Source organism: Paenibacillus sp. J22FR83 (genome assembly GCF_059691955.1).
Genome location: NZ_JCAUAM010000003.1, coordinates 230,686 through 288,356, shown reverse-complemented (window position 1 = coordinate 288,356; position 57,671 = coordinate 230,686). Strand labels below are relative to the sequence as shown.

Annotated in this window: 37 protein-coding genes (2 of these 37 only partly in view); 2 read left to right on the top strand and 35 right to left on the bottom strand. The window is 44.8% G+C overall.

Annotation, left to right across the window (positions count from 1 at the left end; all coding sequences use genetic code 11):
* The 27 genes from AC58PV_RS07090 to AC58PV_RS06960 all read right to left on the bottom strand — a co-directional run.
* Positions 1 to 3,129, bottom strand: partial view of a 3-keto-alpha-glucoside-1,2-lyase-like domain-containing protein gene (locus tag AC58PV_RS07090; RefSeq protein ID WP_497431568.1) — the 5' portion only. Its footprint begins 1,029 nt before the window's first position; only the first 3,129 of its 4,158 coding nucleotides appear in the window; the start codon lies at positions 3,127 to 3,129; its stop codon lies off the left edge, out of view.
* 124 nt (positions 3,130 to 3,253) lie between these two features.
* On the bottom strand, positions 3,254 to 3,850 hold the full coding sequence (locus tag AC58PV_RS07085) for a TlpA family protein disulfide reductase (protein ID WP_497431567.1): 597 nt from the start codon (positions 3,848 to 3,850) through the stop codon (positions 3,254 to 3,256).
* A 191-nt stretch (positions 3,851 to 4,041) separates the two neighbouring features.
* A complete protein-coding gene (locus AC58PV_RS07080; protein ID WP_497431566.1) occupies positions 4,042 to 5,940 on the bottom strand; it encodes a substrate-binding domain-containing protein in 1,899 nt (632 codons plus the stop codon).
* A 4-nt stretch (positions 5,941 to 5,944) separates the two neighbouring features.
* Entirely contained in the window at positions 5,945 to 7,147 is a 1,203-nt protein-coding gene (locus AC58PV_RS07075) for a response regulator transcription factor (RefSeq protein WP_497431565.1), read from the bottom strand.
* A gap of 10 nt (positions 7,148 to 7,157) precedes the next feature.
* Positions 7,158 to 8,945, bottom strand: coding sequence for a cache domain-containing sensor histidine kinase (locus tag AC58PV_RS07070; RefSeq protein ID WP_497431564.1), 1,788 nt, complete (start codon positions 8,943 to 8,945; stop codon positions 7,158 to 7,160).
* 51 nt (positions 8,946 to 8,996) lie between these two features.
* A complete protein-coding gene (gene yjfF / locus AC58PV_RS07065; protein WP_497431563.1) occupies positions 8,997 to 10,025 on the bottom strand; it encodes a galactofuranose ABC transporter, permease protein YjfF in 1,029 nt (342 codons plus the stop codon).
* On the bottom strand, positions 10,009 to 11,049 hold the full coding sequence (locus AC58PV_RS07060; RefSeq protein ID WP_497431562.1) for an ABC transporter permease: 1,041 nt from the start codon (positions 11,047 to 11,049) through the stop codon (positions 10,009 to 10,011). The genes yjfF and AC58PV_RS07060 overlap by 17 nt, the downstream gene beginning before the upstream one ends.
* Entirely contained in the window at positions 11,036 to 12,556 is a 1,521-nt protein-coding gene (locus AC58PV_RS07055; protein WP_497431561.1) for a sugar ABC transporter ATP-binding protein, read from the bottom strand. Before AC58PV_RS07055 ends, AC58PV_RS07060 begins: the two co-directional genes overlap by 14 nt.
* Before the next feature lie 105 nt (positions 12,557 to 12,661).
* Positions 12,662 to 13,693: an ABC transporter substrate-binding protein gene (locus AC58PV_RS07050; protein ID WP_497431560.1), complete on the bottom strand. Its 1,032-nt coding sequence runs from the start codon at positions 13,691 to 13,693 to the stop codon at positions 12,662 to 12,664.
* Between the two features lie 197 nt (positions 13,694 to 13,890).
* Positions 13,891 to 16,197, bottom strand: coding sequence for a family 43 glycosylhydrolase (locus AC58PV_RS07045; protein WP_497431559.1), 2,307 nt, complete (start codon positions 16,195 to 16,197; stop codon positions 13,891 to 13,893).
* Positions 16,098 to 16,679 carry a PA14 domain-containing protein gene (locus AC58PV_RS07040; RefSeq protein WP_497431558.1) on the bottom strand — a complete coding sequence of 194 codons (582 nt, stop codon included), beginning with the start codon at positions 16,677 to 16,679 and terminating at the stop codon, positions 16,098 to 16,100. Before AC58PV_RS07040 ends, AC58PV_RS07045 begins: the two co-directional genes overlap by 100 nt.
* 1,026 nt (positions 16,680 to 17,705) lie before the next feature.
* Entirely contained in the window at positions 17,706 to 18,761 is a 1,056-nt protein-coding gene (locus AC58PV_RS07035) for an S-layer homology domain-containing protein (RefSeq protein WP_497431557.1), read from the bottom strand.
* Positions 18,762 to 18,791: 30 nt separating this feature from the next.
* Positions 18,792 to 24,233, bottom strand: a complete 5,442-nt coding sequence (locus tag AC58PV_RS07030; protein ID WP_497431556.1) for a family 43 glycosylhydrolase — start codon at positions 24,231 to 24,233, stop codon at positions 18,792 to 18,794.
* A gap of 163 nt (positions 24,234 to 24,396) precedes the next feature.
* The gene (locus AC58PV_RS07025; RefSeq protein WP_497431555.1) at positions 24,397 to 25,248 is read right to left on the bottom strand and encodes a helix-turn-helix domain-containing protein; all 852 of its coding nucleotides are present in this window, start codon (positions 25,246 to 25,248) and stop codon (positions 24,397 to 24,399) included.
* Positions 25,249 to 25,284: 36 nt separating this feature from the next.
* On the bottom strand, positions 25,285 to 25,506 hold the full coding sequence (locus tag AC58PV_RS07020) for a hypothetical protein (RefSeq protein ID WP_497431554.1): 222 nt from the start codon (positions 25,504 to 25,506) through the stop codon (positions 25,285 to 25,287).
* A 22-nt stretch (positions 25,507 to 25,528) separates the two neighbouring features.
* Positions 25,529 to 26,275: a phytanoyl-CoA dioxygenase family protein gene (locus tag AC58PV_RS07015; protein ID WP_497431553.1), complete on the bottom strand. Its 747-nt coding sequence runs from the start codon at positions 26,273 to 26,275 to the stop codon at positions 25,529 to 25,531.
* Positions 26,276 to 26,719: 444 nt separating this feature from the next.
* A complete protein-coding gene (locus tag AC58PV_RS07010) occupies positions 26,720 to 27,922 on the bottom strand; it encodes a multidrug effflux MFS transporter (RefSeq protein ID WP_497431552.1) in 1,203 nt (400 codons plus the stop codon).
* A gap of 248 nt (positions 27,923 to 28,170) precedes the next feature.
* Positions 28,171 to 28,383 (bottom strand): alpha/beta-type small acid-soluble spore protein, encoded by a 213-nt coding sequence (locus tag AC58PV_RS07005; protein ID WP_173112927.1) that lies wholly within the window; start codon positions 28,381 to 28,383, stop codon positions 28,171 to 28,173.
* Between the two features lie 104 nt (positions 28,384 to 28,487).
* Positions 28,488 to 29,591 (bottom strand): glycoside hydrolase family 88 protein, encoded by a 1,104-nt coding sequence (locus tag AC58PV_RS07000; RefSeq protein WP_497431551.1) that lies wholly within the window; start codon positions 29,589 to 29,591, stop codon positions 28,488 to 28,490.
* Between the two features lie 24 nt (positions 29,592 to 29,615).
* On the bottom strand, positions 29,616 to 31,223 hold the full coding sequence (locus AC58PV_RS06995) for a response regulator (protein WP_497431550.1): 1,608 nt from the start codon (positions 31,221 to 31,223) through the stop codon (positions 29,616 to 29,618).
* 8 nt (positions 31,224 to 31,231) lie between these two features.
* The gene (locus AC58PV_RS06990) at positions 31,232 to 32,959 is read right to left on the bottom strand and encodes a sensor histidine kinase (RefSeq protein ID WP_497431549.1); all 1,728 of its coding nucleotides are present in this window, start codon (positions 32,957 to 32,959) and stop codon (positions 31,232 to 31,234) included.
* Positions 32,960 to 33,075: 116 nt separating this feature from the next.
* Entirely contained in the window at positions 33,076 to 33,954 is an 879-nt protein-coding gene (locus tag AC58PV_RS06985; RefSeq protein ID WP_497431548.1) for a carbohydrate ABC transporter permease, read from the bottom strand.
* A gap of 13 nt (positions 33,955 to 33,967) precedes the next feature.
* Entirely contained in the window at positions 33,968 to 34,924 is a 957-nt protein-coding gene (locus AC58PV_RS06980) for an ABC transporter permease (RefSeq protein ID WP_497431547.1), read from the bottom strand.
* Between the two features lie 111 nt (positions 34,925 to 35,035).
* A complete protein-coding gene (locus AC58PV_RS06975) occupies positions 35,036 to 36,745 on the bottom strand; it encodes an extracellular solute-binding protein (protein ID WP_497431546.1) in 1,710 nt (569 codons plus the stop codon).
* Between the two features lie 102 nt (positions 36,746 to 36,847).
* The gene (locus AC58PV_RS06970; protein ID WP_497431545.1) at positions 36,848 to 41,488 is read right to left on the bottom strand and encodes a polysaccharide lyase family 8 super-sandwich domain-containing protein; all 4,641 of its coding nucleotides are present in this window, start codon (positions 41,486 to 41,488) and stop codon (positions 36,848 to 36,850) included.
* 438 nt (positions 41,489 to 41,926) lie between these two features.
* A complete protein-coding gene (locus AC58PV_RS06965) occupies positions 41,927 to 42,631 on the bottom strand; it encodes a GDSL-type esterase/lipase family protein (RefSeq protein ID WP_497431544.1) in 705 nt (234 codons plus the stop codon).
* A gap of 3 nt (positions 42,632 to 42,634) precedes the next feature.
* Positions 42,635 to 45,010 carry a GH92 family glycosyl hydrolase gene (locus AC58PV_RS06960; RefSeq protein ID WP_497431543.1) on the bottom strand — a complete coding sequence of 792 codons (2,376 nt, stop codon included), beginning with the start codon at positions 45,008 to 45,010 and terminating at the stop codon, positions 42,635 to 42,637.
* Here AC58PV_RS06960 and AC58PV_RS06955 point away from each other — a divergent pair.
* Positions 45,009 to 45,878, top strand: a complete 870-nt coding sequence (locus AC58PV_RS06955) for an AraC family transcriptional regulator (protein WP_497431542.1) — start codon at positions 45,009 to 45,011, stop codon at positions 45,876 to 45,878. The two genes, AC58PV_RS06960 and AC58PV_RS06955, sit on opposite strands and share 2 nt — an antisense overlap.
* Positions 45,879 to 45,957: 79 nt before the next feature.
* On the opposite strand, the gene AC58PV_RS06950 is transcribed toward AC58PV_RS06955, so the two are convergent.
* The 3 genes from AC58PV_RS06950 to AC58PV_RS06940 form a co-directional block, all read right to left on the bottom strand.
* Positions 45,958 to 46,746, bottom strand: a complete 789-nt coding sequence (locus AC58PV_RS06950; RefSeq protein WP_497431811.1) for an SDR family oxidoreductase — start codon at positions 46,744 to 46,746, stop codon at positions 45,958 to 45,960.
* Between the two features lie 237 nt (positions 46,747 to 46,983).
* The gene (locus tag AC58PV_RS06945; RefSeq protein WP_497431541.1) at positions 46,984 to 47,733 is read right to left on the bottom strand and encodes a LamG domain-containing protein; all 750 of its coding nucleotides are present in this window, start codon (positions 47,731 to 47,733) and stop codon (positions 46,984 to 46,986) included.
* Positions 47,734 to 47,929: 196 nt separating this feature from the next.
* Complete coding sequence (locus tag AC58PV_RS06940) at positions 47,930 to 48,703, bottom strand: phytanoyl-CoA dioxygenase family protein (protein WP_497431540.1); 774 nt, start codon at positions 48,701 to 48,703, stop codon at positions 47,930 to 47,932.
* Positions 48,704 to 48,853: 150 nt separating this feature from the next.
* Here AC58PV_RS06940 and AC58PV_RS06935 point away from each other — a divergent pair, with 150 nt between their 5' ends.
* Entirely contained in the window at positions 48,854 to 49,636 is a 783-nt protein-coding gene (locus AC58PV_RS06935) for a helix-turn-helix domain-containing protein (RefSeq protein WP_497431539.1), read from the top strand.
* A gap of 334 nt (positions 49,637 to 49,970) precedes the next feature.
* Here AC58PV_RS06935 and AC58PV_RS06930 read toward each other — a convergent pair whose 3' ends face one another.
* From AC58PV_RS06930 to AC58PV_RS06910, 5 genes are all read right to left on the bottom strand, one after another.
* Positions 49,971 to 50,843, bottom strand: a complete 873-nt coding sequence (locus tag AC58PV_RS06930) for a carbohydrate ABC transporter permease (RefSeq protein ID WP_497431538.1) — start codon at positions 50,841 to 50,843, stop codon at positions 49,971 to 49,973.
* A gap of 8 nt (positions 50,844 to 50,851) precedes the next feature.
* Complete coding sequence (locus tag AC58PV_RS06925; RefSeq protein WP_497431537.1) at positions 50,852 to 51,760, bottom strand: ABC transporter permease; 909 nt, start codon at positions 51,758 to 51,760, stop codon at positions 50,852 to 50,854.
* A 72-nt stretch (positions 51,761 to 51,832) separates the two neighbouring features.
* On the bottom strand, positions 51,833 to 53,362 hold the full coding sequence (locus AC58PV_RS06920) for an extracellular solute-binding protein (RefSeq protein ID WP_497431536.1): 1,530 nt from the start codon (positions 53,360 to 53,362) through the stop codon (positions 51,833 to 51,835).
* A gap of 196 nt (positions 53,363 to 53,558) precedes the next feature.
* Positions 53,559 to 56,693 carry a glycosyl hydrolase gene (locus AC58PV_RS06915; protein WP_497431535.1) on the bottom strand — a complete coding sequence of 1,045 codons (3,135 nt, stop codon included), beginning with the start codon at positions 56,691 to 56,693 and terminating at the stop codon, positions 53,559 to 53,561.
* Between the two features lie 673 nt (positions 56,694 to 57,366).
* Positions 57,367 to 57,671 carry the 3' portion of a helix-turn-helix domain-containing protein gene (locus tag AC58PV_RS06910; RefSeq protein ID WP_497431534.1) on the bottom strand. It continues 1,903 nt past the right edge of the window, so 305 of the gene's 2,208 nt are visible here — the last part of the coding sequence; its start codon lies off the right edge, out of view — the gene reads right to left on this strand; it ends in the stop codon at positions 57,367 to 57,369.

The window sequence follows — 57,671 nt, the reverse complement described above, 5'->3', positions numbered from 1 at the left end:
CATCGTCACGGCAGCTTCTGCTTGTTCCGTCACTTCCGGGAAATACGTAACCCTCAAATTCTCTGCGCCATAAGGAACTAATGTGATGTCCTCAGTTGGCTCTGTTGAAAGCAACGGCCCTACAGGAGGTTCTGTCGCCTCAACGTTATTAGCTGATTTCCCCCATGTTGGGATTTTCTTCGCCTTCGCGATCAATTTAATTGGACTTGTTGCTTGGATAAACGGATTCTCAGGCATAACCCCTTTCACGACTTCGATAGAATCCTCTGGATGTGCACGATCAATTACTAATCCATAGTTCCACGGACTGCTCGAAGATACACGATATTGGTTGTAACCAAGTGCTCCTGCATCAAAACCTGGAATGGCTCCGATCGGATTCGATTGTACTTGCCAATTTTCTTGAATTTGCAGGGAGAACACCAGCGGTCCGCGTTCAATGCCAACCGAATTGTTCACCCAAGTTGATGTTTTCAATTTCATTGGCACCGTCAACACAACACGATCACCTGTCGACCAAGTTCTGTCGATCGTCATATATTCACCAGCAAGAACGCCTTGCTGCGCTTGACCATTCACTGTGACAGTCGGTTGATCCGCCCATGCTGGAATCCTTAATTTGAGTGGAAAGCTTACCGCTTCCGACGTTGTCACATCGAAGCCGATTTGCTCCTCGAATGGATAATTCGTCGTTTCATCAATCGTGACGTTTGCATTTTTGATTTTCGTCGAAACTCGGCTTGGCCCATATGCGATAATACCAAGACCACCATCCGGTGTGGCGCCCCACATATTTTTCACAAAATACGGCCATCCCATATGCATATTAAACCGGCAACAAGGAAAACCCGATGTTGGAGAAGGCATTGTCCCGTTCTCGTAATTCTGTTTATAGCCATGATCGGCGATATTGCTCTCCACCTGATTCGGTAAGGAATAGTACTGATGATTCTTCAGCTCTTTATCCATCGAACCAGGCAGGGAATTGAAGGCAATTTTCTCAAGCGCATCGCCAATATGCGGATCCCCCAGAATCATGGCTGCTTCTTCGTTACTTTGCATCCGCTCCGTAATGGCGCATAGTTCCACACCCTGCGTGGCGCCAATACCCGCCAACATTTCGGTGCCGGATTGCATCCCCGTAATCTGTTCATGCTTTGCCAAATTGCTTACGCCTTGTTGGAAAGCAGCACGATCTTGTTCATCATGCGATCTCTGATAGTAGATGGTTGGCATCTTAATCGCTTCATTCACATTGACAGCATGCGTAGGTTGGAAATCATTGCCGAAATTTTGGAATTCATCTTTGGCATAAATATCGGAAATCGGATAACCTTGATTCGCTAATGTATCTGCAAGTTGGAGCAGAAAGGCATCTTCCGTCCGGTTATACAACCACAGCACCGTGTCAATATTATCGCCTACGCGTATTTTGCCCCAATCTCTTAGGGGGCGATCCGGCAATTGAGCCACTTGATAATGAAAGTATTTCGTCATGAACGGGAGTACACGCGCATCATCGGTCGCTTCATAATAGTCTTTCATGACATATAGCGCGACCATGCGAGGCCACCAATCATCACTGCTCGCTGGCCCGAAGGAGCCATCCGCATGTTGACTCGCAAGAATTGCTTCAATCCATTTCTGTGATTTCGCAATGAGATCCTTGTCTTTTAACGTATAAGCCAAGGGAACAAGCCCTTTCAAGTAATAGACTGGACGCTCCCAATCGGAATCAGGCGCTGTACCGCCAAGCCAAGCCGCATTAGTGCCAAGCTCTCCATACAAATCCTCTGAATAACCCGTAGCATTGTCACGCTGCAACTCAAGTTGCTTGAGCAGCCAGCCTTTCGCTTCAATTGAGCCTAGTGGAAGCGGAGTGAATGGGGTTTGGACAAGCGGACTTTTATTCGTTACTGGCGCCACAAACGACTTGTCAGGTATCACATATTCACTCGCGATGTAGTTATCGAACTGTGGTACAGAGCGATAACTTCGCAAACCAACGCCACCCTTCGCGTACTTATCCGCGCTGTCATCGGTATAGTCGATAATCGGTTTCACCGTATCGTTGACATACACTTTGATTCGATTCTGATACGTCACGACTTTCAAATGGTAAGAACGGTTCGCATCCATGTTCGGCAGCGCTTTCACCGTCTTGAGTGCAGTCCAGTTGTTGTTCATTCTGCCAAGAATAACGGTACCATTATTGCTTAAACCCGCATAATAGCCACGAACGTTATCCGCGCCTGGTGCGGCGCTTTGCGTTTTGAACAGCACACCTGCATCGCCATTTCCTGATCCGCTAGGTTGTTTAATATCGGTTTCGAGGGTCATATCCTCGAATTCTGTATCCTTGACCAGCGCTTTATAGCCATCGCCGCTATTCACTGTAATCGTTCCAGCTTGCAGCTGCCAATTGCCATCAATTTGATTCCACTGACCAAGACTTTGTTCTGCCTGCGTTTCGAAGGTATCTTCGAATAACGTGGTTCCCTGTGTAGATTTAACTACGAGATTATCATAAGTCGGCAGTGAATTGTACATTCTTACACCGATGTTACCCGATGTGTACGTACTGTCGGACTGCGTTAACACGAGTACATCGTTCACATATACGTTGATTAGATCGCCTACAGCAGATACTTTCAGATGGTAACTCGTATTCGGATTAATTGTAACCGAAGCCCGTTTGAGCTCCGTCCAGCTATTACTCATCCGTCCGAGCGTCACGACACCTGTCCCACTTGCGCTTATTCCTGCATAGTAGCCCTTAACATTATCGGCACCTGGCGTCGCACTGATGGTTCGGAACAACACGCCTGCATCACCGGATCTGTCTCCCAAGCTGATATCGCTTTCGACGGTCACATCACCAAATGACTGTTCTTCACTTGTTATCGCCTTGAAACCTTGCCCTTTCGCAACTGTCAATTTCCCTGCGTCAATAGCCCAAGGTCCCTCTATGACATTCCATTTGCCATCAATCGTCACTTTATCGAAATGATCAGCGAAGTAGCTTGGCAGTGGTTCTGCCTCTGCCGCTTTGGCAGGTGGGTATGGTGATATTACGGTCAAATACAAGGCAACAACTAATAATTGCACGATAAACGTCTTTATTTTCATCTCCGTGACACCTCTTTTCCTTTATAAAATGGTTAAAAAATTTTCGCTATTCCTGATGCTTGCTAGGCTTATTTATGCATATCACTCCTCCTGCACGGGGTATCAGGTTCACCATATTTGTTTTTTAACGCTGGGCTAAACGTCCTACCTTCTCTTCTAGCTCAAGCGGGTCAACCATATGAAAGGTATCCACAATGTATCCATTCGTATCTATTAGGAATACAGTCGGCAGCGCATGTAGTTCATAGAGATCAGCAGCATGCTTATGCTCATCCAGGAGTATCGGATAGGAAATACGATTCGTCAGCACAAATTTTTGAATATTTTCTAATTTCTCTTCTGTTGCCACATTAACCCCTACAACATCAACTTGACTCTTATATTGCTCATAAAGCTTTCTTAACGTTGGCACTTCAACGGAACATGCTTCGCACCAGCTCGCCCAGAAGTGAACAAGGAGTGGTTTATCCCGCTTGCCGCCAATCGTCGCATAGGAGCCGTCTAACGTTTTCAGTGTAAAAGATGGTGCCTTCACCGCATCCGGTCCCGCTTTGCCGCGTGAACTCGCTAAATTCACAATGTTCTCCAGTTTATGGACGTCCAGCCTTTCTCCCGCACTCACTATGGGATCTGTGTTCTTATGTGATAACAGTAAATATAAGGGCAGACAACTTAGTAGCATAATGCCGCAGAGCAGAATCAAATTTTTCCTCAAATTCATGTACAGCTCCCCTTCCGTTACTAACATTATAGTAATCTCGAAAATACTCGTCTTTACACAATACAGAGATAATGTACGCGATTCTGATAAATGTTTGGGTAACCCGAGATCCCTAACTGGCATACAAAAAAACAAGTCTAGTAATAGGGCTCAATCGTGCGCCCTTTACTAGACTTGCCATCCTGATCCCCTTAATATTTCCGCGTCGTCACATCTCGTTTGGCTGTGTCTTGCGCGAAGATCCCTTCAGCTGTAATAATATTGACTGGGATTTCTTTCCCTGCTGCAAGCTCCTTCGCAGCTTTAATGATTTGCGGTCCCAAGAGTGGGTTGCATTCCACAGACATGTTCAGCTTGCCGGCGATCATGGCTTGAAATGCAGGCTTCGTGGCATCCACAGAAATGACGCCAATCTCTTTGCCAGGCTTCATCCCCGCCTGTTCAATTGCCTTGATTGCTCCAAGTGCCATATCATCATTATGAGCAAATACATACTGAGGCACTTGACCGTCAGCAATGATCTTCGCCATTAATCGTTGGCCGCTTGCATACGTAAAATCGCCTTTTTCTGAAGCGATAATACGGAAGTCGGCTTGTTGAGAAAGTACTTCCTCAAAGCCTTGTCTGCGTTCAATCGCTGGGGCCGATCCCGACGTTCCTTGCAACTCAGCAATTGTTGTGATCCCACTCCCATTCTTGTTCTCGACAAGCCAACGCGCAGCGCGGCGACCTTCTTCAACAAAGTCAGATCCTATGAACGTCGTCCATAAAGAGTCATCCTCGACTCTCACCTTGCGATCCGTCAATATGATCGGAATACCCGCAGCTTTGGCCTCGGCCAATACGTTATCCCAGCCTGACTCCACGAACGGCGTAAATGCAATCACATCCACCTTAGACTTGATAAAGTTGCGAATGATGGCTATTTGTCTTTCTTGATTTCCTTCTGCATTCTGGATGAGCAGATCAATGGCTGGATCTTTCCCCGCAGTGGTCATAATCGATTCTGTATTGGCGGCACGCCAACTACTTTCGGAACCAACGACGGCGACGCCAAGTTTAATCTTCTTTACAATTCCGCTACCCGTAAGCACTTTGGGCAAAGTCTCCGACGAAGCCCTTTCACCCATCGATGGGTAAGCGTTATCATTCGTAATCACATGACTGCGTAGAATAATTTTCTTCGGAATGACCTTCTCTTGATTCAGAATATCGAGGGCATACTGAATCGATTCTTTCCCACCAGTCGGACTTGTCACCGTACCGCTAAGGGTGCCTTGCTTAACCAGATCGTATCCACCATTCATCGTCTCGAGTCCATCAATCCCGATGATTTTCACATCATGCAATCCTAACGATTCTACCGCACGATACGCCCCAAGCGCCATGGCATCACTATGAGCAAAGACCAGCTTGATATCCGGCTCCGCCGTTAATGTTCGTTTCAATTCATCTTCAGCCTGATCGCGCCGCCAATTTCCATTAATAACTTTGGCAATATGCAGCGACGGTGTCCGATCTAGAAAGGCGCGAAATCCGAGACTTGTCTCTTCCACGGAAGAGGACCCTATCGTTCCCTTGATCTCTACAATCTTCGCATACTTGCTTCCTAATAAATCAGCAGCCAGTTTACCTGATTTCTTGCCTATGGCTAAATTATCCGAGCCAATGAACATCGAGTAATCATACCCTGTGACGCCTCGGCCAAGTACGATAACCGGCATATCCTTATAGGCTTCTTTGACGATTGGGGTTAGCTTCTCTGAATCATTTAACGAAATAATGAGAAGATCAATCCCATAATGGAGGAGTTTTTGCACATCATTAATTTGTTTCTCACTATTTTCAGCTGCATCTGTAAAAATAAGTCGGACATTCTTATGCTTCTCAGCCTCGATGCGAATTTCATTATACATGGCAATTTGCCTGGATTCGTTCAAGTTAGGCTGGCTAATCCCGATCAGGAAATCCTTGTCGGCCTTATCCGACTTTAAACTAACAACGCCAAAAATGGCTAGAATGATGGCCGTAAGCACCATCACCCCAAGTAATCCATATCCAAATAAACGCTTCCGTGCGTTCATACTCATATGTCTATTCCCCACGTCTTCTATATTCCAATGGCGATACACCCATCACTTTTTTAAACGTATGACTGAAATAATGCTGTGATTGATAACCCACTCGCCTTGAAATCTCATACATCTTTGATGTGGGGTCATTCAGATATTGAATGGCTTTCTTGATTCGGATGTCCGTGAGACAGTCAATAAATGACTTGCCAAGATCCCTTTTTAACAATTTGCTCAAATAGGTCGCGTTTACATTCATCTGCTCGGCAACCTCAGACAGGGAAAGATCTTCTCTGTAGTAGTAGGTCTCCAAATACTTCTTAGTCATCATTACAATCGGTGTCAAGGTATTTTCTTGGCTGAGACTATTCTTCAACTCATGATAGAGAGAAGGAATTTCCTCCAGCTGTTCCGAGACCACATGTGTAAGAAGCAGGCTGACACCCAAATATTGCTGCACCGAATGTTCAAACTCTTCATATTTCCCATGCAGCACCGTAAGATCACTTACTTGCGAGATCGCAGCAATAAAGCCATTCTCGACGCTAAGAACAGCAGAAATCGGAACATGTGGCAGCATTTCGGTTAGTATATTTTTGATTGCAAACTCCAGTAATTGCGGATCCCACGTCTTTGCTGGCGCATTGAGCGTCATTTTGCCCAGAGATTTCACAAGAAGTAGAGAGAGTGGGCCCTGAAAATTCAGCTGATAGAATGCATGATCCTCATCAAATTGATCTTGGGTAAGTCTTTCCGTCATCCAACTGCGCAAGAAATCTTCCCGCATCGTCACGGCTTTGTCTTCAAATTTATGATTCATCCACTGTGTGTAACGCTGTTGAATCCGATCCTTGTTTAATACTTCCGCAGCTTTGCTCACAACTGCTTGAAGTTCCGATTTCTGAACGGGTTTCAGCAAATAATCGAATACATTTAATCGAACCGCTTGCTGTGCATATGTAAATTCATCATGCCCCGATATGACAATGACTAAGCATCCGGGAACCTCATGTTGCAGGTGTTCAATAAGCTCCAGTCCATTAAGAATGGGCATATTAATATCGACAAACATTAAATCAGGGCGTACGGTAGCAGCGACTTCAAGTGCTTGCCTGCCATTCTCAGCCTCAGCCACAACCTGTATGCCCATATCTCCCCATGGCAGCGCTTTACATAGACCATTGCGAATGCGAGGCTCATCATCTGCAATCATCAGTTTCAACATCCGTGTCACCTCATCCTGTTTTTTTAACAACTTGTACCAAAGGGTGCCTCACTTCAATGGTTGTCCCTTTGCCAAGTTCACTAAAAATTTGAAGGCCATAGGCCATCCCGTAGGTGAGCTGTATCCGCTCATTCACGTTGAACAAACCGATGCCATACTGATCTGAACGCTGTTTCTCACCGCTTAAAATCTGATTGAGCTCTTCCAATTTCTCCGGCGGAATACCTGCTCCATCATCATGGATACGGAAATAAATCATATCCATATGCCTCTGCGCACTTATGGTGATCGTACCTTTTCCCGTCCGCGCTTTGATTCCGTGATAGATTGCATTCTCAATCAACGGCTGCAATATGAGCTTAAGCACAAAGTATCGGTACAGCTCTTCCGAGATGTCGAATTGAATATCCAGCTTATCCATATAACGCGACATCTGAATAATCATATAACTTTCCGCGTGCTTTACTTCATCTCGAATCGGAATCCATTCATACCCTTTATTCAAGCCGATCCGGAATAAATTCGTTAGCGCCCCAATAATTTCAATAATATCGTCAGCTTCGTATTCCTGCGCCATCCATTGAATCGTATCCAGCGTATTGTAGAGGAAATGCGGTTTGATTTGCGCTTGCAGCACTTGCAGTTCGGCTTCCCGCTTCTTCTTCTGTTCCACATAGACAAGATTGATTAAATTGTTTATTTCTTCCAACATGTGATTGAAGCTATTGCCTAATTGGCCAATCTCGTCTTTACTTTTTGGAACGAAACGCTGATTTAATTCCCCGTTCTTCACATTGGTCATCAAACTCATTAATTTCCGTATAGGACGAATCAATGTCCCCGTGAAATACGTTGACAAGAAGACAGCCAGCGCCAAGGTAATAATCGTGACAATCAATGTATACAGTTGAATATCCTTGATAACCTTCTCATAATCATCATTGGGAATGACACCGATAAACTTCCAATTATTCGTATTGGAGTCATTATACAGGATGCGATATCGCTGATCTTTAATTGTCTGAGTAAAGCTTCCTTGTTGACCATTATGCAGCATATCACTTTGAATTCGATACACGATATTGTTCGTTGGGGCATACAGAATTTGGTCCTTGTAATCGAGTATGTACATAAAACCAGACTTGCCTAACTTCAGATTTTCGAATATCGACTTCAACATATCCATACGCAAATCCATCACAACAACACCTAGAATTTCACGACTCTGCGGGTCCTGCACGGCGTGGACTAAGGATAATACATCGTAGGAACTGTAGTTCTGTGAAGTGGCGACATTACGTCCAATGGGGTTACTAATGATTAGCGTCTCACCTGGTGCTTTCACTGCGTCCTGATACCAATCTTCTTCCGTTAGCGAATCACGTGTAATCCGATCCATTTCATAGGAAACATAGGACCCCTTCTGATTGACGAGCATAATGCCGGTTACTTCCTTGTTTCTCATCGCATACATCGTCATCATTTTGGTAATCTGTGTATGGTCCCCCGTTGACGGTCCTGGAACCGTAGCCATTCTCATAAACTGAGCGGAAGATGCATCCTCACTAATATAAGAGAGCACATCTTCTAGGTGACGAATATAGAGATCGACATTACTTTCAACCTGATGAATCATTTGCAGCGTATTCGCATCTGCCTGATTTTCAGAGAAAGTGCTGTAGGCCCTGCTCCCCCATAAACTTAACGCAAGAATGGAAATAAGAATAATAAGTAGAAAGATACTATTCAGCTTAAATCGGATGCTGCGATCCTGCCAGTAACGAATGAGTACACTCACCCCGATCCTCCTCTGTCGTATCTTCCTCTCTTTCTAGTTCATCTTATACTATCATATCTCAACGGCATTTTGGATTCGCTTTTTCAACTTTTTGCTCGTGGCTGGATTGCGATTTCTTTCCCTTCTTGCAACAATGGCACGCTGTAACGCAATGAAGGCAAACAGTAGGAATCCGATCACGATTTTCGTCCACCACGAACTAAGAGATCCTTGAAACATAATAATGGTTTGGATAACGCCAGCACTCAAAACCCCCAGCATAGGGCCCACTAAATAACCGAATCCACCTGTTAGCAAAATACCGCCAATCACGCAAGCCGCAATCGCATCCATCTCTCCGCCCATCAAATGCAAGCCATAGCCAGATAGCATATAAAAAGTAAATACGATGCCACTGATTGCGGAGCAGAAACCACTAATCGTGTATACCGCCATTTTCGTTGCATACACGGGCAGTCCCATTAATTCTGCGGACCGTTCATTCCCGCCAATTGCATATACATTGCGGCCAAACGCTGTGAATTTGGACACGTAGATCGCTGCTGCTACCGTTACTATAGCAATAACAACACCAACCGAGATCGAACCGCTGCCTGGCATTGGAATTCGGTAGTTCGAGATTGCGCTGTAGATCGGATTATCGATCACAATACTTTCAGGACTAATTAAGAAGCACGTGCCTCTTGCCAAAAACATACCGCCGAGCGTAACGATCCATGGATGAATGTTAAATCGGCAGATCAGATACCCTTGTACATAGCCAAATCCTGTTCCAAGCACAAGCACGGATGGCATGACGACAAACGGATGAATACCTGCTCGCAACATCACGGCAGAGATAACACTGATTAAGGCAATTAAGGAAGCGACTGATAAATCAATTCCGCCTGTAATAATAACGAATGCCATACCTGTTGCTACAATAATAAGGAAGGCATTATCTACAAATAAATTCAGAAATACTTGCATGGAGAAAAAGCTATCAAACATCGCTGAACCACCAACGTACAGCGAGAGGAATAAAACAATCGTCGCTAGAATGGTGATGTTAGCCGATGTAATTCTAAATCGTAGTTTCATTAACAAGCACCTTCTTTTCACTTTTTCTATGGAATAGATTGTTCAATTTCAACGTTAACACTTCAGATTGAACCAAGCTTACAAGAATAATCACAACAGCCTTGACGACCATTACGGATTCGGAGGGAATGCCTAGTGTATAAATGGTGGTCGTCATCGTTTGGATGAAGAGCGCTCCTAAGACAGTACCACCTAAGTAAAACCGACCTCCTCGCATCGAGGTGCCCCCAATGACGACAGCTAGAATGGCATCTAGTTCAAACCATAGCCCCGCATTGTTGGAGTCCGCTCCCGTAATATTGGAGGAAACGATAATACCAGCAAGCCCGGCGCAAAATCCACAGATCATATACACCGTCAACATAATGCGGCTTGCGTGAATACCTGTAAACTCACTCGATACGCGATTGGAACCAACCGATTCCACAAACAAACCAAATGCCGTCTTTCGTGTGATGAAATAGAGCGCTAGAAAAACAAAAGCTGCAATAACAACAGAGAAAGGGATGCCTAGCAAATAGCCACCACCTACAAACCGGTAGGCTTTATTGGAAATCGTAATGATTTGCCCTCCCGAGATGAGCTGCGCGATGCCACGTCCAACCGTCAACAGAATCAGAGTTGCGATCATCGGTTGTATCTTCAGCTTAGCGACCAGTATGCCGTTCCAGAATCCGCAAAGCGCACCAATCGCTAAACCTGCGCTTAACGCGAAAACAAATGGAACGTGCTTTTGCATGAGAAAAGCAGCTAGGGAAGCTGAAATGGCTAAGACAGACCCTACGGAAATATCAATGCCCTCCATCGCAATGACTAGCGTCATTCCCAGTGCAATAATTAATATCGGTGTTCCACGATTTAGAATATCAATGAGACTCCCGAATAAGTGACCATCTTGCATCCGAATATTGAAAAACCCCGGTGTAAAAAAAGCATTAAAAATCAAGATGATGATAATGCCGACAGAGGGCCATAATAACTTCTTTTGTGCCAAAATCTCGTATAGGGTGTTAAATGGCTTCATCTCTGCTCCCTCCTTCTGCGATCATATGCATAATCCGTTGCTCCGTAATCTCTTCGCCCGTCAACTCGCCAATAATGTCGCGATCTCGCAGTACCATGACCCGGTCACAACACCCAATAATCTCTTCCCATTCCGATGTAATCATCAGGATTGTCATGCCTTCCGCAGCAAGCGACAATATTAATTTGCGTATTTCCGCTTTGGAGCCAATATCAATGCCCCGTGTCGGTTCATCTAGGATAAGCAACTTCGGATTCGTAGCTAACCAACGGGCTAAAATGGCTTTCTGTTGATTCCCTCCACTGAGTTGATCAATACGTTGTTCCATACTGGACGCTTTAATGTGCAGCAGTTTCGTATAATGGTTAGCAATTTCCTGCTGCTTCCGCAGGGATAACGGCCTGAACAATCCACGTTTGGCTTGCAACGCAAGTACGATATTTTCCCGGACCGTCAACTCGCCGACAATGCCTTCCACCTTACGTTCCTCTGGGCAAAAGGCAAATCCATGTTCAATCGCTTTCATGGGAAACATCGCTCTCATCTCTTCACTGCCGATGGATATAGCTCCTTCATCTGCTTTATCAATACCAAAAATCAGCTTCGCCATTTCAGTCCGCCCTGATCCAAGCAGCCCAGCAAGTCCGAGAATTTCACCTTTATGCAACGTTAAATTGAAAGGGTTAATTGAACCTTTGCGTCCCAGTTGCTTTGCGGATACCCATACTTCATTTTTCTTCATGCCGACGACTTTGTTCTTGCTCTCTTCTTCTTGCCACTCACGGCCAATCATCTTGGAAATTAACTGCATACGCGGAAGTTCTTCCGTCGGATACTCTCCTACCAGTTCACCATTTCGGAGGACGGTAATGCGATCAGACACCTCATACACTTGATCCATGAAGTGAGTAACGAAGACAATCGCCATGCCTTCATCTTTCAATTTGCGCATAATTCGGAATAGCTCTTTTACTTCTTGTTGATCAAGACTTGAAGTTGGCTCATCTAGAATCAAGAGACCAGATGAAATATCGACCGCACGCGCAATCGCAATCATCTGTTGAAGGGCGATGGAGAATTCGGCCAACGGCTTCGTGACATCAAGACGGATACTCAGTCGCTCGAGCAGTTCCTCCGATTGGCGATTCATCGCAGTCCAGTCGATAGCACCGCCCTTTTTGCGTGGCTGCCGACCGATAAATAAATTTTCCGCGACAGAAATATTGGGGCAGAGATTAACTTCTTGATACACCGTGCTAATCCCCAGCGCTTGCGCATCCTTCGGCGATTTAATGCGTACGTTCTGTCCGTTAAGGAAAACTGTGCCTTTATCCATCTCATAGACACCTGTCAAAACTTTAATCAAGGTGGATTTCCCTGCGCCATTTTGTCCCATTAATGCATGAATTTCTCCTCTACGAAGCTGAAAATCCACATTCGTTAAAGCTTTGACACCAGGAAAAAATTTACTGACTCCGCTCATCACTAACAAGGGATGTTCTTGCATACGGCACTCGCTCCTCTATCGATTTATGAAACGAAATCAAGAGCATCGAATTCGCTCTTGATTTCGTTTTCTCTCTATAACTCCTCTATCTGCTTGAGCAACTAATTAGTACTTACGGTTTGGAAGCGCATCGATTGCTTTTTGACCAGAGAACACGTCTTCATTGGATTTAATCCATTTCGGTACGGTTTTGCCTGCTTTCAAATCTTTCGCAGCTTGATACAGTTGTGGTCCTAGCAATGGGTTACATTCTACAACTGTATTTAATTTGCCAGCTTTAATCGCTTCGAATGCTTCTTTAATGCCGTCGATGGATACGATTTTCACATCAGTTCCTGGCTTTTTACCTGCTTCTTCAATCGCTTGAATTGCGCCTAATGCCATGTCATCATTGTGAGCGTACACGCCTTGAATATCTTTACCTTCTGGCGATTTCAGAATCGCTTCCATCACTTGTTTACCTGTTGCACGGTTGAAATCACCGCTTTGGGATTTGACGATTTTAATGTTTGGATGCTTCTTCATTTCATCATCAAAGCCTTTTTTGCGATCGTTCGCTGCGCTCGCGCCAACTGTTCCTTCAAGCTCGACGACATTTCCTTTATCACCCATATGCTCAGCCAATGCTTTCGCCGCATTCTGACCTTCTGTAATGAAGTCAGAACCAATGAAGCTTGTGTACAAATCTTCGTTTTTCTTATCGATGCCACGGTCAACTAGAATAACTGGAATTTTCGCGTCTTTCGCTTCTTTCAACACAGCTTCCCAACCCGTTTCAACAACAGGGGCCATGGCGATGACATCCACCTTTTGCGCGATAAATGAACGAATTGCTTTGATTTGGTTCTCTTGCTTCTGTTGCGCATCGGAGAACTTCAGTTCAATCGTCGGATCCGCTTTAGCTGTATCTTGGATGGACTGTGTTTCCGCACCGCGCCAGCCGCTTTCCGCACCAATTTGTGAGAACCCGACGACTAGCTTGCTATCGCCTGCTTTGGCTGGCGCTTCCGATGTCTTTGCCGTTTCAGGCGCTTTCGTCGCCGAAGTTGTTTCTGTTTTGGTCCCGCATCCGGATACCAATGTCGCTAAAACCGTTGCTGCCACTAGGGCCCCCATGAATCTCTTTTTTTGCACCATTTGTGTTTCCTCCTCTAATTAAATGCTTACAATGTCATTGTAGCTTTCTGCGGTGTAAGCGTCTTTACACGCAGGAGTGATTTTTTGCACTATTCCGTCATACCCACTGAAAAGCGGGGCAATGATGCAAAAAGAGGGAAAAAGAGGCAGATCCTATGGATCCGCCTCTCCCTGTAACGCGCTAATTCTATTTCATACTATTGAATAATAGCTCTTGCTAATGCCGCCAGATCGACAATATCAATGACACCATCATGGTTCAAATCTAACTTCTGTATCTCAGACCAATTCGGGCTGGAAGAAGTGAGGCCATAGCTAAAGGCAAGAATACCGAGATCTCCGATACTCACTTTGCCATCTCCGTTAACATCCGGCGAGCTTGGCGTTCCGCCACCTGTCACTTGCAGGTTAAAAGCGATAGGTGCTAGTAACGTCTCCACACCTTTCCCGTTGCCAATTCGTGCTGGCGACATGGCAATGCTCGTACTGACTGTCGTTTGAAGGGCTTTCCACTTCAGCGTAAGCAAATCTCCGTCTGTGGTTACTGCATTCGCTGCGCCAAGGCTAGCAAGGAGGATATGCGCTTGTCCTGGGGCAACCTTTTTAAATCCAAGAACAGTGAGGCCTTCCCTCTTCGAAACGGCATCGAGCAGATCGACCTTATCCGCATCATAGGTAAGGAGCAAATCTTGCGCGTATACCGCATCTTCCGCTCTACTTGACACATGCGTCAAGCCATATGTCGTCTCAAATTGTTGGCCAGCTTGAACAGCTGTCACACCCGACAATGTCCCTGTAATTTGATGCGTATCTATAACATTCGGTACATCTGCCTTGTACATCGTTAAATAGTCCAAATTCACATTACCGATTGAACTATTATCAATCCGGTAACTGATCACATTTTTACCTGCTTGCAGATGCAAACGCTGTGAATCGGTAAACCATTCATCCCAGCTTATTGCTGTTTTATCTGGTGCAATTGATTTTGTAAAGGTGCCATTGACATAGATATTGATCTTCGCTCTTCCAGGTAATTGCGTTGTGGGGTTATTCGTCGATTCCCCGTTTACTTGAACCCCATAGGCATAACGTGTACCGACGATATAATCGCCAGTTTCTTGTGCCTGCACGACGAAGCTAGCTTCAGCTCCAGAACTTGTTGGTAAATGGATATAACCTGTGCCTTGATAGTTGGCATGCGTATTTTCCGAAGTAATATCACCGTGAACAACTGCATTTTCAGCTTGATACATGTCTCCTTGACCAGGGTCGCCAGAAGGCAGGTTTTGCCATTCATTCGGTGCAATCGGCTGTCCAAAGTTAGGTGTTCCATCTGGATTCCAATCGAATTTCTTGATATTCACTTCACGCCACCAATTGCGTCCTGTATCTTTGTACACACGCGAATGATAGATCATCCAATCTTCCGTACCGTCAGCAGACTTCACAAATCCTGCTCTGGCAGGGCCAGATACTTCACTCGTTGCTACGAAAACATCATTCGTGCGCGACCACGAACTCGGATTCAATATATTTCCATCCGTATTCATAAAATAGGACAATCGATAGCCATTGGACGCATAGTCACCTTCTGACATGGTGATAAATATTTTGCCGTCCTTTTGTAACACACGAGGACCCTCACCGCCACCACCAGGTAAGAACGAGCGATCTACGGATATCGTATACGGATTATCCATCGGAGCGATGGCGGGACCAATCGGTTCACCAGCGCCTAACGTTCCCCACACAGCATACAATTGGCCTTGATGCTCAAAGACTGTGAAGTCATTCGCTTGCTTACTAACGCCGTTCTCACCGGCATATATAGCCCCTTTATCTATGAATGGGCCTTGCGGATCCGAAGTAGTCGATTCCAATACCGTTGCCATATGTTGGTATCCGGAATCCTGCCGATCTGCACAATAGTAGATGTACCATTTGCCATTAAAGAAGAAGATTTCTGGTGCGAAAATACGTGTTTGCGTTCCCAACGAATCAAAGACAAGCACCTTTTCACCTTGATCGGTCAGTGTGCGTGACTTGGATACATACACTTTATTATTGGAATCCAAATTGCTGGAGGATACGAAGTAATAATAACCGTCATGATACGTTACGAAAGGGTCCTGCCCTTGATACAGCGGGTTGTTAAACTTGCTAAATACCGATTTGCTTGTGACACCCATTTCTTTCATAAAAAGAGATCTATCCACCGATACGTTTTGAATCGTTTGCGAGAGCAGCGTCACCTTCTCATCGTCCGTCAGCGTTTGGGCATCGATGGTGTTCAGCGTTGTCTCAGCAGTAACTTTCGTTGCTTGAAGGTCGTTTAAAGCACCTGGAGTTACTTCACCTGCAAAGTTGCCTGTTAAATAATCAATCTTTTGAATTTCTGCCGTTAAATCTGCTTTCTTAGAGGGAAGGATATGATCTGAGGGCAGATACAGGGCTGATTCGGGCACGACTTCTCGTTGTTGGCTCGCACTTTCCCATTCCATACGCAGCCAGGAACCACCCCAACCTTGATATCGTAATGCTTGCCTGCTTCTAACGAAATAGCCACACTATCTTGCGGTTTATCCCACGTTTGTTGCCAGAAGTCAATAATCTTCTCGCCGTTAATCCATAATCGAAAACCATCATCACCAACCATATGGAACGTGTAGTCCTCAGTATAGGTAGGAACAATCGTGCCGGTAAACCGCGCCGTATTGTAATCGGGAGTCCCCGACAATTGATTGAAAATACTTGTAAACGAATCCCCATTCAGATTCGCTATCGCTCTTTCTCCCCGAAAGTTATCAAAGTTAAACACCGTAATATCTTGACGATCGTCCGGATTTTTTTCGCATTTAAAGAAATCTCCCATTAAACCATGACCATCCGAAGTTGGATCTGCTGCTCGAACGTTCGACGGTACGTTTACCGTGCCTGTAACAAGAATGCAGGCCATAAGTATGCCGATGACTGCTTTTTTCATGTGTTGCTCCTCCTACGTTCTCGAATTCATTTCTATCGCTGCATGCCAGTAACACAACCGATTGGATTCCTACGTTTCCCTCCCCAGTGCCTCCTTTCGTCAAACGTAACGCTTGCCTTAAACTTAGCATATTTATCCAAATTTAGATTTGTAATATCCCGTGCTTTTGTTCAAATTTCTTCCTTTTGCTTATTGAGCGTAGGGCTGGAGCTGGGGCTGGGGCTGGGGCTGGGGCTGGGGCTGGGGCTGGGGCTCCCATTTATTTGAAACCCAGCTACTTAACTGACCACCCTATTTCTATTTCTATTTCTATTTCTATTTCTATTTCTATTTCTATTTCTACTTCTACTTCCACCTCTACTTCCAACACTACCTCCTACTTCTACCCACAAACCTCTCACCACCCGCCACGAACAAATTAGATGGATTTTATGTTGTTATTTCTGCTGATTTTCGCTCTTTTGGAGCAATAGATGGATTTTCTACAGCTAATTCCCTCCTCAATCCACTAATCCGCCAATTCCTATCAAATTAGCTATAGTTTTTCCATCTATTCACTAAATCTCACGGAAATCAGCAAAATTAACTGTACTTTTTACATGTATTTGAAACCCAGCTACTTAACTGACTACCCTACTTCTACCTCTACTTCTACCTCTACTTCCACCTCTACTTCCAACACTACCTCCTACTTCTCCGCACAAACCTCTCACCACCCGCCACAAACAAATTAGATGGATTTTATGTTGTTATTTCTGCTGATTTTCGCCCTTTTGAAGCATTAGATGGATTTTCTACAGCTATTTTTCACCTCAATCCACCAATCCGCTAATTCCTATCAAATTAGATGTACTTTTTCCATCTATTCACTAAATCTCACGCAAATCAGCCCAATTAACTGTACTTTATACATTTATTTGAAAGTCGCTCAGAATTCCGCGCCTAGCGGACTCCCTCGCTGCCCGAATCCCCGCCCCCCGCGAAAAAAAGGCCTCCAGGTTGCATTCCCTGAAAGCCTTTTTCGCATTATTTACTCGCCGACAAGTCTGGCGACTTCATTATGTTATACATCAGCATCGCTGCCTGCGCACGATTTGTTGACTCTTTCGGGTGAATGCCATCCCCGTAGCCGTGGACGAGCCCCATTTTGACCAAGGTGGCTACACTGTTTAACGCATAGTCGGAGATATCTGAAACATCGTTGAACGGTTGCAGGATGGTTGCAGCATCTTGTTGACTCGCAAGTTTTGTCACTTGTGACAATGCCCGCTCCGTAAGCACCATCATATCTTCCCGTGTAACAGAAGCTTGTGGATGGAATTGATTGCTCTCATCTCCCTGGACGATGCCTAGTTCTCTAGCCGTATGGATGGCTTCCTCATAGTATTTCCCCTGTTCGACATCCGCAAAGTGCGCTCCCGCTCCACCTTTTAGATTGAGTGCTCTCATTAATAGCACAACATAATCCGCACGTGAAACAGGAAGTGCTGGGCTGAAGACACGATCGCTAGTACCGTTCACAACACCTTTGTCTGCTAAGAAGGTAATCGCTTTTTCCGCCCAACTGAAGTCATCTAAATCATCAAACGGCAGTGAGCCGTCGATTCGGAATTCAGTTTTGACCTCTGTCTGTTGATTGGTACTAGCCAAGTGGGAATCAACCGATTTCACTTTACTTAGGGACAGGTCAGCTTTCCCTTGGCCGATGGCCTCGAACACTAATGTGTACAACGTTTGATCGCCGCTGTCTCCATCTACCTTCCCAACCCGCGTGTGTGCCAGCTGTATGTGATTATCTTTCACCACAGAGGGTACAGAGAAACCAGGTATTTGCGTTGTTGCAGACTTCAAAGTAAGTCGTGATGGGTCAAAGTCCACATTCAACTCATACGCATAAAGATCTTTCAATTCATGACCCTTAATGACCACTTCGACCTTATCTCCTTTGGAAGGGGTTGGGTTTGAAACTGTCAGAGTATATGATGGCGTTGCCGTTTCGTTTGCCGCAAATGCACTAGGTAATACAGCACTTGTGGTGGTAATTAACATTAGACAACCTACAAACCATTTATGAAATGTCATGTCGATATGTTTCCTCCCTTACCTATCTCCTTATTGCATAATTTCACTAGCAACAATGGAAAGATCTTCGATATCTACTTGATTATCTTGATTAATATCCGCCTTCACGGCATCCGCATCCCAATCGGCATCGCCTAGCTTTTTGCCATAAGAAGCCGCTACCATAGCCAAATCACCAATGGTAACACCCGCACTTCCGTTGATGTCCGTGTGATAAACAGGTGGACCCTCAGGTTGTACATGCTTAAGAATGAGTCTGTCGATCTCGGCAAAATTCGTCTTCTTCGTTAATTTAATCGTATTCAAACCTTGATTCAAAATTATCGTGATAGCAGATGGGTTATAACGTCCCCAACCATATTGCTTGTAATCAATAACTTGATTGGCGCCATCATTAACGGAAACATCCTGCTGCGCAACAACTGTGCCTCCAGTTCCGTTGGCAGCCATGACTGTCATTTGGTAAGTACCTGATTTCTCCACGTTTACTTGAAATAAGATATAGTCGCTCCCAGCGGTGTCCACATGACCAGCTACTTTGCCACCCGAAGCTTCGTCGGAATTGTTAATTCTCACCGTACCGCCAAGAGTCGCATCTTCCGCTTCATAGCTGTACATGGAGATCGACGGTGTACCTGATGGCTCCTGAAGCAATGCCCCATAAGCTGCTGGCGTGCCAAAGTTTGGCGTGCCATCTGGATTCCAAGTGAACTTCTGAGCTCGAACAGATCGATTGCCCCAGCTTCCGCCCGATTTCAGATCGGCATGATACACGATCCAATCTTCCAAACCATCCGGCGACTTCGTAAAAGAGTTATGTCCTGGACCGAATGCGCCAGCGGATTTGCTGAATACTGAACCTGACTTCGTCCATGAAGCAGGATTCAGAACATCCCCATCGGTATTCGTCAACATTCCTAAATTGTAGTTATCCGTCCAACTACCGCTTGCTGAGTATACGATAAAGATCTTACCGTCTTTGATCAGAACTTCCGGAGCTTCATTAATCGTCGGCGTGCCATCAAGCTCCCAAGCTTGATCAGGTGATGATAACAACACGCGTGGACCACTAATCGTCCATGGATTGCTCATCGGCGCGATGTAAATCTTTTGACTCACATTCGTATCGCCTTCCCAACCCGACCATACGAAGTACATGGAATTATCGCTCTTTACAAAAACAGTGCCATCAATCGCCCATTTGTCTGTGGCATCGGCGATTTTACCTTTTAACGTATAGCTGCCTTGCGCGTCCAACGTATCGCTTTCTAACACATACATGCGGTGATTGATGTTATTGCCGTCATCCGCTGCGAAATAAATGTACCATTTGCCATTGATGTTCTGAATCTCAGGTGCCCACAAACCTTTGGAATAATTTTGTCCACTAGGCGGGGTATAGACCGTAACACGTGGCTCGATGCCGATATCCTGAAGGCGCTTCGCTTTCACGACTTGAATCGCAGCATCATTATCCGATTTGACATAATAATAGTAGCCATCCTTGAACACTACACTCGGATCCGCCGAACCAGCTCCGCTAGATACCGGAACGATCGGATTCTTGAAGGTGCCGCTATCTGTCACTGTGATAAGGGCCGAAGCTGTTTTCCCACCCGCCGCTGTGACTGTAACCGTCGCGGTTCCTTTATTAATTCCTTTCACATTACCACTCGTATCCACTTGCACAGTGCCCGTGTGGCTAGAACTCCAAGTAAGCAATTGATTGGAAGCATCAACAGGTGAAATGGTTGCTGTCAGTTTTTTGGTTTCATCTACTTTCACAGTCAATGTTGATGCATCTAATGAAACTGTATCTACACTTTTCCCCGCATAAATAGGGGTTATAGCTTGTTTGGTTAGCTGGGCATGTGACCATTTCACATGTAAACTCGCATCGCCGCTTGCGTGAACATATTCAACTTTCACCGGGTATTTTTCACCAGCTGTTAGCGTAATCGTACCGCTTTTCTCTTCTTTCGTGCCGCTTGTTTTCTCAACAACCAACGTGTCACCGATCCACACTCTTGCAACATTATCGCTATCCACGTAAATCGTGTGCGACCCTGAATTCGTCGGCTGCACCGTTCCCATCCAACGTGTCGAGAAATGATCCTCACCGATACCGACGGTTGGGTCTGGGGAACCTGTTCCCTTCTCATTGCCAAGATCCCAATCAATCTTCGGTGTGAACGATGTTTTAGCTAGCGTTGTGAAATTCTCGTCCTTGAAATAGCTTACATTAAACACTGGCAACGTATTGAAAGCTGCTCCCGTTAACGCTTTAATGTCGTTTACATCCCATGGGTGTCCATCTGGATAAGTGATCCCATGGAAAGGCATTGTCGGCTCTGAAGTTAACGGATTCGTATCCGATCCCCAAGGGAACCGTGTGTTATCTCGACCGATACCGAATTCCCACATAACGAAGCCAATATCTTTTTGTCCATAATGTTCCACAATGCCTGTCACCGTTTGCGTCGATCTGTTCATCGCTTCATCCGCAAGGATTCCCTTGCTGACACCATAAGGTGTTGGGTAATCGGACTCATACGGATGCCAAGTAATGAAATCTGATGTAGGATCACCGCTAAATTGGCCACCAGTTGAGGATACCGGGTGATTCGTATCGATCTCTTTGATCCAAATGCGTGCATCGTTCATAATTTGCTTCGTGATTTGATCCATCAGTCCGCTTTCACCATTGCTCGGCTCATTGTAGATGTTCCAGAAAGCAATACGCGCATCATCCTTATGCGCACCGACAATGCCTTGTACATAGGATTTTAATGCTGCTTTATTCGCTGCATAATTAGATTTAACTGCATCGCCTGGACCTTCTACCCAACGGCTGTTATGCGCACCATATAGTGGAGCTAACTGAGGCCCCATAACCGGATTGTCATTCCAGCAATCATCGAAAAAGGCAAGTTCCACTTTGATACCGTGCTTATCGGCAAGTTGCAAGAAATCTTCCAAATTCGCTAACAACTTCGCGCTATTGTCTTCCCACAACAAGTTATGCACGAATACACGTACAAAATTGATCCCATACAATGCCGCATAGCCTAATTCTCTATCGTTGATATCATGATCGTATTCATTCCACTGCTGAATCTGATTCACAACATTCGTCGGCACGAAAACTGCACCTTGCACCCACGACCAGTCGTATGTTGGCATCTGAACGTCGCCTAAGTCTGTCACATGAATATTGTCATAACTTGTAGCAACATAATGCGCTCTGACACCAATGGCTCCAGTTGTATAGGTCGTATCTACAGCACTTACGATAAGCTCGTTATTGATATAAATATCGATATGACTGCCTACTGCCTTCACTTTCATCCGATAGACTGTATTCTGCGTGACGGGGTAAATGATGGAAGCAAGTTCTTTCCAGTTGTTATTCAGTCTTCCCAATTGCACGCGTCCATTAGAGGTAAGACCTGCATAATACCCTTTGAGATTATCTCCGCCATTACTTGGATCCGTAACTCGGAAAATTAAGCCTGCATTATCGTTATTCACACCATTTTTCAACGTAATATCAGCTTCGTATTCAAAGTTATCGAAAAAAGTGCCACTTGCAACGGACTTAAAGCCAGGACCTTTATCCGTTATTTGATAAGCCTTACCTGTTACATTCCATGTTCCTTGATATGTCGTCCAGCCGTTCGCATTGTCATCGTTAAAATCATCCAAAAATGTATGGCTGACTAACGTGAACGTTGCACTCTGAACCGTGGAATTCAACATGCCATTTCTCGTTGCAATAGCTTTCACCGTCGTAGTTGCACTCAAAGTAATTGGACCATTATAACTAGGTGACGCCGCAGACGGTTCACTGCCATCCGTCGTGTAGTGAATGTCCGCACCGACTGTCGGGCTCGTTATCGTAACAATTTGCGAACTAGGGAAAGTCCCCGAATTCGGACTAATCACCGGCGCTGCCACGGGTAGAACAACAGGCGTTAACTGCTTCAAGGCAACATTATCATAAGAAACTTGTTGATTCTCATTCCATGCTCGCAGTCCAACTGAACCCGTAGCGTACGTAGCATCTGTAAAATCATAAACAAGCATTTCATTGACATAGATGTAAAAATGCGTGCCAATGGCAATCACTTTCAGATGTTTGTAGTCATTCGGCTTGACGCCGCTTACAACGACAGAGGCAAGTTCTGACCATGCACCTGTTGCTCCCGCAGCGCTCATCTTGCCGATTTGAAGCTTCCCGGCAGCATTCATTCCGGCGTAATAAGCATTTATTTTATCCACACCATCACCTGGCGCTGATGCCCGGAAAACCACACCGCTATTAGAAATTACTGCATCCTGTGGGTTCATATCGACTTCAAAAACAAAATCTTGATACACCCCGTCCACAACGGATTTGGCCCCTCTTGGATTAACAGCCACATAGTTATACACACTTTGCGTTACAGACCATGACGTTGCAACAGGTTGGCCCAAATAGTTCGTCCAGCCTTGCGCATCGCCATCATTAAAGTCATCGGTAAACGCTGGGGTACTATCCGCAATGATATATGAGGACGTCACTACGTTCGAGACCATTTCGCCTGCTTTCTCTGCATAAGCTTTCATAATGACATCGGATGTCACTGCGATAGGTGACGTATAAATAGGTGAATTTGCATTCGGCAGAGAGCCGTCAAGCGTATATCGAATCGTTGCTCCTGCGGTTGGCGTTGTGAGTGCAACGTGCTGCTCGCTATTGTAAACACCAGCAGGACTATCGAACACGGGAGCAGCCGTCTCTGTTGCCGCATACTCTTTGACCTCGAGATTATCAAAGCTCGTTGTCCCCCACCATGTTCGAAGACCGATAGAACCAGCGGAAGTAATTTGTTTGCCGTCATTATCAATCAAGTCAATCTTCGGCGTTAACATATCATCGACAAACACTTGAATGTGATTGCCTACCGCGACTACTTTCATATGACCACTTGAGTAAGGATAAGAGACAAGTTTCAGTTCCTTATATGTGTTGCCATCCACTACTCTAGAAAGCATAAGGGTTTTGTCTACACGCAGGGCAGCAAAGTAACCACTGTAACCATCTGCTACATCACCAGTAGCTCCAGTAACTCGGAATAACAACCCCGATTGATCTGAATTAATTCCCGATACCTGAAGATTTGCTTCATACACGAGATCTTTAAAATTGGTGTTCTGGAACACCGTCTTCGAGCCTGGAGAGCCAGTCGTTCTATACTGTTTGGCTGCGTTGACTGTCCAAGACCCCCTGTTCCCTGCATCGTTAGACCCATAAGTTGTCCAACCATCTGCAAGCCCGTCATTGAAATCCTCCCTAAACACAGGCAAGGGATCGCCCGCTGCTGCTGACACGGACGCTGTTGGCAATAACGAAATTGTCATGCACACTAACAGCATATACGCCCATGCTTGTCGAATCTTTTTGCGATGAAAAGCCACTACACGTTTCAACCGATTTCCTCCCTCTACAATCAACAATGTCATTGATGCTTATCTTTATTTTGACTGATGAACACTTTGATGTATTTAGATTATTTGGCATTCCTTTATACTTTTCCGACAATTCGCATGAAAAAGCCCAACCATAGTAAGCATGGTTGGGCTCTTTCTCTTCTTATTGTGTTTGATAATACGACTGTCTCGTTAGACGCACCTGTTCTCTATACTTGCCAGGATTGATCCCATACCTTTTTACGAATTGGTGACTCAGGTAGGAGGCATCCCCCAATCCACTTGCAGAAGCGATATCCGTTAGACTATCGTTGCTATTCTCAAGCATTCCCTTGGCTTTCTTTAAACGAAGCTCACGGATCATCTGCATCGGGTTCATCTGATATTCTTCTATGAAAATTTTATCCAAATAGTTCGTATTTAAATGCAAAAGATTCGCTAAAGTCTTCCTCGTGACTTTCTCATGAAAAGATGTATGAATATAAGAGATAACCTTCTCTAAACGTTCAACATTTTTGCCTGCCTGGAAACTGCGACGAACACGACCATTCTGGTCCCAGCTCTCCAACAAGGAATGAATTAATTGCATAGCAATACCTGATATTTCTAATTCGCGGAATGCCGAATCTTTTTTCTCCCACGCTGCCAAAAGCTTGTAAAAAATGGCGGAGTACGCCGCTGGATCCCTCAGGGTCATCACTTCAGTTATCGGATATTGACGGAACAAATCCACCTGATAACTGTTTCTCACATCGATTAACATCCAAAGGTGAAGACCTGGCGTCGCTGCTTTCTCAGCGAAAGGCACTCCCGGCGCGTGCAGCATCACTTGTCCGGACATCGCCGTCTGCGCCTTGCTGCCATCTTCCACCTCCACCTGGCCATCCATGATAAAACTGACAACCCAATATGGATATATCAGGTTTTGAATATCGATGTCCTTATAGAAGGCTTCCTCCACTTGAAATAAGCGAATATGCCAGTATTCGTCCATCAATCCCTTGGGATCCTTCACCCCGCTCACTCCTAACCATCACGTTCAAGCTCCTCTTTATGAAAGCTTCTCACTTACATATTGCCGTATTTGTTCGGAATTATCAAACCCCACCCACTTCCCATCGATGATGGCTGCAGGCTGCTGTCTACATCCGATGCACTGGCTCTGACACCGCTCCAATCGAACCTCATGGGCATCTTCCACCAATTCTCGCAAGACATGGCCGTATTCAAAGAGCTGAAAATTCCTCATACAACATAGTACCTGCTTTCCCATGATTATCCCCCTTCTATCCGAACTATACTTCCTCTCTGGACTGGAAGCGATCATACACGGATTTCCCACCTTGCGAGATCATTGGTCCATTCTTATACTCCGCGCCGGTTTTGGGATCTGTTGATCCTTCAACGGAATATTGAATGACGTAAGCTTTACGTGTCTCATTACTCCGATTTGGCGTACTACGGTGAAACAACAATGAGTGGAAGGCGACCATACTTCCTTTTTTCAAAGGTACTGGCGTTCCCTGAACGTCCCCGTAGTAACACAACCAACCGATGTCTGTTTTTACATGCTCAACCAGCCCTTTATGATGTGATCCCTCTTGAATCCAAATACAACCATTCTCTAGTGTCGCGTCTTCCAGTGCCAGCCAACAGGTTACATAGTGCATAGGCTCAATCGGTGCATAGCCATTATCCTGATGCCACGGAAAATCTCGATTAGCTTCTGGTCGTTTATACACAGATTGATCCCAGTACAGACGAATATCGGGTCCAAGAAGGGACGTCGTTATTTCTACAAAACGATCATCAGCCGTAAACTGCTGCAATTCGGGCTTCATAAAATTTAAACCAGAGGTAAAATTAATCTGATTCGGAATGTTGTTGAAACTTTTCCCAGCCTCGCTGAGACGACGCTCTGATTCTTCATCCAGACCATCAATGATGGTGCGTACGCGATCCATTTCATCCGTGGAGAATAAGTTTTCGAAAATGATAAACCCTTTTTCTTGGTATTGTTTCAGTTGTGCTTCTGTTAACATGCTGATATCGCTCCCTCGTTACTAAGAATTCCTACATGACCATCATCTTACAAATGGACCATGCTCACAATTTGCTCGCTACACTTATCTTTTGTGTTTTTTACTCTTTTTGTGGGAATGTGGAGGGAGGATATGACGGGGATTTGATCTATACGCCTCATTAAGTTCAAGAAGCCTCAATTAACTGGAAAACCTACAGTTATTTCCTCGAATATCACGATAAAAATCCATTTAACTGGAAAATATACAGCTAAAATCACCTTTTCTAGGGAGAATCAGCAAAACTGCTCAAATTAACGTCAGGTTTTACATCTATTTTGCTATCTAGGCGGAAATACGGAAAACTAACAACATAAAATCCATCTATTCGTCCGGAGCACGCTCCCAAAAAGCACAAAAAATGCTCGGGTTCCCCCGAGCATTTCCTAAACAAATATATTTTTCTCAAGCTTTCGCTTTTGCTCCCTTTTTGACTAAAAGGAAATAAGACAACATCGCTGCAGCGCTCGTAGTCAAAATAATGACACCCAGCGGAACAGCTGTGTGTTCACCGGCAATACCGACTAGCGGCGAAACGACCGCTCCCAGCAAGAAGGGAACGACGCCCATCAAAGCAGCCGCGCTGCCAGCCATATGCCCCTGGCTCTCCATCGCAAGTGGAAAAGCTGCCGTCGACGTAATACCGATAGACGCTACGAAGAAAACGAGCGGGATCACGAGTGCATAGAGCGGCCCGTGGAAAATGGCGACCAACAAAACGGCGATGCTGGCAGCACCAGCGAGATATAACCCCAGCAACAGGAAGAATTGCTCCGACACGCGATGAGCCATCCGTCCGACCAATTGCGAACCGATAATCAACGTGATACCATTCGAACCGAATAATAGGGCAAATACCGTTGGGGATACCCCATAAATATTTTGATAAATAAAAGGCGTGCCTGAAACGTAAGCGAATACTCCCGCAATCATGACCCCTTGTGCGAGCATATAGCCCGTAAATGAACGGTCACGCAAGAGCGATCCATAGTTGCGCAGTTGCTGCGCAAAATTGCTAGGACTGCGGCGGTCGACAGGTAAAGTTTCCTTGAGTCGCCATTTGGTCATGGCAAGAAGGAACATCCCCAGCAAGGCCAGAGCAATAAAGACACCAACCCAACTTGTTAGCGATAGAACGCCGCTCCCTGCTACTGGCGCAACTAGCGGGCCCAAATTTCCGACCAGCAAGAGTAGCGAGAAGAATTTGGTAAGCTCATGCCCGCTAAACATGTCACGTGCAATTGCCCGGGAAATGACGATACCTGCTGATGCAACAAATCCTTGTACGAGTCTAGCAATAATCAGTAACCATATACTTGGCGCGATCGCACAAGCTATGGACGCCACAACATAGAGTGCCATGGAAATGAGAAGCGGCTTGCGCCTGCCATGTACGTCACTGAGCGACCCCATAACTACTTGGCCAACGGCTAATCCCAGTAGACAGGCAGTGAGGCTGAGCTGCACTTGGGAGGCAGTTGTACCGAATTTCTCCACAATCTGAGGAAAGGCTGGTAAATACATATCAATGGTAAAAGGCCCGAGTGTTGAAAATAAACCGAGCAGCAGTGCTAATCTGACGGCATGCTGATTGTTCTTGTTAGTCATTTTATTAGTTTCTCCTATGCTCCTATTCCATATCCGGAATTTTTCTCTGTATGTGGTATCACCATAACATAACTGTATTGTTTATGACAACAGTTAAATATTGCGTCGGTTGATTTACCCCCTAGTTCCTTAGTTGTACCTTCAGTTAGATGGGGCATCAGCGCCAGACAAAATAAAAAAGACTGCATTCACCCAAGGAGGAATAGGTGCCTGTAGTCTTTTGATTTTACCTAAAAAAAACGATCAACTTAGCGTCTGAAGTTTCCTGCGGAGCCAGAAAGTTGTTGTTCAGCGATTTGCACCAAACGCTTCGTAATCGTACCACCAATGGAGCCAGCATCGCGTGATGTTAGATTTCCATTGTACGCTTGAAGCTGAATCCCTAACTCTTGTGCTACCTCATACTTCAGTTGATCCAATGCTGCTTTTGCTTGTGGAACTGCCAATGTGTTGTTAGCCATAATTGTTATTCACTCCTTTTCTTGGTGTGATATTATCATGTGGAGTTTGCAAAATAATATACATGGATTTTTAATTTATTTTTCAAATAAATTCACTAACGTTTCTACGCATATTTCAGTTTCAATAAGGCTTCAACATAATAATAATCACCATAAATGAGTGAAGTATCCACGTAGATATCTTTCATATAATACCCGGTCCCATGCAGCAGTAACCCCTCGGATTGTTCTGGCCCCACCGTGTAATGACTGTGCAAAGCGAACAGTATGTCTTCAGCAGCCTGCTTATAACGTAATCCGCTAGTGTCACCAACAAGAGAAGCGATTTCTAAGAGTCCCGATGCAGCAATTGCGGCTGCTGAGGAGTCACGTGGCGCGTCATCCGAATTCTTAGGCAAGCGAAAATCCCAATAGGGTACCTGATCCGCAGGCAAATGATCAAGAAAGAATTCCGCTACTCGCTTGGCAGCAGTTAGGTATTTCTCTTTACCTGTGTATTTGTAGCTAAGTGCAAATCCATACAGAGCCCAAGCGGCCCCCCTTGACCAAGCGGAATCTGCCGCATATCCTTGACCAGCGAGTGCTCCTATACGAGCTCCTGTCTCAGGGTCAAACGCAACAATATGATGGACCGATCCATCCGCTTGGATAAATTCGTTGAGCACCATATCCGCATGAAACTCGGCAATATGGCGATACCGCGGGTCAGCTATCTCTGCTGAAGCCCAGTACAGCAGCGGTAAATTCATCATGCAATCAATGATCGCCCAGCCACTGTGATCTTCGCCTCCCCAATTCGGCCATGCTCGAATAAAGGAACCAACGGGATTAAATCTTCCGGCAAGTAAGCTTGCCGCCATGAGTGCATGCCGTTTGGCAGCTTCATCTCCCAAAAACTCATATTGCTTAATCGAGCTCAGCTCGAACATAAAACCAACGTCATGATGCAAATGCTCAAATTCCCATAGCGTTTGACTGATTTGCTCTTCACACGCAACCGCCAATGTTTGCAAACGTTCATTCTTCGTTTCGCTGTACACCAACCATAGCAGCCCTGGCCAGAATCCCGCTACCCAATCATGAGCCGCAGTCATCACGAAGCGGCCATTCTCGGTTCCATTCGGAAATGCTGCGCCTATGGTTTGACTTGTTTGTTCAATGTGATCTACAACTTGTTTCCAAGCCCTCTCTAACCATGCGTTTTCCATATTGGACTCCCCTTCTTTTCCCCATTATTGCTTTCTGAAAATATCCGGCGTCACACCATAATACTTCTTGAATCTACGAATAAAATGCTGTGGGCTTTGATACCCTACTTTTTCAGTGATTTCATAAATCTTAAAGGATGTTTGTTCAAGCAGTCTCTTCGCTTCTTCCATCCGTGCATGCAAAATGTATTCACTCAAATTTAAACCGGTGATCTCTTTATAAATTTTGGATAAATACACGGCGTGTAAATAAACATGCTCACTAATCGATTGCAGCGTAACATCCTTTGATAAATTCTGATGAATATAGGCTTGGATTTTATTGACCAGCTGTTGATGATTCTCATCATCGACTGTAGGTGCTTCCTCAATCAGGGCTTCGAGAATCAGAATGCACCATGCTTTTAATTGCTTAGCAGAATGAATGACACTATGTTCTTTATGGACGGAACTGATGCCAATGATATCTTCCAAGACCTTGCCCTTCTTATGAGCCAAAAATGTGAAACAACTCAGCATATGTAAGTAGGCTTCTCGGAGATGCGCGCGGGAGTCTGCTTGTTTTTGTTCCAATTCATGAAAAATGGCATGAAGTTTCTCATTCAATTTATCCAGATTATTGCTCTCCATCAGTTGGATTAGCATAGGCGCTTGATACAAGGAACGCAAAGGTTCCATTCCGCGGCTAGAAACGTCAAGCTTGTTCAAATTAATAACACCTTGACGTTCTGTTGCGCTAATAACCGTTGATACGACGGAAGAATAGATGGCATGAACTTCATCTGGGAACTGCGCAAGCGTCGAGAGGTAGATGGCGACTGTTCCTTTTAAATAACGATGAACCTGCTCCAATAAGAGGTTGGCAATCGATACCAGTCCCTCTTCACTCCATACCGTCCCCCCCGAATGAATCGGCTTGATCATCAAAGTGACATTGTCTTGCGGAGCTTTCCTCGTCCACAGACTGAAATGACTTTGCAGCAACTCCTCCGCCATATTCATGACCGCATATTCAAATAATTTCATATCAGATGGGTTGTACGACTCATAGAAATGGGGATCAAATTGAATCACCATGAGTCGAATACGATCACCGTGTGCAAATGGAATCTGATACATCTCTAGCTTTTCACTCAATTGTTTAGATGAGATATCTGCTCCTTGCAGGAGCTCGTTCAGAACATTTTCTTTGAGCAGGGGTAAATTCTGGTGGAGGATCGCATTGGCTTGTTTAAAAGCTTGAGAATGCTGTAAATCATTCTGGCGCTTAGCGATCACGCGGCTTACTGCATCGATGAGCAATTCATCGCGCACGGGCTTAATTAAATACTCTACGGCATGAAGCTCAATCGCCTTTTTCGCGTACTCAAATTCGGCATATCCCGTCAACAGAATAGCTTCAATTTTACGATTCGATGCGTTCATACGTTCAATTAATTCCAAACCACTCATACCTGGCATGCGTATATCTGTGATTACAATATCGATGGGATGCGCCTCCAATATGGCAAGTGCCCCCTGGCCTTCGTAAGCTTTATGAATGGTGGTTATCCCTAATTCTTCCCATGGTAAAGTAAGCGCTAATGTATCCACTTGATGCTTATGATCATCCACAATTAGTAATGAAAACATCTGTCCTCTCACTCCCCTGTTGCTTTCTCCCAGACCAACTCAATCCGCAATCCACCTAGAGCCGAGTTATCCAAGCGCATGCCGGAACGTATCCCGAAGTAATACTTGAAGCGATGATGCACATTCCAAATCCCTTTCTGCGGGGAATCATTGTGCTCATTTTCCGTCTTTGCTCTCAAGGCCATCAGAGCTTCCGTCGTTAATCCTGGACCATTATCTTCAATAATTAACCGGTACACAGGGCCATCATCAACCCCGACAATGGTGATCAGTCCATTCATCGAAATTTCCTCTAGGCCGTGTATGATCGCATTCTCAATAATGGGTTGAATAATGAGTTTGGGGATCTTCTTCGCTTTCATCGTCTCTGGAACCGCTATAATATACTGAAATTTATCTAGCTGGTGATTCATTATATTCATATAGTTGACTGCCAGCTCTAACTCGGTTCCGAGCGTAGTCTCCAACGTTTCATTACGGGTCGTATATTTATAGTAATCGCCCAAATTATGAGCCATCGCAATCACCGATTGATTCCTGTTCATTTTGGCCATATTTACGATATACGCCAGGCAATTGTAGAGAAAGTGCGGATTAATTTGTGATTGCAGCTGCTTCATTACAGCCTCTCTAGAGCGAATTTCTTCAGCATAGACACGCTTAATCAATTCGTCAATTTCCTTGGCCATATCGTTAAACGAATCGAACAATTGTCGGAACTCATCCTTTCGCAAGCTTTGAATGCGGTAGGAGAAATTTTTATTTTTGATATGTTCCGAGCTGCGAATCAGAATACGAATCGGTACTTGGATATAAAAATATAAGAAATAGGCGGCTACCATGCCTAATAAGAGAAGTAGAAACAAAATAAGATAAAATAAATTTCGGCTATGATTAACCGGTTTAAGAATTTCCTCCAAGGGTTCAATGTCCACCAAGCTCCAATTGATTTTGTCAGATGGAAGAACATACAGAATATATTTCTTCCCACTCAGCTCTACGATCGTCGAACTTTTCTGCATTCCCTTGGCATCATTGAAGTGAGACGACTGCAAAAGTTGCCCAATAAGATTCATATTCGCTGTACTATCATAGACAATTTGTTCGGAACTTCCATAGAAGAAGGCGTCACCAAAACCAGCTTCCTTAAACTCATCTAACAAGTTCGAAATATTTTTCGTGAAGAAATCGACACGAATAATGTAATCCGATTTCATGATATCCGTAGACTCGGCATGATAAGGCGAGGCGAAAAAACGTGAAAATGCATCCATTTTAACACCACTTATATCGACTTTCGTTAATTTCCAATTGGATGTATAATCCTTCAGAATATCGGTCTGATTCGTCACCGTAGCCGGGACGGTTGAAAGCGCAAGGTCAATCTTCGGAAAATAGAGCGTAATGATGTTCATAATTTGATTAGTAATACTGAATAAATTCAGCTTGCTTTCAACAGATTGCACAACATTTACACGGTCATAACCAGCAGGCGGCAACTCACCGTACGCAATTTTCTTAATCTCCGGATCTTTCGTAGCAAGAGTGGCGTAGATCATATTCTGATCCAACAAACTTTCGATTCTGTTGAGGAAATAGGACAACTTCTCTTCATTCCGGGTGTTGATTTGATTCTCAATAACTTGGACACTCTGCTTGTACGAATAGGCATATAGCGCAAGAATAACGATTAAACTCATGACAATAAGAAGGATCACGCGCTTGATTAAATTCATAAGCCTCTCCTTCCTACCTTCCGTTTGCTCTATTATACCAATTGAATTCGATTTATGGTTATCCTCATACAGTGAAAACAGCTCCTAGGATTGCCCTAACAGCCATTTCACATCGCTTATTCTTTGACTGACCCCAAGGTCATGCCTTTGACAAAGTATTTCTGCAGAAAAGGATACACGAGCAGGATAGGAACGGTTCCGATAAAAATCAGGGCTGACTTCAAGGAGCGTTCAGATAATTTATCGAGATCTTCCGGATTGAGCCCGATTTTCGTAAAATCAAAGCTTGCGATTAACGCTTGCAGAAACGTTGCTAACGGGAACAACTCTGCTTTGTTCATATAGATCATGCCGTCAAACCACGAATTCCAATGAAATACCATGGTAAATAAGGATAGTGTCGCAATCGATGGCAGAGAAATTGGCATGAAAATGGTGAACAAGATTCGGAAATGTCCAGCTCCATCCATCATCGCCGCTTCTTGCAGCTCCTTCGGTATCCCACGGAAAAAATTCATCATAAGAACAACATTGAATACATTAACTGCCGAAGGCAAGATTAACGCTAGAAGAGAGTTCGTTATTCCTACTTTTTGCACAACTAGATACGTTGGAATTAATCCGCCATGGAACAGCATCGTAAAGACGAAAAACCAAGCATAGAAGGTTCTTCCTTTAAAATACTTATCATCCTTGGACATCGAATACGCTGCCAGCATCGTCAGAAACATCGTTAGCGCTGTTCCCAGCACAGTCCTGAGCACACTGACTCGAAAGGCAATCAAGAAGTTATTGCTATTAAAGGCCTTCTCGTATGCGGTTAAATTAAATCCCACAGGCCAGAATTTGACGAGGTACGCAGTTGTTGCATAATCGGAGCTGAAAGAAACAGCTAAGATATGAACCATGGGAAGGATGCATAGTATCGCAGCTAGCGATAGGAAAATATGATTTGATACCCGAAATATTTTCGCGGAGAACGATAATTTCATCATGGCTAATATCCTCTCAGAAAATCCTGTAATTGGCATATTTAGATGCTAAACGGTAGGTTGTTGCGATAAGAATAAATCCAATAATGGATTTGAAAAATCCGACTGCTGTCGCAAAGCTAAATGATCCCTGTTGCAAACCAACTCGGTAAACGTACGTGTCGATAATATCGCCTTTAGGATACACAAGCGGATTATACGTGTTAAATACTTGATCGAAACCAGCATTCAGAATATTGCCTAATGATAAGGTCACAATGACTATAGCTATTGGAATCACAGCAGGAATGGTAATGTGCATCGTTTTCTGAAAATTATTTGCGCCATCAATATCCGCAGCTTCATACATATTGGGATTAATACCTGCCATCGCTGCCAAGTAGATGATGGTTCCGAATCCAAAATCCTTCCACACATCACTGACAACTAACGTAAACCGATACCAGTTCCCGCTCCCCAGAAAGAAGATGCGATCAAATCCCATCCCTACGAGCAGTTGATTGATCATCCCATTCGTCGAAAGCATATCGGTAATGATGCCACCAAGAATGACCCAGCTAATAAAGTGTGGCAAGTAGACTAGCGATTGCACAACTCGTTTGAAAATAACAGCGCGAACTTCATTCAGCAGCAAAGCGAATATGAAAGGCGCAAGGGATCCCGCAATGATCTTGAATACAGCAATGACAAGCGTATTCCAAATGACTTGCAGCGCTGTAGGATCATGAAACATAAACTTGAAATGCTTCCAGCCTACAAAAGGTGATCCGAAAATGCCTAACCATGGTTTGAAGTCTTGGAATCCAATGGAGAAGCCAACCATGGGAATATAGCTGAATATGAGCAATAGCACAACGGAAGGCAATAGGAACACATGTAGCGGCCACGTTTGTCTTAGATTGTAGAAGCTTTTCCGTTTTTTAATGGGTACTGCGCTATCTTGCAAAGAGTATTTTATCGATTCCGATTTCATCCGATTCGTCTCCTATCGATCGTAAGGACTTCTAAGAACGCTTCTATATATAGAAATGCGGAGAACCCAAGTTATGCAGCACTCCGCATTTCTTATAAAAGGATGGAACTATTACTTAAGACTTGCTGTGTAATCATTCACTTCTTTGGTGATTTGTGTACCGCCTTGCTCATTCCATTGCTTGACAAAGGTATCAAAGTACTCTGGCTTTTGCTTCCCATAAATGATTTGTAAGAAAGCTTGCTCTTCGAGGGCAATGAGCTGTTCCCATTTCTCTTTCATGGTCGGTGTGTTTGCACCGAAGAAACCACTTTGCACATCTTTGTTTAACTGCTGGAAAGCAACTGAGAAGCCATCAATCGTTAACTGACCATTCTCGGCAGCTAGTTTCTGCTCATAGACATTGTCTCTCTTCCCTGCTGCGACACGTTGGTAAATGTTTGGACCCGGCATAACGTTCGTTGGTGCTGTTCCTGATCCTGGCGACATCAGCTGGTAAGCATTCAGACTCAACGTACCTTCCGGTATGTTCTTCCAATCCGGCTTTCCGTCTTTCATGACATAGTCATAGCCTTCTCCCTTACCGTTAGCAAATGGACACTGAGGATCCTCAACCGAACAGCCGTACATCGTGTCCCAATATTTAAAGATCGCTTCCATATTGGTGAATCCTTGACGGAAAACATAATTCCCATAGGACGGCTGTGAAGCCTGCCTTCCGACTTCTCCTTTGATGCCTGCTGGAATTGGATAAGGTTTAATATCCAATGCTTGATTCTTGTTTTTAGCTTCAGTTACTGCCGTACCTACTGGCCAACCGCCAGCCCAGCCTGGCGCAAAGGCGATCCCAGCTTTCCCAGAAGTAAAGTCTCCCATAGCCTTCGCTGCGTCTTGGGTACCGAAGTCAGGACTGATATACCCCTTGCTGTACCATTCTTGCAATTTGCTTAGAGCATCCTTCACGCTTGGCTTGGTTGAGCCATATTGCAGTTTGCCATCTGTCCCTTTCAACCATTGATAAGGCTGATCTTGACCGAAGATAAAGGAAGCATCCGACATGAAGTTCATCGTTGGTTTGTGGTAGCCTGTGTTTGCCCCGAAGGCCATGCCATAGGTGTCTTTTTTCCCATTTCCATCAGGGTCATTATTCGTAAAGGCTTCCATAACCGCTTCATATTCTTGCACATTCGTTGGCGCTTTGAGGTTCAGCTTCTTGAGCCAATCCTCTCGAATCCACATTACGGTGTTCCCTACAACGCCATTGGAAAGTGTTGGTAAACCATACAATTTTCCGTTTCGTTTCACCAAATTCCATACTTCCGGATTTTTCTGATAAGATTCTTTTACCCTTGGTGTTGCATACTTCTCAAAAGCTTCGTCAATGGTTTGAATTTTCTTAGAAGCCACAAGATCTTCAAATACGTTACCAGAGACCGCAAGAACGTCCGGTAATGCCTCACCGCTTGTCAAAGCCAATCGTATCTTTGTCTCCAATGCCGCTGCGTCCGTAACCACCCATTGATATTTCGTTACAATACCCAACGTGTCTTTATACCAACGAGAGATTGGATTATTCTCAGGCGTGTCGCCATTACGCAGCTTATCGGACGGTTTAAGGGCAATCGCTGCCGTAATCGTAACCGGTGGATCATACTTCGTGCGATCATTCTCCTTAGGTGCTGCTGTCGTGGTCTTAGTTGCCACCGGACTTGCGGCTTGTGAAGCTTCCGGGCTATCTTTCTCACTGGTACAACCTGCTAGAATACCCATACCCAAGATGATGCTCGCTAACGCTGCTTTTGTTGTCCTTTGACGCTTCATTTACTTGTTACGCCCCCTTGTAAACTAACTATCTTACACTTTTAATTATGGCACCAGGTGAAAACGAAAGAAATGATCGGGATTTAAGATCATGAACTTTCGTTAATCAATCGCTTCGCTATGAATGACGACTTTCCCGATCTGTGGATGCCAATAATTACCTGTATTCTGTTTATACACGATTTTCAGGAATTGCGTACCTACAGGAACATTACCGCTATACGTCACTTTCTTCCAATCGGTTGCTGATACGGCCTTCACAGGTGAAAGAATCGTGTAAGTCCCATTCCCCGGCGAACTGTAGAGTTCGAAGTCAACAGAAGTCTCGAAGGGCCAGAACCACGTCTCCACTTGATAATTCTTCATGTCCATGTCTGGAGCCGCTTTATATACAATCCATTCATCGGTATTCCCATTCCGCTTTAACCTGGAAGTATCCCCTCCGAACTTCGTAACATTGGCGGTGTCGAAGCTCAACTTACCGGAATTCTCGTACATTTTGCTAAAATTATACACATCATCTGTCACCGTAGCGCTTGACGGGGTTGGTACCTTACTCGTTAGTGTCACCTTACCGATTTGGGCATTCCACGTATTGGACGAGTGTTGTTTATAAGTGATTTTGATATACTGGGTTCCTCTTGGAATCGTTCCGCTGTAAGTCACCTTATTCCAAGCACCAGCGCTTGAAGTTGTAGCAATTGTCGGCGAATAGGAGGAATAGTTCACATTATCCGGAGATATCGCGAATTGGAAGTCCGTGGACGCCTCGTAAGGCCAGAACCATGTATCCGCGCTGAAACTCCGCAGCTCCTTATCAGGTTCCGCTTTGTACACAATATACTCATCTGTGTTCGTAAGTCTTACTAATCGCGATGCATCATCACCGAATGCCGATGGATTAGATCCACTAAAGCTCAGGTTCGGGCTTCGCTCGAACATCTTGGCATCATTGTAAACGTTGTCAACGACCGTAATACTTGTCGGCGGAGGAACAATACTCGTCAACGTGACTTCACCTAGCTGCGGGTTCCAGTTATAGGCACCATTCATCATGTAAACAATTTTCAGATACTGTGTACCCGTTGGCAGCATGCCACTGTAATTTATTTCTTTATAGTTTTCAATTCCACCTGTTTTGGTTGGCGTAAAAGCTGTATACGTCACATTATCCGTAGAGGTATAGAATGCAAAATCGGTTACGCCATCTTGTGGCCGGAACCATGCCTTCGCTGTAAATCCGGTAATATCCTTATTCGGCTGCGCTTTATAAATGATATACTCATTCGTTATTGTTTTTCGGATTAACCGAGAGGTATCCCCACTAAATTTACCTGGCTCTCCTCTGTCAAATTTAAGATTACTACTATGCGCATACGTAAGGGATAGGTCATCCAACACATCGACAATCGTATCTGGAATCGGGTCAACGACGTGAATTGGAGGTGCTGTCGGTGTCGGTAAAGGCATCGAAACAGCTGTGTTCAATTGCAGTTTTAATTTGTGCGATAACCCATCCCCTGCTTGGGTATTGACCTCAAATTTAATCGTAGGTGTGAGCTGTAAGATCGTAATGCTTGGATCTTTGGCAATCACTGACAATCCGGCTTTATGAATTTCGTAAGTTACCTTCGCTTGCAGATGCGTAGGATCCGAAACCGCGACATCCAGCATACTGCCCTGATCCTGCAACAGGATGGAGGAAGGATTCGATGCCGTGAGATAGCCAAACGTACTTGGTACCCAGAAATTCGCCCCCAGAATACCTCGTGTTTTCTCCTTCACAGCTTGCGCATTCGTATTATTTACCAAGATTTCAATGTTCGGATTAAGGCTGTAACTCGCTGTTTCTTCTGCTGATTTATTCGGCAGTAAGACGTAAGCGTAATCTTGATAGAACGGATTTGTTCCATGGTCCAGCCAAAGCGTCAAATAATTCTTACTTAATACCGTCGAAGCGCCGCCATTATTAATCTGTGACCAACTGCCCTGAGAAACATCTCTTTTTCCCTTTAAGGCTGTCGGTTGCGGGAAGTAGTACCCGCCTGTTCCTTCCAAATACGCATAAGATACATTGCTCATTGCCTCTGTCCATCCTAATCCAGCGGACTTCGTTACCCCGTTCACAACAAGCTGTTCATCCCCTTTGACCCTTTTCGAAACATGCAGTGGATCTAACACAGGACCAGCCGCCTGCGGGGCGTAAACTTGAATTTCAGAAACATCATTGGACAAATCGCTATCATTGCCGTGGAAAATGAATTTGATGAATCTGGCCGTCGTATCCACGACATCATAGGCTTCTACCTGTGCGGAAAGCACGGTGTTGTGACCGCTGAACACAGGCGTCCATGTTGTCCCATCGACAGATGTTTGAATATCGAAGGCAGAAGTTTTATCCTTGCCATTCGGAAAGCTGATCCCTACATGCCCGATTTCCTGAGAGCTGCCTAAGTCATACTTCAGCCACTGTCCATCGCCAGTCGTTGACCAGACGGTTCGAATGTCATTGTCCTTCACCTTCGCAGATTGACTAGATCCTGTGCTATCCGTCACACCGTTCACATACAGTGGAGTCACTGATGGCAGGATGAGAAGATTTCCTGCTGTACATGGCGCATAGAGTTGAACTTCCGTGATGCTGTTCCAAGGTCCCGTCGAGTTCATATGACCTATAATTTTGACAAATCTAGCTTGCGTATCCGGGAAATCGATGACTTGAAGCTGCGCGTCACTAACCAGACTGGAAATCCCCCTATACTCTTGATTCCATACTACGCCATCCTCTGAAGTCAGTATTTCGAAATCAGTCGTTCTTGCAGATTGAAGATAGAAGTTAATTCCTACATACCCGACGGGTTGTATCTTTCCAAGATCATATTGAATCCATTGTCCATCACCTGACGCCGACCATCTAGATCCAAGATTATTATCAAAGGTATTCTCAGGCACATTCCCATCATTCCCGCTATCCTTTACGGCGTAAACTTTGTGACGTAATGGTTCACTGCCAATTGGTGAAGAAGGAGGTGAATCCAAATCAATCCCGTGTGTGACTCTTGCTGTTGTAAGCATGCGATTCTCGACCGTTGTTTCAATCGTACGGTTGTCTGTACTTGCAATGCCTGTCCCTAGCGCAACGACTTCATCATCAAACATAAACCAGGATTTCTTCGCTTTTAACGTGCTTCCATATCCCTTCAAATCCATACCAGCTGTGGCATACTGTCCTTGAAGCTCAGTACCTCCTGCCCAAGTTGTCGGACTCCGATACCCAGCGCCTTCCGCATCTTCTCTCAGCATCGTATCGACAGTTGTTCCAGGAAGCCGATATTTATTGACAGTTGCCCAATAATCGGTAAATTGGAACGGATCCTTGTTATATAGATAGGTCATACCAACACCTGTGTACCAGCCCTTAGGATTTTCATTATATTTTTCATCATACTCGTATGTCCCTATACGATGCGACGACATACTAACGCCAAAACCAAATCCAGGCCGAAGATGTACGACTTGATCCATGCCAGCATAGACTTTGGAAAGTACCTTCTCTTCTCTTGGTATTACACTGCTGTCATTCATAATTGCCTTGGCCAGGACAAGCGTACTTAAATTAATATCCTTATAGAAATTAAACTGGCTATCAGCGATAATCCACGCTTTCACCATCGCTTTCATTCGCTGTGCATCGGCCGCAGGAGCGTGCTGCGCTAGGCGAATAATAGAGGACATGACACTATGTCCAGTGGTATGATCTTGGTAGTCGCTGCGAGAAATTGCTCTCCCTCTAGTCATATCCATCATGGCACCGTTATAGATAAGCGGTTCATAAGAATGGTAAATCCAATTGTAAACATTCTCTGCGCCACTATTTGTTGGCTGCCAAGGCGAACCATTCAGCAGCAGAAGCAGATACGACAATTCTTGCAATAAACTTACAGCATAGCTACCGTTATAAGGGTAAATCTCATGTTGTATAAACGATCCATCCCGGTAAAAGCCATCCCCCGTTGTCACATACTCATACACTGGATTCAAAGCATCTCTGGCTAAAGTCAGCTTCGCAGCTGACTTTAGAATCACGCCCCGTAAGGCAACGATCTGGCATTTCCATACCAAGTTCGCTCCTGTTGCCGCAACTGCTCCCTTATTGGCTTTGCTCGGATTTGGAGAAAATGTCTCAATCGCATTCATGTAATTCGTTATTTTTCCTGGTGTTGCAATGAGGTCATCATACATAAGAACGACAATGTCATTAATAATTAGAGGAGTTCCGATCTCTAAATCCCACCAATTTTCAATCGGTACGGTTAATTCATTGTAACGGTTCGTATACATCCAATCCATCGCATAAATAATTTTCGCCTTTAGATCGAGATCACCATAAACACCGGAATCAACCGTCTTGTAAGCCAATGCCATTCTCTTAATGCGTTCGTAATTCGCAGTAATCGTAGCCGTATCCCCCGTTGCGGCTAAATCGCTCCATAAGTACGCTGATGTTGTACTCATCGTAGCCGCACTCGTTTGACTTATAGAGCTCAGCTTAGATGCTATGTCTGGGTCAGATGTATCTAATGCTGCTCCTCCTGTCAAATAGTTCATCCACCTGATTCGTATCGTGTCATAATCATCGCCAGCCGCCTGTACCCGCGTTGTGCCTAACAGTCCTACCAACGCTAGAATTACTGCCAATATCACGATCGAGATTACCTGTAGTCCACTTCGCCTTACCATCATTATTCCACCACCATCTTTCAATTGTATTGAAACCGCTTCGTTTCCCCATCATTATTTCACCATAGGCTCCTCAATGGATATGATCACTTATAAAGATCATGAACTTTCATTAATTGAAAATGAGAAAGAGGCTGTTTCAAGAGTCTTTGTAGACTTTTTGAAACGCCTCTTTCTTCATCATAGACCGATTAGTAATAAACCGACTTCCCGCGGTTTAACTGGATTTTCTCCATCTATTCGCCAGCAGATATAGCGTATTCGGATGATTAACTGTATTTCTTGTAGTTAAATCCCTTCAATTGCATCACTTTTTAAAATATCACAAAATTTACCTGTATGTTTTCCATCAAATCACGAAAATACGTCAAATTCGAGCACATTAGCTGTAGTTTTTACATCTAAATGGTATTCGGCAGTGGGACAACCCCCGCAGTATACTTAGATTTCTATGCCTTTACGTCCTAATTCTTCACGTAAAACATCCGCCATGATGTCATAGCCAAGCACATGTGGATGAAGCCCATCATCTGCAAGCCCATCGCGTAACGCATTGCCTTCTGCCGCAATCATTCGGGCATGGTAATCGGCATAAATAGCCTCTTGTTCGATGGCAACTTGTTGTAGCTGCTCGTTTACTTGGCAAATACTCGAGTTGCGTATCGTATTGTTTCCCGAATGCGGCATATTCGTTGGGAGAATGGAGCAGATCACAGGTATAATTCCGTTAGCTTTCGCTTTTAGAACCATTTCCTGAATGTCCTCAACAAGTGCAGGTATGATTTGTTCCGCTGTTTTCCTATGCTCGCTGATTGCGCCATCCAATGCCCAGAAATTGTTCACGCCAATTTTAATAACCACAACCTTCGGTTTCAATTGAATGACATCACCCTCAAATCGTCGTAACACATGGCTGCTAATATCCCCACCGATCCCTCGGTTTACGATAAAACGGCCACCGCGACCAAAATAGGCATTTAGCTCCCACATATGTGTAATCGAATCACCTATAAATACAAAATCAACAGGTACTTTGTGTGCAAGTAATACCTCGTTTCCTAGATCAAACTCTCCTCTGCGGCTATCCGCTGCTGAAAATTCAGCAAAAAATCCTGGTTTCACGATGGGTTCACGTTGTGTTGTCATGTTTCATTTCCCTTCTGATTGAATTCGGAGTGACATCGAGTAAGGCAAATGCCTGTCCTCTACTCTTGCATTTGTCGGGGTATCTGACATTTCAAATTGAATCAAAGCCCCTTCGAACAGTTGATCATGCGAAAAAAATAAGGCCTGATGCTGTTGATTGTTGACATGTACACGTTCAACATAACGGTGACTTTGCGCAATGTGATCAGCTTCAATTACGATCTGTTTGCCGCTCTCCAGATGAACTGTCATCCGCTGAAACATCGGACTTCCGATCACATATTCCGGCACACCAGGACTTAATGGAAACATCCCCATACTGGCAAAAATGTACCAAGCGCACAAACTGCCGTTGTCTTCATCGCCAGGCAAGCCGTCCGGTCCAGCGCTAAACAGTTCTTCTGCCGTCTTTCTAACCCAGAATTGTGTCTCAGCAGGAGCGCCAGCCGCCGCAAATAGATACGGGATATGAAAACTCGGTTGATTGCTAATCGCGAATTGTCCGAAATCAATCGAAGCCATTTCCGACATCTCATGAATTTCCAAGCCATAACTGCCAACTTTAAACAATGGTTGCGTCGTCATTAACTCCTTCATCCGTGCCAAGAAAACGTCCTTCCCCCCCATCAACTCTGCTACGCCAGCGATATCGTGTTGAACAGCCCAACTGCACTGCCAAGCACCGCCTTCGCAATAGGCACCTCCCCACTCGATCGGGTCGAATGGTTCTTCCCACCGGCCATCTGACCTTTTCCCTCTCATAAAACCTACGGAAGGGTCTAATAACTTCGTGTAATTCTTTGCCCTCTCCATCAGCAGCGTGTAATCCTCGTTCTTGCCGAGGCCTTTCGCTAGCTGGGCTATGCAGAAATCACCATATACATAATCCAATGTATTGCTGACACTTTCGTGAAATTGATCCGCAGGTAAGTACCCGAACTGTTGGTAGGCACTTACGCCTTTCCTGCCGAAATGCGGGTCGTCCGCAGCTTGACAGGCATGCTTCAGCAAGCCTTCATAAGCCGTTTGCGCGTCATAACCTTCTATTCCTTTTACAAAAGCATCTGCAAAAACCGCATCAATCAACGTTCCCGGCATCGCACTGCGTTCACCAGGCGAAGACCACTTCGGCATCCATCCGCCTTCCTTATAGGCATTAACATAAGAGGCTAGAATCTCACCCAAACGAGATGGACATAACAGACTGAACAGTGGATAAGAGGTACGATATGTATCCCAAAAACCATTATCACAGTACATCGGTCCGGGAACTATTTCACCATTATAGGGACTGTAATGCACCATTTCATCTGAGTTCCTCCACTCATACCACATCCTAGGAAACAAGCAGACTCGGTACAAGCAGGTATAAAATGTACTTAATTTGTCCTCATCGGGATCTTCCACCTGTATGCGATTCAGCATATCCTCCCAAGCTTGTGCTGCTTCCGCCCGCACCAAGTCGAAAGATTTCGAACCAATTTCCTGTGAAAGGTTGCTTATCGCTTGCTCAATACTGATAAAGGAAGTCCCAAGCTGGATGTTAACCTCGCCTGATTGCGGTAAGCGCAGCCCAACAAATGCACCGAGGCGGTTCCCAACACCGTGTAACTGGGTGAATACCTCACCTGCTTCATCGAACGTTCCACTCGCCTGCACATCCAATTCACAATCAAAATCAATCACCACATACATGGCAAAATTCTCAGGAACACCGCCTGAATTCGCGCGGGTATTTCCCGTTAATCTTCTTCGTTCAGGATCTATCGTAATGGATGATTCGCCATCAAATGGCATTACCATAACTCGTGCCCCTTGTTGATCCTCATAAGTCATTCGCATACTTGCACAACGTTCTGTCGGGCTTAGTTCTAATAACGTATTATAGCGCTGCAGCTTTACCCGGAAATAATCGGGTTTGATCGACATCTCCTCGCTGCGGAATGAGGACGACCGTTTAGCAGCGGATATGACAAGCGGACCCGTTTGCGGCATAATGGTAAGGTGTCCGTAATCTTCAATCCAGGGGCTTGGTTGATGCGTGAGCCGAATCCCTTCAAAATGACGATGTGATGGATGGAAGAACCAGCCTTTTCCCGCTTCATCGGTTTGTGGGCTCCACGCCGCCATACCGAATGGTCGTGCAACGAGAGGAAGCGTGTTCCCATTGGAGAATCGGAATGTAGAAGCTGTCCCCTGCAAAGGATTCACATATTGCAAAACATTCATATTCGTTACAACCTTCCCTTCATTCTTTTTCTTACATTGTAAGCAGTACGGCTTATTACTTCTTATCAAAATTATGCAAAGTATCTCATTTTTTAAGATTTTAGATGATGATAGCAGTGACCGATTCTCTTCTAAGGCGCGTGATTCCATGATTCCATTCAATTTACCAGGAGACCAAGAGCTGCACGATGCATTCCCGTTTACGTTCAAAATTCACAAGTTAACTGCCGACGTCCCGCCGCATACACACAATTTCCTTGAATATACCTACGCTTTCTACGGTAGCGGCACTGAAATCATAAACGGCATGGAGCGTCCTATTGGGCCTGGCACATTCACCCTCTTACTTCCACATCAAGTCCATCAAATTAAAATCGACCGAGGACAAGAGCTGCATTTATATATTGGCGCCATCGGCTTGCAAGCCATCTATGGTTCCGATAGCGGTACTGCTTCCTTTAACGATATACTGCTTCGTGCAGGTACAGAAGGAGATCCTTCTTACCAATTGGAGCCTGAACTCTGCCAACAGCTTCTTCCGATATTCGAGAGGATGCATCAGGAAATTCTTACTAATAGACCCTTGAGTCAGCTTATGTTTATAACCAAATTAACAGAGGCCCTGATCCTGTTGGAACGTGGCTGTTTCACCATGAAAGACATGGACACCTACAGACCCCCTAACAAGAAGGGGAAAATGTGGGAAATCATTCTCTATGTGTATCAACATTTCCGCGATGATATTAAACTCGAATCGTTGGCAGATCGCTTCTATTTAAGCGTCCCTCATATCAGCTCCTCATTTAAATCAATTATCGGGGATAACTTCCATAACTTTCTTGAAAAAATACGTATATCACACGCATGCAGTTTGCTAATTTCTAGCAACGAACCCGTGACCTCCGTTTGCTACGAGGTCGGATTTACCTCCTATGCCACTTTCTCGCGTGTATTCAAAGAGCGGCTCAGCATGTCTCCATCTGCTTATCGGAAGCTCAATCATGGGGCGAAGTTATGAAATACGAATAAAGGCTGTCTCAAAAAGTCTACATCGACTTTTGAAACAGCCTCTTTTTTTACTATTACATGATTTCATATCATCTTAATAAAGATTCGGCACCGTCAATGAACAGTTCTGTGCCCGAAATATGATGAGATGCTTCGGAAGCCAAGAAAGCTATCAGATTGGCAACTTGTTCAGGCTCCCCAGGCGCATGTTCCAAGGGTTGATTCCCCTCTGGGTACTTGATCGGAATTTTGATATTCTCAAGCTCTGGTGTCGGCTGCGTATTTTCACTAATATGCGTCTTAATGGAGCCTGGGCAAATGACATTGACGCGTATTTTGTACTGAGCCAATTCTAACGCGGCCATTTTGGCAAAGGCAACTTGCCCCGCCTTAGATGAACTATAGGCCGTCATACCGAATCCTGAGAACGTGCGACTTCCATTAATGGAACTCGTGATAACAATGCTGCCGCCATTTTCTTTCATGTGAGGAATCGCATGTTTAACACTTAGGAAAGTTCCTTTTAGATTGACGGCCAACGTACGATCCCAGTCCTCTGATTTCATGTTTTCAATTGGCGCCAACACCCCATTGATGCCGGCATTGGCAAAAACAAAGTGGATCTGACCCCACGTCTGTGCCGTTTGCTCAAACGCCTGTTGAACTTGATTCGGATCGGAGATGTCGATGTCGACAGCTATAGCCTGGCCGCCTGCTGCTTCAATCTCATGTTTCGTCTGCTCTAATCGATCGTCCTTCAGATCCACAAGGCATACCTTCATTCCTTGCTGCGCCAAATACATGGCAGCCGCACGTCCAATACCAGAGCCTGCTCCGGTGACTACTGCAACCTTATCCTTTAAATCTGGTAAAACCATCATAGATTTCTGCACGGTTATCATTCACTCCTAACCTGTTTTAGTCTGTATGTATGTCCTCTTAGTTTAGCTTCCTACTAAAATTACTATACCCATACTCCGCATGATCCAAACTTATTGGATGGTTGCACCGAAACTTTCCCTGTTTTTCACAGTGTACAGACACCGATCAATAAGAAAGCCGGTCCCTCTTGGGAACCGGCTTTCCTCATTATTTACGAGCGCTTGTTTCAATATTTATTTACCCGTTAACGCCAGAATTTCCTCACTTGTCAGCGCCTTATTCAATACAGCCAACCCACCGATAAGTCCCGCATAGAAATTGCCCATCTCGCCAGAGCGGTGCACCGCACCTACAGTGAAATCCGCTCCCAAGACTCCGCCATCATATAGGCCATTCTCATACAAATAAGGATTGTAGGTTTCCCTCTCATCCAACACACCGTCGATATACACTTTGGCATACGTACCGTCATATGTAAAAGCAAGTGCATACCATTGTTCTTTCACTAATGGTGTTGAACCAATCGCAGTCGTCATACACCAAGGATGCCCTGGTGTCGGTCCGCCTTCCGCGGAGACATGACCACCGACTTGCTCCCCGCTATCCCAAATCCTCAAATTCAGGAACATCGCATATTGACGCTTCTTCTCTGTTTCGTTCCACATGCCAGCAATGGCTTCGCATTGCCCACCGGGTCTGTCCTCACGTTTTAGCCATGCTAGAATTGTCACTTGTGCTTCTGGGCCATGGAAATCAAGGGCCGGACAATTCTCACGTGGCAAGTTAAACCATTGACCAAATGTCAGTTTTGCAGCATAAGAACCAAAAACACCTTCATCCACTCGGCTTATCGGTCCAGCCTGTTCTTCTAATGTATAGCGATAAGGTCCCATGGCAACCCGGGATTGTCCAGCTTCTTCTTGAAAGTCCCAGAAGGACACAAGTGCGCCGTGAGCGAGTATTGCTTCCTTGTTACTTGACATATGCGGCTCAACCTCCTATTGCGATTTGCATCTGAGCTTCGTTCATATCTTATTAAGAATAGCCCTATTCAGGAATGAAAGCGATTAACGATTCTATGTGTTTTTGGACGATTCTACGATTATCATGTAAGTCATGCATGGCTTAGGCAGCAATGGAAAGAGATCTACCTTTAGTAGGCAGATCTCCTCATATATTTTACAAGAAATAATAGCTAGAAGTGTCTTTCCCTTTTAAACTGTAACGTTGGTAGTGCTGATAATGAGCTTTATACAAGTCACCGTTTTTACTTGGGGAATATGTCAAATACAACTGTTTACGACTTACTTGTGATGTGTTAGCTCCACTTTGGTGAGGTGTGAAGGAATGGAAAATAATAACATCCCCTGGGTTTGTTTCAACAATTTCACCCTTCTTAGGATCAATTTCAGCAATCTCTTCCGCATTCATGTTTCTTAGTTCACCTGGTGTTGAACGCAAATGTCCATGGTACCCAGGGAACAGCTCCAAGCCACCGTTAGCCGTTGTCGCGCCATCAATCGCAACCATCACGGAGATAAGTCCTTCAATAGGGAAACCTTGCCACCAAGCGGCATCTTGATGCATCGAGTAGCCATTGGACCCAGGGAGCTTATAGATTAATTTATCTTTGAAAAGTAACGGCTCATCCAAATAAATGTCACGCAATGGGGCTAGTAGTCGCTCGTCTTTCACTAAATCAGCGAACACGGCCGAAATGTCATGCACAGGATCTAGACGCTCAATGGCAATTGACCCGTCAACATAACTCTTATGACCAGCACGGACATTAAATTTATCCGTATAATCGCCTAATGTTAGCAATTGATCGCATTCCGTTTGAATGACTTTCGCTTCCATCTCTGTAAATACGTTTCGCAAAACCAAGTATCCTTGCTCGTTATACGTATTCAATTGCTCGTGTGTCAAGATATTCAAGGATTTCTTTTTCATGTAAACCCCAACCTCTCATTTGTTTTTTTGCCGACATTCAGTAGTGGTCGACTTGTTTATATCCTTATATTACAGCGAACACTTCCCTTATTCCATGCACAGAGTTATACTTATACATATACTTTTTTGCATCGAAAGGAAAGTGGTCATTTGATACCCAACATCCAATTAACGCGCTATTATTATGCGGTACAACGTGAGCAGTTTTCACTAGCTGAAGATACGTATCAAGGTTGGGTCATGTTGGCAGCCCAAGATGGCAGCTTCTCGTTCACCATCGATGGTGGAGACGATACCAAAGAACAGCTAACGCAATTTGGCGAATTAATCTTTTGTCCGCCGGGTCACATATTGAAACGACATGTTCAGCAGACGCTGTCCTTTCATTTCTGTGAATTCACATGTTTGGGAGATTGGACGCTTCCACAAGTTGTGCGCTTGAAAGATGTCAGCCGACTTCGATCCACATTTCAATATTTGCAGGAGTGGCAAGAAACCAAAGATCTTCACCAGCAGTACACAGAAGATGCACAACACCTTATTCAGGATCTGATTTTCCAATCCCATCGTGAACAATACAGAGCGCAGCATAATAATGCGGGAACCGTGGATCCCTTAATGAACAAGGCAGCTGCCTATATTGAATCACGGACATGTGAACACGAATTATCCTTACAAGAGCTTGCTGCAACACTCGGCATAAGCAGCTCTCAGCTTACGCGGCGTTTCCAAGCGGCCTATGGCTTATCCCCTGTGCGCTTTGCAACCAAAGTGCGACTAGCCCGTGCTCGCTTATTACTCGTTGAAACCCAAGACACACTGGAAAACATTGCTGAACAATGTGGGTTTCAAAATGCTTTTTATTTCAGTCGCGTATTCTCACATCAGATGGGCATTAGTCCTTCAGTGTATCGTAAGAATTATCGCGTCTAACAACCAAAAAGCGGCAGTCTTGGAAGGCATAACACCGTCCTAGACTGCCGCTTTTTAATTGCCTCTTATTCGGGGATTAACTGGATTTTCTCCATCTATTTCCGAGCAAATCCTGCGTTTAGGGAGTTTAACTGGATTTCCTACATCTAATTTTACTCAACAGGTTCAGTTTGACTGAATTGGCCTGAAATAACGGGAGGAAATCCAGTTATTGTGCAAATCGTGATGATTTCGCTTGAATTAGCTGTAGAAAATCCAGTTATTTGCTTAGACCGGATCTGTGAGCTAGGCTCAGATGAGTGTGCCACACAGTTAATTGTACCCGCGCCTCTTCTTATCCTTTGACCGACCCCAACGTCGCACCTTGAACAAAATGCTTCTGAATGAAAGGATAGATCAACAGGATAGGCAATGTACCAACCAGAATAACCGCATATTTCAGAGATTCCAAGACGATTGGTTTATCTCCCATAGCTGTCGTTACTGTTGTATCCGAAACCTGACCGATCAGAACGATATTCCGAATGGTAACTTGGAGCGGGTACAAGCTCGCATCTCGTATATAGATAAGCGCAGAGAAGAAGTTACTCCAAATTTGCACCGCATAAAATAAGCCAATCGTCATCATGACGGGTTTGGACAGCGGAAGAACGATCCGCCACAAGTTGCCCAAGTCAGATAGTCCGTCTATTTTGCCTGATTCCTCTAATTCACTTGGAATGCCTTGAAAAAACGTACGCATAATGATCAGGAAATAGGAAGATACAAGGGATGGCAAAATAATCGCCCAGCGCGTATCTAATAAGCCATAGCTGCGTACAACGAGATAATTTGGAATTAAGCCGCCGCTGAACAGCATGGTGAATACGATGAGCAACATAAACGTTCTGCCGAAGACAAGCACTTTCCGCGATAAGGCATAAGCTCCCAATGTGGTAAATATAAGCGAAAGGGTGGTTCCCACCGTTACATAGATCAGTGTATTTTTGTACCCGATCAGTATACGATTATCCTTCAGAACCGACTTGTACGCATCCCAATGAATCCCTTTGGGCCAAAAACTGATCCGATTAGAAGTCACATATTCTGCCGAACTTATGGAAACTGCTGCCATATGAATGAAGGGAAATAACATACAGCAGGCGAAGATTCCCAACAGCAGGACGTTTGCAATATCAAACAGACTTATCCGTTTTCTCAACCTCATCTTCTCCCTTACCATAGGCTGGTTTCCCCATATTTACGACTGAGCTTATTACTCAAATAAACGAGGAGGAATCCAATAACTCCCATAAATAAATCAATAGCCGTGCCATAACTGAATCCGCCTTGCAAGATACCCACGCGGTATACGTAAGTGGCTATAACATCCGCCTTATCGTAAGTGGCAGCATTAGACAATAGAAACACTTTCTCAAAACCGATTTCCAGTACGTAGCCAATCTGCACAATGAACATGATAACGACTGTCGTGGCCATCCCCGGCAGCGTTACATGCCAGATTTGCCTTAACCTGCTCGCTCCATCCATCTTGGCCGCTTCATAAAGCTGGGGATCAATGGTCGTGATGGCAGCTAGGAAAATAATCGAGTTCCAACCGGTGTGTTGCCAAATTTCCGAGCCGACATAAATCGTTCGAAACCACTCAGATTTCTGCAGGAAATTTATCGCTGGGAATCCCATCTTTTGGAGCAACTCGTTAACCAAGCCATTGCTTGGGGACAAAAACATAACAATGATACTTGAAACTACCACTAGAGATAAAAAATAGGGCAAATAACTGACCGTTTGTATGACTCTTTTATATATTTTGCTCCGCAGCTCATTGATTAAAATGGCTAGAATGATCGGCGCCGGGAAGCCAAATAGGAGCTTATATCCCCCAAGAATTATCGTGTTTTTGATAATTACAAGGGCATCTGGATTGGCAAAGAATAACTTATAATATTTAAGGCCAACCCATTCACTACCCGCTAACCCCTTGAATAAATTGTAATCCATGAATGAGATGACAATCCCAAACATTGGCACATATCTGAACATGATATAGTACACCAACACGGGTGCAAGCATGAGTAAAAAAATGTGATCACGCTTCATTTGCTTGAAGATCGATAGCTTCAATGGCGAGTCTCCTTTCTATAGAAATAGGGCCGAAACGATCCTACTCATGTTCGGCCCTGTTCATTTCACCAACTATTTCGAGTTCTTTTTCAGACGATCAAGTCCAATTTGGTAAGTATCAATAACCTTTTGCGAACCAATCCTTTGCATTTCGGCAAGGAAGGCATCCCACTGCGTCATTGGGGTTTCCCCCATAATGAATTTAGCTAAAGAGCTCTCATAATATTTAAGAAGTTGATCCTCTATTGTTGAAATCGCGCTTTTCTCTTCCCCGCTGAGCGGAGGTAAACTGTTGATCACAGGGTAATCATATTTGGCTGCTTCCGTGTGAGAATATTGTTCATTGGCATTACTGAGCGACTTGGATGCTTCGAAATCAACATAACCATACGTTCCTGTTGTCATAATACCCAGTTCTTTGCGCAAGTCATTAGGCTCTTTAAACTGAGGCAAGAACTTCCTTTTACCATCAACAATCGTATAGGTTTCCCCTTCTTTACCCCAGCTTAGAATATCGGTTCCTTCCTTGGAATAAATAAAATCGAGATAACGCAGCGCAGCGTCCAAATTTTTAGTTTTGGAAGATATGGAGAGACCATAAAGTTCATAGTCACCCTTCGGACTATAGGCCTTGGATCCATAACCTAACGGAGGAGGCATGAATTTCAAATGAGCACCATTCTGAAGCTGCGTGTTCATGATTTCGATTTGACCGATGAATTGAATGCTGATAAACGATTTATTGTTTAGAATGAATTGCGTCCACGCCTTATAATCCATCGAAAGCCAATCTGGTGGAATCAAAGCATCTTTATAAAATTTATTCAACATCTCGACCATCTTCTTGGCACCTGGATCCGTAACCCCAAGCTTGATTTTGCCAGTCGTTGGGTCCTCAAAGAAGAATGGATAAATACCGAACTGCGGAGCAAATGAATTCAACGTACCGATCCCATGACGGAATACAAATGGATAGCTATCCGGGTATAGTTGCTTCAGTTTCTTCGCGGTTTCATACATCTCTTCCCACGTCTTAGGCTCACTCAGCGAGTGTTTCGCGAAGATATCATCCCGATATAAGAAGGTCATTCTGTTCCCGGCACCAGCGCCATCATTCAGGACATGGTACATTTCGCCGCCTGGGGATGTCATTCTACGAGCGACATCAGGTCGAGATGTCAGGAAGTTTTTCAGATTCGGCATTTTGTCGAGGTGCTTCGACAGATCCAGAAAAGCGCCCTGCGGACCGTACTTCTGAGCTTCTGCAGGAAACACAGACATGATATCCGGCATGTCGCCGGAAGCGACGGCAAGAGCCAAGGACTCAGGACCTGTATGCAGTTCCTGATTAATCGTAATGTTTGTTTTTTCCTTTACCCACTTCCATACTGCCCAATCCTTCTTAGCCGGCCATGCCGTAGAAGCATCCGTTAGTAAGCGTATCGTTGCCGCTTCAGGCGCTTTAGTCGTTGTACCGGTTGGCATACTTGTATTAGGAGAACTCGTAGAAACGTCCGTGCCTCCATTCCCGGTACAACCTGCAAGAAGCGCTGCTGTCAGCGTGAAAAGCAGGGCTCCTTTTGTAACCTTTTTCTTTAACATAAGTTGAATACACCGTCCCTCTTTTATTTAATTCGTATCACTTATCATCAGGACAATTTCAAAAACTGTTTCACATCTGGCCCCTTTGATAACGCTATCATATGGCAGCCATTCAACGTTCGTAAATCAACACAACTGCTGAAATATCAACTACTTTTAGATTTTCTGATAATAATACCACCTTTCGTAAAAACGCTTATGTTTGATCTGATTCCATTTGATACATATGAATTTGCCCCAATAAGCCATAAGGATGCAGGATATAATCCTGCGTATACTCTTTACCTGATGAATGATATGACCACCAGTCCGTCCAAGCCTGGTTCGTACGGATTTCATGAAGCGGCCCCAGCAAATTGCGAGGACTACCCACCACTTCGATCTCAATTCGGTTCATTCCTGTAATCAAGTCATCGGTAAGATCTACCGTTCCAACTGCTCGCCAAGGAATCGCCCGCCCCTGCTTCCCATTCACTTTAAGATTTAATGTGACTGCTTCATATGGGCCCATTTCCAGTAACGTTTTCTTACCGCCACTTTCGTCGATATTAAGATCAAAATGATAAACCATGCTTCCGCAATAATGCGGATAGCCCTGTAGGCACCAATCCCCGAATCGGAGCTTATCCTGTTCTTTGATCAGACATTGGTTGTAATCAATTGCAAAATCACCGAGAAGAAAAACATTCTCTATTTCCATGTCATGCGTATACGCACAAAGCAGCTCCAGCACATTCTCTCCTTCAATCAGAGCTGGCAGCTTAAGGGTGGACATACTCCTGTCCAAGTACCAGCCATTTGGCACCTCTGTAACAAGACGACCATTTAGTCTGAATTGGAAGCGTTCCGCTTGCTCGCAAGCCAAGAATACATCTGTTGTTGGAACATACTTCACATTGAAAACCCAGCGAAAAGCAGTAGGAGTGCCATCATTTTCATGCGGCTCATGAATCCACAAATATCTTTGATAATTGCTATTCATATAAACCTGTCTCATGTTCAGTTTCTCGCGAAGTTCCCGTTGCGCTTGCCACACGTCCATGGCATGTGACCACGTTTCGTCTCGGAGCTGGTATTGACAACGATCCAGAACCAAGGCGTTAGGCGCCGTCCGCGAAAATGAAGCCATCGGACCCAGCGCCGTCAGAGGCTTTAGCTCACCTTGAGGCCGCTGACTCCCTAGTGGAAGCTCATCATTGTGAGAAATGACGTACAACTTCGAATCCGTTGGACCAAATTTTTCTTGCATCACGACGTAGCCGTTCTGTGCCTTCGCCGTTTTCTCTGCCCTTTGGCCAGATAGCAGATCCCACTGCTCAACCCGTCCATTCCCTTGGATGCGAACCTCCACGTCATGTCCAGCTTCCCTGTCATTGTTGACGACAAATACGATCGTACAATCCTTAAGTTCACGGCGCATGTACAGAAGTAGGTCTGCTTCACGTCCATTACGATCCATTAGACTAACCGTACGCGGGACGACTGCTTCTATTTCTGCAGCTAAGTTGTGTCTGGACTGAAGCTGAATAAAACGCGGATGCCCAGTTAAGAGTTGCAGCTCCTCCGACATCTTCCCCTCCAACATGACCGGCACGTCGCCAAATGAAAATAGAAGTCCTCCGGCATTCAAGTAATCGAGCAGCAGCTTATATGTGTTTCTTAACAAATTAGATAGTGATGGGAGCACAACAACTCGATAGGCAGCTTCCCCAACCCGTAGTTGGTCTCCCTCAACGCTTCCAATCTCTTCAAGGATCAGTTCATCCCCCAAATCAAAGTCATAATGCTCACCAAGAAGCTGCCGAATAAAATGGTTAAATGCAAGGCTATATCGGCTAAGTTCTTCTGAATTGCCACCTTGATTGCGCCACTGCGCCGCTTGCACATCCTTACCGAGCTTAGCCCATACCGACGCGGCAGGATGGATGACCAGCACATCTCGAACGACACGTCCTTCACTTAGAACCGAACCTAGTCGGGCAAAATAATCCTCCATCACATGATTATGCTCCCACCAGTTCACGTTATAGTTAAAAGAAGGCGGGTAATCCCTTTTGCGGCATCCGCGCAGCGTATAAAGCGCCAAATGGTGTGTTAATACGTTGACACCTAGTACGAATTGCCAATCACCAATCCATTTGCGACCTTCGAATGATAGCCCCCACCCCGTTACTCCATAAGTTTCAGTAATGACCTTCTTCTTTCCATATTGATGAGCTACGCTGGACACCTCTTTAATCGACAGGCTTTCGTTGGTCTGTTCGCACAGCGTATCGATGCCGGGAATATCCATATAGCGGTAATGAGGCATAACAGCACCTCCATACCGAGCTGCTTCTACGACATCTTCTTCGCAACAGTAGTGACCAGTAAATGCAATCCCATTCGCTCTGCACCAGTCACCAATTTGCTTCGTGTAAGCCTCGCAGAACATGTCGGTGACCGTCTTCCAGTAATCGAAACGAATCTTGGAGGAGGGCTCGCCTCGGAAAAAAAAGTAAGGAAGCGATTCCCAAATTTCATACCCATTTTTGTAGGCAAAGGTTTGAGGCATGTACTCCGACCACGGGATCCATGTCAATTCCGGCTCATTTAACTGTTCCCTGAAACCGAGTATAAAGGGCTCATCTGTAAAAATACCGGGTATTGTTTCCCCAAATTCATCACCGACAGCCTCTTTGTAACGTTCATACGTCGTTTCGATAAAGATACGCGCAGAATCCGGGTTCATAGTGTCCGTATACGTCTCACCGTGGCACCAATCGTTGGGAGAAGCAATAAGTCGTCTCATAACTAAGTAAACTTCTGCTCCGTCAAGCGTGCTGCCAGCCGTATGGAAATCCGATAGCCTCACGCAGCTTGCCAGCTCATTTCCATTAATGATAGCTCGATACACAGCTTGAATGGATTCGTCCATCTCGTAACTTCCGCATATGGTAAGCGACAATGCCTTGGCGCGTACAGCATCACCACCAATACGAGGCACCATACCTCCGCCCATGCCGGACGAATAGCGATCTTCATCATATAACCATGCCGATACCCCCTCAGCCTTTGCCTTAGCAACGGTTTCCTTGATACGATCCATAAACTCCTCACCCATGTAAGGGGTTTCAAGACCTTCTCGCACATGCATCATGAATCCGCCCATTCCTTGTTCCTTGAAACCTTCGACTTGGGTATCTAATTCGGATTGCTCCAACTTACCATTCCACGACCAGAACGGGATAGCGCGATGCTCCATAGGTGGATTTGTAAATTTCTCGATGAGATCAGCATGACTTAATGTCTCCCTTGATACTGATTCCGCCTGTTTTCCTAGTTTTTCCATACTTGTTTCAACCTCCAATACCCTCATCATAGAAAATCTGAGATAGAGGGTAAATCGTCTGAATCCATCCTGCTAAAAGATATTTAAGATTTCTCATAAAATATCCCAGTATCCGCAAAAATGCCTAATGAGCACAGCCAATGTTAGCGAAGTAGGTGTTCCTCGGACGAACGGCCTGCCCCCTTGCTTATAGCGGCTTATGTACTCCTTAGCAACAGATGCCAGCGAAACTTTCGTGAATTCCCTATGCAAATCAAGATAACGTGTTGCTTCCATGGCATGAAGTGAGACACATCCGCAAAATAACATTCTGAAAACACCTTATTTGCTAGTTTAATGGAAAATTCAGGAGAATAACGTTACGTCATAACGTTAATTGGACCTTAACAGCCATATTTCACTTACTTGGATTGAAATAGAGCTGTTACATCACCCTATTTTCCCGAAGAACCCTCATCTAGACGGAATAACGTTATGGCATAGCGCTATGTACAGAACAGCCTTTGGGCTAAACATCAGTCCCAGTCTCTAGGGCGTTACTTCGAACTGCAAAACACATGATCTAGATAAATAAAAATGACGGTCAAGTTGACCGCCATTTTTATTTACAACTTATTTGCTACGATTGTCATATATAAGATTTCTCTTCATTCGCCTGCTCAGCGACTCTCGTTTAACCAAGCCTCTTTCGATATTCACTTGGAGTTACCCCCGTATACTTCTTGAACATGCGATTGAAAGAAGTGATATTCTGATAGCCAACAGTCTTGGCAGCATCATGAACTTTGATGCGATTATCCGCTAGAAGGCTTGCCGCTCTGGCAATCCGGGTTTCGTTGATATAATCCACGATGTTCTTGCCCGTTTTCCCTTTGAAATACGAAGACAAGTAGCCACTGCTCATCTTGAGCTTGTCGGCCAACACATCCAAATAGATCTCTTCCGACAAGTGCTCATTGATATAGTCGATAACGAAAG

Coding starts and splice junctions, on each gene's coding strand:
- AC58PV_RS07020 (WP_497431554.1), bottom strand. CDS start 25,506: ATGGGAAAGCAGGTACTATGTTGTATGAGGAATTTTCAGCTCTTTGAA.
- AC58PV_RS06970 (WP_497431545.1), bottom strand. CDS start 41,488: ATGATGGTAAGGCGAAGTGGACTACAGGTAATCTCGATCGTGATATTG.
- AC58PV_RS07060 (WP_497431562.1), bottom strand. CDS start 11,049: ATGAAGCCATTTAACACCCTATACGAGATTTTGGCACAAAAGAAGTTA.
- AC58PV_RS07050 (WP_497431560.1), bottom strand. CDS start 13,693: ATGGTGCAAAAAAAGAGATTCATGGGGGCCCTAGTGGCAGCAACGGTT.
- AC58PV_RS06950 (WP_497431811.1), bottom strand. CDS start 46,746: ATGGTTTTACCAGATTTAAAGGATAAGGTTGCAGTAGTCACCGGAGCA.
- AC58PV_RS06990 (WP_497431549.1), bottom strand. CDS start 32,959: ATGAATTTAATCAAGCGCGTGATCCTTCTTATTGTCATGAGTTTAATC.
- AC58PV_RS06955 (WP_497431542.1), top strand. CDS start 45,009: ATGATTCCATTCAATTTACCAGGAGACCAAGAGCTGCACGATGCATTC.
- AC58PV_RS07045 (WP_497431559.1), bottom strand. CDS start 16,197: ATGGAATGGGAAAGTGCGAGCCAACAACGAGAAGTCGTGCCCGAATCA.
- AC58PV_RS06945 (WP_497431541.1), bottom strand. CDS start 47,733: ATGTCAAGTAACAAGGAAGCAATACTCGCTCACGGCGCACTTGTGTCC.
- AC58PV_RS07035 (WP_497431557.1), bottom strand. CDS start 18,761: ATGACATTTCATAAATGGTTTGTAGGTTGTCTAATGTTAATTACCACC.
- AC58PV_RS07015 (WP_497431553.1), bottom strand. CDS start 26,275: ATGTTAACAGAAGCACAACTGAAACAATACCAAGAAAAAGGGTTTATC.
- AC58PV_RS06930 (WP_497431538.1), bottom strand. CDS start 50,843: ATGAGGTTGAGAAAACGGATAAGTCTGTTTGATATTGCAAACGTCCTG.
- AC58PV_RS06995 (WP_497431550.1), bottom strand. CDS start 31,223: ATGTTTTCATTACTAATTGTGGATGATCATAAGCATCAAGTGGATACA.
- yjfF (WP_497431563.1), bottom strand. CDS start 10,025: ATGAAACTACGATTTAGAATTACATCGGCTAACATCACCATTCTAGCG.
- AC58PV_RS06980 (WP_497431547.1), bottom strand. CDS start 34,924: ATGAAATCGGAATCGATAAAATACTCTTTGCAAGATAGCGCAGTACCC.
- AC58PV_RS07055 (WP_497431561.1), bottom strand. CDS start 12,556: ATGCAAGAACATCCCTTGTTAGTGATGAGCGGAGTCAGTAAATTTTTT.
- AC58PV_RS06920 (WP_497431536.1), bottom strand. CDS start 53,362: ATGTTAAAGAAAAAGGTTACAAAAGGAGCCCTGCTTTTCACGCTGACA.
- AC58PV_RS07075 (WP_497431565.1), bottom strand. CDS start 7,147: ATGTTGAAACTGATGATTGCAGATGATGAGCCTCGCATTCGCAATGGT.
- AC58PV_RS06985 (WP_497431548.1), bottom strand. CDS start 33,954: ATGATGAAATTATCGTTCTCCGCGAAAATATTTCGGGTATCAAATCAT.
- AC58PV_RS07000 (WP_497431551.1), bottom strand. CDS start 29,591: ATGGAAAACGCATGGTTAGAGAGGGCTTGGAAACAAGTTGTAGATCAC.
- AC58PV_RS07040 (WP_497431558.1), bottom strand. CDS start 16,679: ATGAAAAAAGCAGTCATCGGCATACTTATGGCCTGCATTCTTGTTACA.
- AC58PV_RS06960 (WP_497431543.1), bottom strand. CDS start 45,010: ATGGAATCACGCGCCTTAGAAGAGAATCGGTCACTGCTATCATCATCT.
- AC58PV_RS07080 (WP_497431566.1), bottom strand. CDS start 5,940: ATGAGTATGAACGCACGGAAGCGTTTATTTGGATATGGATTACTTGGG.
- AC58PV_RS06940 (WP_497431540.1), bottom strand. CDS start 48,703: ATGAAAAAGAAATCCTTGAATATCTTGACACACGAGCAATTGAATACG.
- AC58PV_RS06915 (WP_497431535.1), bottom strand. CDS start 56,693: ATGGAAAAACTAGGAAAACAGGCGGAATCAGTATCAAGGGAGACATTA.
- AC58PV_RS07005 (WP_173112927.1), bottom strand. CDS start 28,383: ATGGCTAACAACACATTGGCAGTTCCACAAGCAAAAGCAGCATTGGAT.
- AC58PV_RS07010 (WP_497431552.1), bottom strand. CDS start 27,922: ATGACTAACAAGAACAATCAGCATGCCGTCAGATTAGCACTGCTGCTC.
- AC58PV_RS07085 (WP_497431567.1), bottom strand. CDS start 3,850: ATGAATTTGAGGAAAAATTTGATTCTGCTCTGCGGCATTATGCTACTA.
- AC58PV_RS06965 (WP_497431544.1), bottom strand. CDS start 42,631: ATGACAACACAACGTGAACCCATCGTGAAACCAGGATTTTTTGCTGAA.
- AC58PV_RS06975 (WP_497431546.1), bottom strand. CDS start 36,745: ATGAAGCGTCAAAGGACAACAAAAGCAGCGTTAGCGAGCATCATCTTG.